Annotated in this window: 40 protein-coding genes, 2 tRNA genes and 1 other RNA gene; 26 read left to right on the forward strand and 17 right to left on the reverse strand. The window is 39.3% G+C overall.

Going from position 1 to position 50,286, the window contains the following annotated elements; all coding sequences use genetic code 11:
* On the forward strand, positions 1–1,175 hold a 1,175-nt coding region (locus GGR21_RS19680; RefSeq protein WP_183308959.1), incomplete at its 5' end, for an exo-alpha-sialidase.
* 26 nt (positions 1,176–1,201) lie between these two features.
* The gene (locus GGR21_RS19685; RefSeq protein ID WP_183308960.1) at positions 1,202–3,466 is read left to right on the forward strand and encodes a GH92 family glycosyl hydrolase; all 2,265 of its coding nucleotides are present in this window, start codon (positions 1,202–1,204) and stop codon (positions 3,464–3,466) included.
* Between the two features lie 287 nt (positions 3,467–3,753).
* Here the strand turns inward: GGR21_RS19685 and GGR21_RS19690 are convergent, their stop codons facing one another.
* On the reverse strand, positions 3,754–5,574 hold the full coding sequence (locus GGR21_RS19690; RefSeq protein WP_246348134.1) for a mechanosensitive ion channel family protein: 1,821 nt from the start codon (positions 5,572–5,574) through the stop codon (positions 3,754–3,756).
* A gap of 215 nt (positions 5,575–5,789) precedes the next feature.
* Between GGR21_RS19690 and GGR21_RS19695 the strand changes: the two genes are divergently transcribed.
* A tRNA-Asn gene (locus GGR21_RS19695) sits at positions 5,790–5,863 on the forward strand.
* A gap of 175 nt (positions 5,864–6,038) precedes the next feature.
* Here the strand turns inward: GGR21_RS19695 and GGR21_RS19700 are convergent.
* The gene (locus GGR21_RS19700; RefSeq protein ID WP_183308962.1) at positions 6,039–7,649 is read right to left on the reverse strand and encodes an alpha-amylase family glycosyl hydrolase; all 1,611 of its coding nucleotides are present in this window, start codon (positions 7,647–7,649) and stop codon (positions 6,039–6,041) included.
* Complete coding sequence (locus tag GGR21_RS19705) at positions 7,642–10,269, reverse strand: glycosyltransferase (protein ID WP_183308963.1); 2,628 nt, start codon at positions 10,267–10,269, stop codon at positions 7,642–7,644. Before GGR21_RS19705 ends, GGR21_RS19700 begins: the two co-directional genes overlap by 8 nt.
* Positions 10,270–10,668: 399 nt before the next feature.
* On the opposite strand from GGR21_RS19705, the gene GGR21_RS19710 reads away from it, so the two are divergent.
* Positions 10,669–11,136 (forward strand): nuclear transport factor 2 family protein, encoded by a 468-nt coding sequence (locus GGR21_RS19710; protein WP_183308964.1) that lies wholly within the window; start codon positions 10,669–10,671, stop codon positions 11,134–11,136.
* Between the two features lie 82 nt (positions 11,137–11,218).
* On the opposite strand, the gene GGR21_RS19715 is transcribed toward GGR21_RS19710, so the two are convergent.
* Positions 11,219–11,983 carry a response regulator transcription factor gene (locus GGR21_RS19715; RefSeq protein WP_183308965.1) on the reverse strand — a complete coding sequence of 255 codons (765 nt, stop codon included), beginning with the start codon at positions 11,981–11,983 and terminating at the stop codon, positions 11,219–11,221.
* 134 nt (positions 11,984–12,117) lie between these two features.
* Here GGR21_RS19715 and GGR21_RS19720 point away from each other — a divergent pair, with 134 nt between their 5' ends.
* Together GGR21_RS19720 and GGR21_RS19725 are read left to right on the forward strand one after the other, a co-directional pair.
* On the forward strand, positions 12,118–12,768 hold the full coding sequence (locus GGR21_RS19720) for a DUF1349 domain-containing protein (RefSeq protein ID WP_183308966.1): 651 nt from the start codon (positions 12,118–12,120) through the stop codon (positions 12,766–12,768).
* Between the two features lie 33 nt (positions 12,769–12,801).
* Positions 12,802–13,188 (forward strand): VOC family protein, encoded by a 387-nt coding sequence (locus tag GGR21_RS19725; RefSeq protein ID WP_183308998.1) that lies wholly within the window; start codon positions 12,802–12,804, stop codon positions 13,186–13,188.
* 152 nt (positions 13,189–13,340) lie between these two features.
* Here the strand turns inward: GGR21_RS19725 and GGR21_RS19730 are convergent, their stop codons facing one another.
* The 3 genes from GGR21_RS19730 to GGR21_RS19740 form a co-directional block, all read right to left on the reverse strand.
* A complete protein-coding gene (locus tag GGR21_RS19730) occupies positions 13,341–13,964 on the reverse strand; it encodes a DUF1062 domain-containing protein (protein WP_183308967.1) in 624 nt (207 codons plus the stop codon).
* A gap of 305 nt (positions 13,965–14,269) precedes the next feature.
* Positions 14,270–14,620, reverse strand: a complete 351-nt coding sequence (locus GGR21_RS19735) for a hypothetical protein (RefSeq protein WP_183308968.1) — start codon at positions 14,618–14,620, stop codon at positions 14,270–14,272.
* A complete protein-coding gene (locus GGR21_RS19740) occupies positions 14,613–14,822 on the reverse strand; it encodes a hypothetical protein (RefSeq protein ID WP_183308969.1) in 210 nt (69 codons plus the stop codon). The genes GGR21_RS19735 and GGR21_RS19740 overlap by 8 nt, the downstream gene beginning before the upstream one ends.
* 128 nt (positions 14,823–14,950) lie before the next feature.
* Here GGR21_RS19740 and GGR21_RS19745 point away from each other — a divergent pair, with 128 nt between their 5' ends.
* From GGR21_RS19745 to lpdA, 3 genes are all read left to right on the forward strand, one after another.
* Positions 14,951–15,643, forward strand: coding sequence for a S24 family peptidase (locus GGR21_RS19745; protein ID WP_183308970.1), 693 nt, complete (start codon positions 14,951–14,953; stop codon positions 15,641–15,643).
* Positions 15,644–15,879: 236 nt separating this feature from the next.
* Positions 15,880–17,142: a phosphoglycerate kinase gene (locus GGR21_RS19750; RefSeq protein ID WP_183308971.1), complete on the forward strand. Its 1,263-nt coding sequence runs from the start codon at positions 15,880–15,882 to the stop codon at positions 17,140–17,142.
* A gap of 268 nt (positions 17,143–17,410) precedes the next feature.
* Positions 17,411–18,766, forward strand: a complete 1,356-nt coding sequence (gene lpdA, locus GGR21_RS19755) for a dihydrolipoyl dehydrogenase (RefSeq protein ID WP_183308972.1) — start codon at positions 17,411–17,413, stop codon at positions 18,764–18,766.
* Positions 18,767–18,777: 11 nt separating this feature from the next.
* Here lpdA and GGR21_RS19760 read toward each other — a convergent pair whose 3' ends face one another.
* Entirely contained in the window at positions 18,778–19,962 is a 1,185-nt protein-coding gene (locus tag GGR21_RS19760; RefSeq protein WP_183308973.1) for an anaerobic sulfatase-maturation protein, read from the reverse strand.
* A 14-nt stretch (positions 19,963–19,976) separates the two neighbouring features.
* Positions 19,977–20,846 carry an NAD kinase gene (locus GGR21_RS19765; RefSeq protein WP_183308974.1) on the reverse strand — a complete coding sequence of 290 codons (870 nt, stop codon included), beginning with the start codon at positions 20,844–20,846 and terminating at the stop codon, positions 19,977–19,979.
* A gap of 203 nt (positions 20,847–21,049) precedes the next feature.
* Here GGR21_RS19765 and GGR21_RS19770 point away from each other — a divergent pair, with 203 nt between their 5' ends.
* From GGR21_RS19770 to GGR21_RS19810, 9 genes are all read left to right on the forward strand, one after another.
* A complete protein-coding gene (locus tag GGR21_RS19770; protein ID WP_183308975.1) occupies positions 21,050–21,778 on the forward strand; it encodes a pyridoxine 5'-phosphate synthase in 729 nt (242 codons plus the stop codon).
* A gap of 13 nt (positions 21,779–21,791) precedes the next feature.
* Entirely contained in the window at positions 21,792–22,658 is an 867-nt protein-coding gene (locus GGR21_RS19775; RefSeq protein WP_183308976.1) for an energy transducer TonB family protein, read from the forward strand.
* A 10-nt stretch (positions 22,659–22,668) separates the two neighbouring features.
* On the forward strand, positions 22,669–23,211 hold the full coding sequence (locus tag GGR21_RS19780) for a DJ-1 family glyoxalase III (protein ID WP_183308977.1): 543 nt from the start codon (positions 22,669–22,671) through the stop codon (positions 23,209–23,211).
* A 78-nt stretch (positions 23,212–23,289) separates the two neighbouring features.
* Positions 23,290–23,976: a DedA family protein gene (locus GGR21_RS19785; RefSeq protein WP_183308978.1), complete on the forward strand. Its 687-nt coding sequence runs from the start codon at positions 23,290–23,292 to the stop codon at positions 23,974–23,976.
* 111 nt (positions 23,977–24,087) lie between these two features.
* Positions 24,088–25,389: an NAD(P)/FAD-dependent oxidoreductase gene (locus GGR21_RS19790; protein ID WP_183308979.1), complete on the forward strand. Its 1,302-nt coding sequence runs from the start codon at positions 24,088–24,090 to the stop codon at positions 25,387–25,389.
* On the forward strand, positions 25,386–25,928 hold the full coding sequence (locus tag GGR21_RS19795) for a GNAT family N-acetyltransferase (protein WP_183308980.1): 543 nt from the start codon (positions 25,386–25,388) through the stop codon (positions 25,926–25,928). Before GGR21_RS19790 ends, GGR21_RS19795 begins: the two co-directional genes overlap by 4 nt.
* A gap of 27 nt (positions 25,929–25,955) precedes the next feature.
* Positions 25,956–26,311, forward strand: an RNA gene (gene rnpB / locus GGR21_RS19800) — RNase P RNA component class A.
* An 816-nt stretch (positions 26,312–27,127) separates the two neighbouring features.
* A complete protein-coding gene (locus GGR21_RS19805; RefSeq protein WP_183308981.1) occupies positions 27,128–28,441 on the forward strand; it encodes a YihY/virulence factor BrkB family protein in 1,314 nt (437 codons plus the stop codon).
* 115 nt (positions 28,442–28,556) lie between these two features.
* Entirely contained in the window at positions 28,557–29,930 is a 1,374-nt protein-coding gene (locus tag GGR21_RS19810; protein ID WP_183308982.1) for an MATE family efflux transporter, read from the forward strand.
* A 40-nt stretch (positions 29,931–29,970) separates the two neighbouring features.
* On the opposite strand, the gene queF is transcribed toward GGR21_RS19810, so the two are convergent.
* The 4 genes from queF to GGR21_RS19830 form a co-directional block, all read right to left on the reverse strand.
* Entirely contained in the window at positions 29,971–30,447 is a 477-nt protein-coding gene (gene queF / locus GGR21_RS19815; RefSeq protein WP_183308983.1) for a preQ(1) synthase, read from the reverse strand.
* Positions 30,440–31,102: a 7-cyano-7-deazaguanine synthase QueC gene (gene queC / locus GGR21_RS19820; protein WP_183308984.1), complete on the reverse strand. Its 663-nt coding sequence runs from the start codon at positions 31,100–31,102 to the stop codon at positions 30,440–30,442. The genes queF and queC overlap by 8 nt, the downstream gene beginning before the upstream one ends.
* Positions 31,103–31,250: 148 nt before the next feature.
* Positions 31,251–32,795, reverse strand: coding sequence for a M56 family metallopeptidase (locus tag GGR21_RS19825; protein WP_183308985.1), 1,545 nt, complete (start codon positions 32,793–32,795; stop codon positions 31,251–31,253).
* Positions 32,795–33,166 carry a BlaI/MecI/CopY family transcriptional regulator gene (locus tag GGR21_RS19830; RefSeq protein WP_183308986.1) on the reverse strand — a complete coding sequence of 124 codons (372 nt, stop codon included), beginning with the start codon at positions 33,164–33,166 and terminating at the stop codon, positions 32,795–32,797. The genes GGR21_RS19825 and GGR21_RS19830 overlap by 1 nt, the downstream gene beginning before the upstream one ends.
* Before the next feature lie 156 nt (positions 33,167–33,322).
* Here GGR21_RS19830 and GGR21_RS19835 point away from each other — a divergent pair.
* The 8 genes from GGR21_RS19835 (at position 33,323) to rarD (ending at position 44,188) form a co-directional block, all read left to right on the forward strand.
* Positions 33,323–33,395 (forward strand) — tRNA-Lys (locus GGR21_RS19835).
* Positions 33,396–33,882: 487 nt separating this feature from the next.
* A complete protein-coding gene (locus tag GGR21_RS19840; protein WP_183308987.1) occupies positions 33,883–34,437 on the forward strand; it encodes an RNA polymerase sigma-70 factor in 555 nt (184 codons plus the stop codon).
* A gap of 43 nt (positions 34,438–34,480) precedes the next feature.
* The gene (locus tag GGR21_RS19845) at positions 34,481–35,485 is read left to right on the forward strand and encodes a FecR family protein (protein WP_221233049.1); all 1,005 of its coding nucleotides are present in this window, start codon (positions 34,481–34,483) and stop codon (positions 35,483–35,485) included.
* A gap of 127 nt (positions 35,486–35,612) precedes the next feature.
* On the forward strand, positions 35,613–38,987 hold the full coding sequence (locus GGR21_RS19850; protein WP_183308989.1) for a TonB-dependent receptor: 3,375 nt from the start codon (positions 35,613–35,615) through the stop codon (positions 38,985–38,987).
* 21 nt (positions 38,988–39,008) lie between these two features.
* Positions 39,009–40,481 (forward strand): RagB/SusD family nutrient uptake outer membrane protein, encoded by a 1,473-nt coding sequence (locus GGR21_RS19855; protein WP_183308990.1) that lies wholly within the window; start codon positions 39,009–39,011, stop codon positions 40,479–40,481.
* 185 nt (positions 40,482–40,666) lie between these two features.
* Positions 40,667–42,838: an alpha-N-acetylglucosaminidase gene (locus tag GGR21_RS19860; protein WP_183308991.1), complete on the forward strand. Its 2,172-nt coding sequence runs from the start codon at positions 40,667–40,669 to the stop codon at positions 42,836–42,838.
* 139 nt (positions 42,839–42,977) lie between these two features.
* Entirely contained in the window at positions 42,978–43,280 is a 303-nt protein-coding gene (locus GGR21_RS19865) for a hypothetical protein (protein ID WP_183308992.1), read from the forward strand.
* The gene (gene rarD, locus GGR21_RS19870; RefSeq protein ID WP_221233050.1) at positions 43,250–44,188 is read left to right on the forward strand and encodes an EamA family transporter RarD; all 939 of its coding nucleotides are present in this window, start codon (positions 43,250–43,252) and stop codon (positions 44,186–44,188) included. Before GGR21_RS19865 ends, rarD begins: the two co-directional genes overlap by 31 nt.
* 283 nt (positions 44,189–44,471) lie before the next feature.
* On the opposite strand, the gene GGR21_RS19875 is transcribed toward rarD, so the two are convergent.
* The 4 genes from GGR21_RS19875 to GGR21_RS19890 form a co-directional block, all read right to left on the reverse strand.
* Entirely contained in the window at positions 44,472–44,654 is a 183-nt protein-coding gene (locus GGR21_RS19875; RefSeq protein WP_221233051.1) for a hypothetical protein, read from the reverse strand.
* A gap of 60 nt (positions 44,655–44,714) precedes the next feature.
* The gene (locus GGR21_RS19880) at positions 44,715–47,033 is read right to left on the reverse strand and encodes a GH92 family glycosyl hydrolase (protein WP_183308995.1); all 2,319 of its coding nucleotides are present in this window, start codon (positions 47,031–47,033) and stop codon (positions 44,715–44,717) included.
* 11 nt (positions 47,034–47,044) lie between these two features.
* The gene (locus tag GGR21_RS19885) at positions 47,045–48,478 is read right to left on the reverse strand and encodes a glycoside hydrolase family 125 protein (protein WP_183308996.1); all 1,434 of its coding nucleotides are present in this window, start codon (positions 48,476–48,478) and stop codon (positions 47,045–47,047) included.
* A 529-nt stretch (positions 48,479–49,007) separates the two neighbouring features.
* The coding region (locus GGR21_RS19890) for a GH92 family glycosyl hydrolase (protein WP_183308997.1) at positions 49,008–50,286 on the reverse strand (1,279 nt) is incomplete at its 5' end.

The raw sequence follows: 50,286 nt of genomic DNA on the forward strand, positions 1-50,286 counted from the left end.
TACAACCTTTAAAACAGTTGAAGCATTTTAAAAGGCTTTACCTGAAGAAAGGGGAGGAAAAGCGTATATCCTTTTTCATCACCAAAGACGACCTGGCAATAATCAATAAAGATATGCAGGCGGTGGTGGAATCAGGTGACTTCACTATTATGATAGGGGCTGATTCGAATGATATAAAATTGACCGAAGTGATTGCAGTTGATGACCGTAAAGGTATTCTGGAGGAAGAATTTGTTGACACTGCAAAGCTTCCGTCCGTTCATTCGGCAACAATAGAGGAGACCCCAACAGGCTTGGTGACTGCTTTCTTCGGAGGAGAGTATGAAGGTCATTCGAATGTAGGTATTTATGTGAGCCGGCAAGTTGATTCTCACTGGACAACTCCTGTAAGAGTTGCTGAAGGTATTGTAAATGCCACAGAGAAAAAAGCTTGTTACAATCCTGTCCTTTACCAGGTGCCGGGTAAAGAATTGATTTTGTTCTATAAAACAGGCAATAATGTACAGGACTGGACAGGATATTTAATACGTTCGTTCGATCATGGCGTCACCTGGTCTGCACCCGAAGCTTTACCCGAAGGTTTCCTGGGTCCGACTAAGAACCGGCCGTTATTGGTAGATGGAACACTGATCTGCGGTTCAAGCACAGAGAATAAAGGCTGGCAGGTGCATTTCGAATTTACGAAAAATTCGGGCAAAACATGGAGTAAAACCCAGCCGCTCAATGATAATAAATGGGATATCATTCAACCATCTATACTGAGCCACAAGGATGGAAGATTGCAGATGTTATGCCGTTCCCGAAACGGAGCAGTGGTTTCATCGTTTTCGTCAGATAAAGGGAAATCATGGGGAGAACCTTTCGCTTTGGATTTGCCAAATAATAACTCCGGCATCGATGCCATAACGTTACAGGACGGCCGTTTTCTGATCGTATACAATCATGTAAAAGCTTCGGAAAGCGCCTATCTGGATAAAAAGCGGACACCATTGAATGTCGCTGTATCTGAAGACGGCATCCATTGGACAGAATCTCTGGTTCTGGAAGATTCTCCAGTTAAAGAATATTCTTATCCTTCAGTAATACAAGGCAAAGACGGAATGATACACATCGTTTACACCTGGCGGAGAGAGAAAATAAAATATGTCAAAGTCGATCCTACCCAGTTACTCTAGTCTTTACTTTCTAAACAGATATTATTATGAAATTCTCAACTTTTCTGAAAAGCTTTACAATATGCGGATTAATAACGATAAGTTCCTGCAGCACAACCGATAAAAACACGAACTCCTCATCAGACCTTGTTCAGTATGTAGATCCATATATCGGCACAGGAGATCACGGCCATGTTTTTATGGGAGCGAATGTCCCATTTGGACTGGTTCAGTTGGGGCCGACTAATCTGAGCTCAGGATGGGACTGGTGTTCGGGGTATCATTATTCAGACTCAACCATTCTGGGTTTCGGACATATGCATCTGAGTGGTACAGGTATCGGCGATCTGGGAGATATCAGTTTAATGCCTGTAATCGGAGATGTTAAGCTGACCAAAGGCACATTGCCTGACGAATCTACAGGGCTTTACTCCTATTTTTCCCATGACAAGGAAAAAGCCCAGGCCGGATATTATTCGGTACATTTAGATCGCTTTGGCATAGATGTGGAACTTACTGCTACCAAGCGGGTTGGTTTTCATAAATATACATTTCCTCAAACGGACGATGCCAGAATAATCATCGATCTGGAAAGGGGTATAGGATGGGATTGTCCGACTAAAGGATTCCTCCAACATGAAAATGACAGTGTAGTCTCGGGGTACCGCTATTCAAGAGGATGGGCTAAAGATCAACGGATTTACTTTATTGCTGTATTTTCCAAGCCTATCAAGGAATTCTCTGTTTTAGATACCGTACGGATCAGTGACACCCGGAATGAAGAAATGAGAAGCGTCTTTGGGCAGGTATATCTATCTGATGTGAAAGCAGAAGAACCCATATATGTAAAGGTTGCATTGTCGCCGGTTAGCATCGATAACGCAAAACTGAATTTGCAAGCAGAGTTACCCAGCTGGGATTTTGATAAAACTGTGAAAAACGCCTCTGACGCATGGAATGAAGAATTGAATAAAATAGTTATAGAAACAGAAGATATACACGTTAAGCGGACTTTCTATACGGCATTATACCATACTATGATTGCACCATCCGAATTCTGTGACGTTAACGGAGATTACTACGGGGCAGATCAGAAGTATCACACGAATGACGGCTTTACCAATTACACGACATTTTCCCTGTGGGATACTTACCGGGCTGCACATCCGCTGATGACACTGATCCATCCCGAAAAAATGAGTGACATCATCAATACGATGCTTACTATTTATAAGCAACAAGGCAAATTACCGGTCTGGCATTTAGTGGGAAATGAAACCGACTGTATGGTAGGCAATCCCGGTATTCCTGTTGTAGCAGACGCTATACTGAAAGGTTATGATGGGTTCGATCAGGAACTGGCCTATGAAGCCATGAAGAATTCGGCTATGCTGAACGACAGGGGAATGAACTGGCTCAAAGAATACGGTTATATACCTTATGATAAAGAGATTAGCTACGAAACTGTCGCCAAAGGTCTGGAATACGCATTAGCCGATTGGTCATTGGCTCAGGTAGCAAAGAAACTGGAGAAGAAAGAGGACTATGAATATTTCTACAAAAGAAGCCTCTCATACAAGTATTATTTTGATCCTAAAACAAAATTTATGCGTGGTTTATCATCGAATGGAAAATTTCGCGAACCATTTAACCCAGTGAAATCAAGCCATCAAGGAGATGATTATACCGAGGGCAATGCATGGCAATATACATGGCTTGTACCACACGATATTCCGGGTTTAATCAATCTGATGGGCGGACGTGATACTTTTATTCAAAAACTTGACTCACTTTTTATAGTACAAGGAGACTTAGGAGAGGAAGCTTCACCCGATATCTCGGGTCTGATAGGGCAATATGCACATGGTAACGAACCAAGCCATCATATCTTATATATGTATCCGTATGTGAATCAACCATGGAAAACAGCAGAGAAAGTACGGCAGGTCATGTCGGAACTATATCATGATCAGCCAGCGGGACTTTCGGGAAATGAGGATGTAGGCCAGATGTCAGCCTGGTATATTCTTTCTGCTTTAGGCTTCTACCAGGTAGAACCTGCCGGAGGAAAGTATATATTTGGCAGTCCTATAGTGGATGAAGCCGTTATCCGGATAAAAGATGGCAAAAGCTTTAAAATAGTCGTAAACGATAATAGTCCGGAAAACAGATATATCCAGCATATCACTTTAAATAGCAAATCATTCAATAATTATTATATAAACTTTAGCGATATTATGAATGGAGGAATTCTTGAAATGACGATGGGGCCGTCACCTTCCAAAACATGGGGCTTAAATAATATTGAATAAAATAAAAAAAATCCTATTACACACAACATAAGGATTTTGATTAAGGTGGGAAGAGGCTGTCCCAAAAGTAAGATTACACTATCAAAGTGTTACTTTCTTTTGTCATTCTGAGTGTAACGAAGAATCTCAACTCTCAAAAGAAGATCCTTCACTCCGTTCAGGATGACAGAAAGAAATCAAAAATTACTTTTGGAACAGCCCCTTTTGAGATAATATATCAATCTCATCTAATTTGCAAAATGAAATTTTTGGTAAGAATAATTCAACCATCTTTATTTTCAGTATCCCTATGCTTCTTTTCTCTTTTTAATATATTCGGGAGGCATTGCTAACGGATTGCCATCGCGTTCTGCATAATAATGAGGGGACATTAGTTCTATTCCGGCTTCATTAGCCTTATCATGTATCGTCTGATGCAGATCAGAATAGAGCTGCGCCAGTTTATTCGCATCTTTTATATATGCATTTATCTGATAAACGGCATAATAATCATGAAGCTCCGTCTCCAACACAAACGGTTCGGGTTTCGATAATACACCAGGGGTAGCTAACGCACTATTAATAAGTAAATCTAAAACTTCCTCTTTTGGCACTTCATATCCGAATGTCACTTTAGAGTGAATGATCAATCCATAATCACGGGCAGAGCTACTATAATTGGTTGTATGAGAAGACATTATAAAAGAGTTGGGTATTGTCACAACTTCATTTTTAGGCGTACGTATGCGGGTGACAAATGGAGTCTTCTCTATAACATTTCCTTCTGTCTCGCCTAATTTAATACGATCACCAATCCTGAAAGGACGCATATAAGTAATGACGAGACCTGCAATAATATTGGCAATAGCTGTACTCGATCCCAGAGAAACAATTAGTCCCACAAAAACCGAAATACCCTGAAACACACCGGAATTCGATCCCGGCAAATAAGGATATATCATTGCAATCATAAAGACGTACAACAGGAATCGTATAATATTGAAAGTCGGTTGAGCCCAGTCTGGATAAAAACCTGTAATTTTCAGCTTCTCACTTTCTATTTCTCCGGCAATATATTCTACCCCCTTTATCAAATACTTAATTGCATAATAAATTACGACAATAACAAATAAATTGGGCACATAGCTAAAAATGGATTTCACAATCATTTTGATTGGATTGATCACATAACCAAATATCTCAACAGCCAGATCTTCTGTTTGTGGAAAAATAGAAAACAGTATAGGTACACTTATAACAAGTTGTAATAAAATGATAGCATAACGGAGTAAGTTAGAAAAGAATAACAAAACTCTTCCTTGCTTATGCGTATTAAGAAATTCATAATCGCGTATCTTTATTGACTTTAGCTTATTTAAAGACAACCATGTTATCTTACGGCGAAGCTTTCTGAAAAGATAATTTGTTGCTCTCCATAAAAGTACCTGCAGAATAATTACAAGAATAAAAGCTCCGATGTGCTTAAGCACCTGCAAAACACTATACTCTTTTTTCAATTCTGTAATTTTGGCTGCTATTACCGGAATATAACTATGCGCCAGGCTATCGCGCGATACATTTTGCCAGAGTGCATCCTGGTCAGTCACTGAAAAAACTACCCTGTTTCCGTACATTATATCTGTTAGATTTTCAGTATCCAGCAAATACAACGAATCTGTTTTAAAACTATAATCCTGCCCTATATCCTTTATAATATTCTGTACGTTTTCGGCACGTGTATGCGGAGTGGTGCCTCCACGTGGCGAATAGATATAAAATAATGTATCGTACTTTACAACAACTGGTACCCCGGGAGTCAAGGCTCTCAAAGAATCTATTCTCTTTCGTTGAGCAGCTCTGCGAAGAGAATCATTTTTGAAACTGGAGTTAGCATTATCAAGCTTACCTACCAAAACTATTTCATTTAGCTTCATTTGCTGCAACTGCAGACTAAGCTCTTCTAAGCGAATAGAATCTAAACGCATCCTTTCTGATACAGAAAGAGAAGCCGTATCTCTACGTAACGTATCCGCTTTTTGCTCAACTTTATTACCAGTTAATAACTCCTTAGCTTTTTCTCTTAATTGCGCCTCAACCGGCTGAAAAGAAAATATAATACCGAATAGCATCAGAAAATATCTGATAAATAGCCTTGTATAATTCATCTCAAAATATTACCTGTACAAACGTTTAAATAAATTATTCATAAGATTACAAAATTATAATCAAATAGGAATAAACAATCCGGACAATTTTCATTCGCTATGCGAAATTAAGGAAAAACTATTGTACGATTGAAAAATATTATTAACTTTGCAGCCGGATTTAAGAAAGCTATCTATATTCTTCCTTAGCTCAGTCGGTTAGAGCATCTGACTGTTAATCAGAGGGTCCTTGGTTCAAGTCCAAGAGGAAGAGCAAAAAATCAAGCAGTTATCAAAAACGATAGCTGCTTTTTATTTTTTTCATCCTGCAAAATCCATTTTAAGGACAAATTTGGGATCAAACATATCAATCTGTTGTTATACCCTATCGTTAAAATATTGTATCATTTTTTGTTGATCGCTCAGTATGGCCTTTACAAAGAGAGTTCTTATTCTATTTGAGCAATGAATATTTCAAATGGATACAAAGTAAGGCTTTCTTCCTCCATTTGAACAGTTTTTCTGTTAGTGTTGGTAAATAATATCTTATAGTTTTCCCCGAAAATAAGTTTTTCTGTTTTTCGCTTCATAAAAGAAAAATTAAGCATTACCAATATCTTTTCCTTATTTGTATACCGTTGGTATAACAGCAGGTTATTCGCACCATTATTGATGAAGCCTATATCTCCCTTGTATAAAGCTTCATGTTGTGCCCTTATTTCTATAAGTTGTTTAATCAAAAGGTATATCGAATCCGGTTTTTCTTTTTCCGCCTCTACGTTTACATTATTGTAATCCCTGTTAACGGGCAACCAGGGTAAAACTTTGCTAAAACCTGCATATTCGCTGCCATCCCACTGCATGGGAGTCCTCATTTTATCCCGCCCTTTATAAAAAGGATAGAACATTTTACCGTACCGGTCTCTGAGTTCGCAACGTTTTAAGGGGGTATTTTCCATCCCGATTTCGTCTCCGTAATAAATAAAGGGTGTACCTTTGAGTGTGAGCAATAATGCCGCCAGCACTTTTGCTTTTCCTGATTTATAACAAGGAAGGAAATATCGCTTCAGATTGCGTCCTATATCGTGATTCGATATAAAAAAACAAGGCCAGCCCTTATCAGGAATACTTTGGTAATAATTTGTAATAATTTTGTAATATCGCTTCGCCTTAAAGAAAGAGAATACGAAGGAAAAGTCAAATGATAAATGAAGCATATCTGTCCCATCTCCTAAAAAACTGTTGACCAATGTGGAATTTCCCGGAGGAGGAGTATAAATTTCCCCTATGCTAACTTTATCTTTATATTCATCAAGCAACAGCCTTAATTCTTTCAGCAATTGATATAGTTCAGGTTGATTCCTGTTATAAACTTTTTTATTGGATAACAAGTTATAGACAGGGTTGTTCTGAAAATGCTCGTCCTTGAACAATAAATTGATGACATCGAACCTTATTCCGTCTATCCCCATATCGAGCCAGTATTTTATCATCTCAAACATAGCCTGTTTTACTTCGGGATGTCTCCAATTCAGATCGGGCTGCACATTAAAAAAAGAATGATAGTAATATTCATTCGTTTTTTCATCAAGAGTCCATGCACTTTTCCCAAAATTAGTCCTCCAGTTATTTGGTTTCTTCCCTTCAATATTTTTATGCCAGATATACCAATCCCTTTTGGAATTATTTAGCGAAGATGATGATAGTTTAAACCACGGATGCCGGCTGGATGTATGGTTTAATACCATATCCATGATGATTCTTATATTGAAGGAATGGGCTTTGTGCAACAATTCCCTGAAATCATCCATTGTTCCATACACCGGATTTATGGAATAGTAATCGGATATATCGTAGCCTCCGTCTATCAATGGAGATTTGTAGATAGGAGAAAGCCAGACTGCATCTATACCCAGTTCTTTCAGATAGCCGAGTTTCTGTATGATGCCTTGCAAATCACCCGTGCCATCAGCATTGCTATCTTTAAAACTTTGAGGGTATATGTGGTAGATGATCCCATGTTTCCACCAGACAAACGATTCACTCTGTTGTTCAATCATTATTTAATCCGGTATACTCAATCAGTCCATTAATAATTGTTTCTGCATCGAAATCAAGTGAGCGTTTTATCGCAGCAGCCTTGAATGACTCTTTATTATCCAGGTCCAGATAGTAATTTACTTTCTCTGCCATTTCGGTAGGATATTCCACCAGAAATCCGCACTCCTTGTCTATTATAATATCTTTCGGGCCTTTACTATTATATGCAACAACCGGCAACCCGCAACTGATAGCCTCTAATACGGCATTACAGAATGTATCGAAGCGGGATGGCAATAACAAAATGTCTGCTGAAGAGTATATCCCACCTAGTTTTTCCTGTTCCACCCAATCGATAAATATGGCATCGGGTGCTTCGGTTTTCAGCTGTTCGAGCGCCGGGCCTTTTCCTACCATTACAAGCCGGACATCAGGATGCACCTTTTTTACTTGTTTGTAAATATCAGGGATTTCCAATACGCCTTTCTCTACACTTAGCCTGCCAACGTACAATAATATCGGTATGCTCTCCTCAACTCCGAAGTGAACAGATTTATTACTTGGTTTTGGGGTGAAACATGGGTTTACCCAGTGAGCAGTTTTAAAGACTTTCCGGCTATCGAGCATCATATTAGAGCCTGTCAACCATTTTATCTGGTCGGAGTTCAGTACCAATACCCTATCGAACGATTTATAGAAGAACCTTAACATACGCCTTACCCTATCCGAATTACGGCTATTAAAGTTTAAGACCTTACGGGCAAACATCAGCCAGTCAGTATGTAAATAAAAACTGGCCTCTACGGTATAGGCATGTTTCAGATATAATGCACATATACCCATAATACCTTCAGTAGAGCAGATTATGCGGTCATATTCTCCTTCAAGAAACAGGTTATGCAACTCAACAAAATCAGGAATATTTATTATCTGATCTTGATAAGCCGGTATGTTGAATTGCATAAGAGGATTTAATACGATAAGATGGTCATCTGCCTTTACTTTATCGCTGCAAACTATTATATCGATTGGCAGATTCCGTTGTTTGATCTGTTCGTGCATTTGCTTAAGAAATATCGACACCCCATTTTTATCTCCATAAGTATCGGTCATCCAAAGGATTCTTTTAGGATGCTCATGTTTCTTCAGTTCCCTGGAAAAACGTTTGAGAAAGGGGCGTGTATTATACAACGCTTTTGCGCTGGTGAAATGGGCTGCAAGTATAAACAACGATGTGAAGAAAGGAAATGACAAGCCATCGAGGAAACCTGCAATATCTATTTTTTTTTCATTCTCGGACTTACCTAAATAAGCTCTTACGTTGGTCGGCAGCTCCAGCTCCGAAATAAGGCTGTCAAGCGATTTGCCAGAGCTGTCTTTATCTATTTTACTTATCTTTTGCTTCAGGCGTATGGCCAATATCTCATTTATGCGGTTATTGATGGACAAAAGCGAATCGTAATATCCTGTAACAAACTCGTCCTTATCTTTGTTATAGAAAGACGGCATATTAGCTGCTAGATCAAACACAGGCTTATATGCTGACGATACAAACAGCCGCTTGTAGAAAGCCGGCTTCTTTCCCATCATACACTCATAAAAAAGCTTAATGAAAGACATGGTTACTTTGTGATTCTGCACTTCACTGAATACATTAGAAGCCAGTATAGAGGCAATTTTTTCGGAAGTGCCCCCTTTATGTAAAAGCAACCTTATCAGTCCCGGATCTTTAAAATTCATAGCTATCTGGCATACATAATTCAGAAAAGCCAACGTTAATTTCTCGGTATTCTGATGAGCTCCATACACAGCCAGATTACCGGCCTTTATTGCCTCCAGGACCAATTGGGAGCGAGGTGTAGAACTTAACCGGTTCTCTAAATCGGGTATATGTGCATATACACCCGTCATTCCCGAAAAAATCCCCATATGGCTGTCCGATCCACCTGTGAGTATTTTCCGGTACGGATGGCTGCAATATTGGGTCAAACTGATGTTGAATTGCTGCGAATATTTGTGTAAGGATTCCTCGTCCTGCTGATCTATCCACTCTTTTACAAGTATATTTTGCCAGGTATCCCTTTGTCCGTTCAAGCATTCGAAACGCTCGAAAAGCAGGAGCATCTTGTTGAATAAATCCTGAGGCGGCATCTGCTTCACCGAATAGTGGTACAATGGATGTGCCCATACGGTAGGAATATCGTGCTCGCGGGTATATTCCTGAAAAGCATATATATTTTTTCTCAGCTTGTTGAGCCGCACTTCCTGTTCAGGATTGAAACCATAAGTAAGGACGTGGATACCCGTGTCAAAATCGGGAACACGGCAACTGAATTCGGCAGCGGTAAGAATATCATAACCTTTATCCTGCATTATATAACATGAACGGGCATTGTTATGATTGGTTATTGTAAAAGCATCACATTTATTCCTTTCCAGCTCGTAGATAAGTTTTTCACTGGAAATCCATGTTTCAGGCACACGAAGCAAACGGCCTATCAGTTCGTCAGGTACATCACTATTGTAATCGTGGCAATGCATATCTATTTTCAACGTATCCTTCAGTGGATATTTATTCTTTTCGTGGTCAAGAAACTTATCCAACTCGTCCTTTAAATTCTTCTGAAAGTCTTTTTCCATAATCATCTGATATATACGAAAAAACCGAAGACACTGCTATACACCTAGCATCTCCGGTTTTTCTTTTTAAAAGTAGAAGTGTAGATATAAAATAAATTGTATTGATAATCGTCCTTTTTTATACAAAGAGAATATCTTTTTGTTACAAAAACTTTAAAGAACTATTATGAAAAGATGAATATTTGGCGAAGGAGTAATATAAATACCCCAATATATATAAAATAGCGATAGCCAATTATTCGTTTATAAAAATTGAAAATGATTGAAAATCAATTATTATTTCATTATCTTTAAATACTAAACCCGGTTATAACTGTTTTGTAGTTATATATGGTCTTTTTGTAAAATATCGCAATCACTAAAAACGTGAATAATAACCTAAGTAATAAATTTATACACATGAAAACTTTATCTTGCCTATTTTCTATCCTGATTACATTTTTTTCTATCAGTTTAAATGGGTATTCACAGGAATTGGCAACCGAACGAAAAGAGAAAATCATTTCAGAGATCTCAACAGTCTTTGAAAAGAGTATCGAAGCCGCAGAAAATCTCGATGCAAAAATGCTGGCAGACTGTGTGGACGATCGTTTGCAAGCCGGATTCATCATCAATGGACATTTCTTCCATTCTTTTAATGAAGTAATGGAAGATTTCGAAGAAAGAGCAAAAGGTTGCAAGTCTCAAAAAATGAATATCATCAATAAAAACATTACCGTATTAGGAGAGAACGCCGCATTGCTTACTGCCTCAGGAGACTATTCTGTCACACTTGAAAATGGGCGTACTTTAACAGGTAAATTTGCATGGTCTATTGTTTATTCAAAAGTGAACGGGAATTGGAAAATCATCCATTCCAATATGTAAAAAGATACAAGAGAAATAAATACTAACAGACATGGTAAGTAGAAAAATCAATATCCTGCATCTTCTTTCATCTGATACATTTTTATAATAACCCCATCAATTTAGCTACCCGACACGCTTCGAGTGAATTTTTAACCCGAAGCTTTTCCAGTATATTCTGGCGATGCCTGCTTATTGTATATATACTGATTGATAGTATATCGGCAATATCTTTACTCATTTTTCCTTTCTCAATTAAAGAGAGTATTTCTTTCTCTCTTTTCGACAAAATATTACTGCATTTATTTCTATCAGGCCTTAGTATTTCCCCTGACACCGAATTAATAATTACTCCGTCAGACAAGTCATGTTCAGTTTTCTCATATATAAAATCATATAGGCAAAGCGACAACCATAAATTACCTATGATACAGCCACTAACATAGAACATCCTGTGTTGTATGGCTATATATTTTCCTTCGTTATTCTTCATGCGCATTTCACTTCTGACATAATAATCAGAACGTTCATTTACAGGCATGGATTTTAACAAATGAAAGAATTGAAGTTCAAGCGTATGTTTCTTTATTAAATCGTCAGGGTGTATCCTATCAAAAATATCTTCTTCCCAGATTGAATTTATATTTTTCATACTCCCTTTTTCGGCAATACCTAATGTTTCGGCGACACCACCATTATATATATAACTTTTGTTCGCTTTCAAATCGCTAAGAACTGCTAATGAATTTTCAATCAACGAATAGCCATATGCTATTTGCTGGTATTTTGATAGCATATCAATTTCTCCCTCGCCTTTAGAGAATGGCTGTTTCAGAAGTTCTTCGGTTAATGTGGTGGCTATATTCATTTTCAGCTCAGAAAAAATGGTTATTAATAAGTATTGACTATTATACAACAGGCTATTACCTTTACAAAGGTAATTTTTATATGGTTATTTTATCTCATATATATTAATAAATAATTCATTTTTACACATCACACATGAATAAGTTTTTAATTTTCAGTATGCTGATTTTAAGTACAACAGGAACAATGGCACAGAGTTTAGAAAAGATGCAGTGGTTTAATGAACCGGAGAAATGGGAAATTAAAGATAATTCCCTTTCTATGTATGTAACCCCTCAAAGTGATTATTGGCGCATCTCCCATTATGGGTTTACAGTAGATGATGCCCCTTTTTATTATGCAACTTACGGTGGAGAATTTGAGGTCAAAGTAAAAATATCAGGGGATTATAAAGTAAGGTTCGACCAGTCGGGGCTGATGTTGCGTATAGACCATGAAAACTATATAAAAGCAGGGATTGAGTATGTCGATGGTAAATATAATTTAAGTACGGTTGTGACTCACAAAACAAGTGACTGGAGTGTCATTACCCTTGATAAACCCGTACCGTTTGTCTGGATAAAAGCCATAAGGCGATTGGATGCAGTAGAAGTGTTTTATTCTTTCGATGATAAAGAGTATATAATGATGCGAAATGCATGGTTACAGGATAATTGTCCTGTTATGACAGGCTTAATGGGAGCTTGCCCGGATGGTAACGGATTCACAGCCAGGTTTGAAAACTTTTCCGTAAAGCATTTGCCAGACCAACGCAGACTGAACTGGCTGAAAAACAATGCAGAATAATATTTTTTGAAATAATAGATGAAAACAAATAAGATGAAAATAGAACATATTGCCGTTTATGTGGAAGACATTGAATTGGTCCGTGAATTTTACATCAGGTATTTTAATTTAAATTGTGGAGATAAATATGTAAATCCAAGGAGAAACTTCACTTCTTATTTCTTGTCTTTCGGAGAAGATAAAACGCGCATCGAACTCATGCACATCCCCGATATAGCAAGTCCTGCAAGCAAGGGGAATTTAAAAGGGCTGGCACACATCGCCATCTCAGCCGGAGGAAAAGACAAGGTGAATGAGCTTACGGAAAGGTTACGTAAAGATGGTTATACGATTGCAAGTGAGCCACGAACAACAGGAGACGGATACTATGAAAGTGCAGTCTTAGACCCTGAAGAAAATTATATTGAAATTACAGAATAAACTATGGAAGAAATGAAGAAAAAAGGAATCGCTATTTTATAGATTAACCAAAGAGAGAAAACAAATAAAACATTGACAACAAACAAATTAGAAACATAATGGTCTGAAGTTATTGCTTCAGACCATTTTTTATTCAACTATTGATAATATAATTATTTATCGAACATGTCTGCAGTTAGCATCCGGTTTTTAATGGTCAGTATAGTATTATCTTTTATCCTTTCTTTTTTAATATTCTCCATCGGATCTATACAGATAATACCACTATCGATCATCAGTTCCAGCTTATTAAGAGAGAGATTTAATTTTTCCCGGATAACTCTCGATAATTTCAGATTCAGGTTATAAGGATATTTAATACTGATCCTGACTTCTTCTTTATCTAAGAAAACCATATCCTCAAACAACATATCGCTATCTGCCCTGATTTCATATTCAATGGAATCATAGTCTATCTGAATATGGTTTTTGTATATTATTTCCTGATCCAGCGACAGCCGGAGAGCCGTATCGTAGTCGTTATCAATGAATTTATCAAACAGATTCTTATCTATCAGATGCCATTTTATACGGGAAAGAATAGTTATATTAAAGGTGTTGTCACATTCAATACATTTGTATATGAGCCATACATCACTGTTCTTTTTCTGGTTGTTCATTCTGAACTTACTACTGTTATAGAAGCGGTTGTTGTTTTTACATTTACTGCACCGTTTTATATATATGGGAGCTTCAAGAGGAAGTATTTCCCATGAGATTTCTTTAATTGCCGACATTTGAGAAAATTCTTAGCAACCGCTATACATCCGACAACTCAATCAGATATATACCAGCTAACAAGACCAGTGTGGCCTTGTCATAGTTATTTGATAATATAAATTAGATATGTCCGGAAAGGAAAATCCGGACTTTAGCATTCAATCTAAAGAAAATAGATGGAATGATTTTAAGCCATTATCAATAGAAGAAGAATCTTTCTCAAAATGCAATATTTAGAATTCCGGACAAAGGTAAGAATTAATACTGAAAAACGAGGATATAATTGTTCAGGAAAGTTTCGATATAAAATATCAATGTAAGTTTACAAAGAATCAGTAGCAACCGACAATGATACTATATTACTGCTGGTGGTAGTTTTTATATTATCATTACAGATAATCTTTCCCGTATATTTTATTTTTGCTCTTGTTTGAGGTATTATCAACAGAGAAGCGGCATCCCCTGAGCCCAAATATACATCTTTTGTCCATTCTCTATCGATATATAATGTTTTATATCCGTCTGAGTCCTTGTATGCTATAAAAACATTGAATGGATCTTCTAAATCTACGGAAAAGGAATATGTTATTTGTTTTACGTCCTTACTCCGTCCACAACCAGAAAGTATTGATATCAGAAGAATCAGGAAATAGATTTTAACGCCATTATTCATCAGAATTCTCTGTTTCAGTGATTTTCCCCCATCGTTCCATCGCTACAAGTTTTATTTTTTCATAATTATAGCCTTTTCCCCTTTTTAAAGAATTTGTTACTGTATTAACATGAATACCCAACAATATAGCTACCTCTTTTTTCCATCCATGCGGCAGAAAGTCGGGCAATTCAGCTTTATGTATTATTGTAGTTTTTGCCATTCGTTTAGTTCAAAAATTTATATCTTTACGCATTGTGAATAATCACAATTACAAATATACACAATTGAGTACACAAAAGCAAGAAAATTTCTTGAAATATACTCTTTTGAGTGCGATAAAACTGTTAGATGACCATTAGCGACAGAATACAAAAAATAATTAATGATCTTTTTGACGGCAATAAAAGAGCATTTTCTTTAGCAGTAGGAGTAGTTCCATCTGTTACAGAAAATATTGTAGGAAAAAGAAAGAGCAGTCCGTCTTATGAGGTCATGAATAAAATCTTATCCTCAGTTGAGAATCTGAGTGTAGAATGGCTGGTAACAGGTAAAGGGGAGATGTTCACTAACATTATTGTTTCCGAACAGGCTTCAGAATATGGAAAAAAGTGCGGGGAAATAACCAAACCTTTTTTCGATTCAGGAAATATATCCCTGAGAATACCTAAAGCATTCAGCAATCTGATAAACAGCAACGATCATCTAAGCATATCTATTCCTTTTGCAAAGGATTATGATTTTTCGTTAAGAGTGTATGGAGACAGTATGACAAACAGCACATATGGTAAACGCAACATATACGATCAGGACATTGTACTGTGCAAATTATGGAACGATCGCTCGCATATACGTTGGGGAGAAGTTTACGCACTGGTTACCATCGACGGATGTATTATTAAGAAAATCATGCAATCGGAAATAAAGGATCATATCAAATGTGTTTCCTTCAATGAAAAAGATTATCCCGCATACGATTTACCATTATCAGACATACTGGACAAGGCTCTTGTTGTCGGTTCATTCTCCATGTCAATCTGGTAAAATTCTTTTTTCAGATACAGGAATTCATCCCTGAAAAACAAATATCCACATTTTGCTAACTCTGCCTTACAAAAGGTCGGCAAAACAGATTCCATACCATAATTTTCACTATATTTTCATTTCCAAGTAAAATTTCTCGCACAGAAATTTGTATATTTGCATCTCTTTTTGAAAATAAAGGAAATAAAACAAAATTCTGATAATCAGTTATATTAATATATTTAATTTGAACAATCATGATTACAATTGACAAATTTAATTTTGCGGGTAAAAAAGTTTTCGTCAGAGTAGACTTTAATGTACCTCTGGATGCAAATTTTAACATTACAGACGATACACGTATCCGTGCTGCAATGCCTACACTCAAAAAAATTATCGCTGATGGCGGCAGTCCTATTATCGCATCACACTTAGGCCGTCCCAAAGGCGTTGAAGAAAAATATTCACTGAAACATATCCTTACTCATGTTTCAAAACTTCTTGGTGTTGATGTACAATTCGCAAACGACTGTGTTGGTGAAGAAGCCGGAGTAAAAGCAGCGGCACTTCAACCGGGAGAAGCTCTTCTTCTCGAAAACCTTCGCTTCTATGCCGAAGAAGAAGGAAAACCTCGCGGATTGGCAGACGATGCCAGCGACGAAGAAAAAGCAGCCGCTAAAAAAGCCGTAAAAGAAAGCCAGAAAGAATTTACCAAAACACTTGCTTCTTACGCAGATGCTTATGTAAACGACGCTTTTGGTACAGCTCACCGCGCGCATGCTTCTACAGCCCTTATCGCCGATTATTTCGATGCAGAGCACAAAATGTTCGGGTATCTGATGCAAAAAGAAATAAATGCAGTGGAAAAGGTAATGAAAGATACTGCCCGTCCGTTTACGGCAATTATTGGTGGAGCCAAAGTATCTTCAAAAATAGATATCATTGAAAACCTGTTGGATAAAGTGAACAACCTCGTTATTGGCGGAGGTATGGCATTTACTTTCATCAAAGCCGCAGAAGGCCAGATCGGAAACTCACTGGTTGAAGACGACAAACTGGAACTTGCAAATGATATCGTAGCCAAGGCTAAAACGAATGGCGTAAACATTGTTATTGCCAGCGATGCGAAGATAGCAGACGCTTTCAGCAACGATGCCAATGCTAAATTTGTAGATGCAGACCAGATTCCTAGCGGATGGATGGGACTTGATATCGGCCCTAAAGGTGAAAAAGAAATCGCAGATATACTTATGGCTTCTAAAACTATCCTTTGGAACGGTCCTGTAGGCGTATTCGAATTCGACAACTTTGCCCAGGGAACAAAAGTTACTGCTGAAGCGGTTGCCACTGCGACTAAAGCCGGAGCATTCTCGCTTGTAGGTGGTGGTGACTCTGTTGCCGCTGTCAACAAATTCGGACTGGCAGACCAGGTATCTTATGTATCGACAGGTGGCGGTGCATTACTTGAGTTCATCGAAGGTAAAGTTCTTCCCGGAATTAAAGCGATCAGAGGATATTAATATCTCTTATAATAATATTGAAAGCCTGTACGATTGACCGTACAGGCTTTTTTCATTGAATCTGAAAAACTTTATCTATACCTAAAAATACCTAAATGAAAAAGGTAAGTCATAAGAATTTATTGAAAAGAAAGACTAATTTTCGGATAAAGACAGACAAATGAAAAATTAAAATATGCGTCAACTTTGTCAACTTTTGAGTTCTGATTCGTATAAATACTTATCTTTATACCAAAATTAACCTTATAAAAAATAAACACTTAAAACCATGACACTGTACGACATTGCTATTATCGGCGGAGGCCCTGCCGGATATACCGCTGCCGAAAGAGCCGCGGCAAACGGACTAAAAACCATCCTGTTTGAGAAAAACGCTTTAGGTGGCGTATGTCTCAATGAGGGCTGTATACCGACTAAAACCCTCCTCTATTCGGCAAAGACATTAGACAGCATCAAAAGTGCTCCTAAATACGGTGTATCGATAGAAGGCTCACCGGATTTCGACTTAGGAAAAATAATAGCACGCAAGCAGAAAACCGTTCGTAAACTGGTTGCCGGAATTAAACAAAAACTGGCAGCCCATGAAGTTACGGTAATCAATTCAGAAGCAACAATAGAGGGTGAAGACGGTGAGCGTAATATCCTTATCTCATACAATGGGGAAACGATAACCGCAGAAAAGGTTCTGCTATGTACTGGTTCCGAAACGATAGTTCCCCCAATAAAAGGTCTGGCCGAAAGTGGTTACTGGACATCTAAAGAAGCACTGGATAACAAAGAAGCTCCCGATTCATTGGCTATTATCGGCGGAGGTGTTATTGGCATTGAATTTGCATCTTTCTTCAATAGCCTGGGCACAAAGGTTACCGTTATCGAGATGTTACCCGAAATACTTGGAGCAATGGATAAAGAGCTATCTGCCATGCTTCGTGCGGAATATGCAAAACGGGGAATAGATTTTTATCTCGAGACAAAAGTCATAGCTATTGAAGGAGTAAATGTCATTATTGAAAAGGATGGCGAACAATCACAAATAGAAGCCGGTCAGATCCTGCTAAGTACAGGCCGTCGTCCGGTTACTGCCAATCTGAATGTTGACAAATTAGGCATAGAAATGTTCCGCAGTGGGATAAAAGTGAATGAGTGCATGCAAACATCGCATCCTAATGTATATGCCTGCGGAGATATCACCGGGTATTCCCTTTTGGCACATACAGCCGTTAGAGAAGGAGAGGTTGCTGTCAATCATATAACGGGGAAAAAGGACAGAATGAGTTACAAAGCCATTCCGGGCGTAGTCTATACCAATCCTGAAATAGCCGGAGTAGGGCAAACCGAAGAAGAATTAACCGCTAAAGGCGAACCATTCAGAGTACTTAAACTACCAATGGCATATTCAGGCCGTTTTGTTGCCGAAAACGAAATGGGAAATGGCACCTGCAAGCTTATTATCGGAGGTAAGGACGAAATAATAGGTTGCCACATGCTGGGAAATCCGGCCTCTGAACTAATTGTAATTGCAGGTATCGCAATCGAAAAAGGCTTTACAGTAGAAGAGTTTCAAAAGATCGTCTTTCCTCATCCTACTGTAGGGGAGATCATACATGAGACTTTATTCTCGTAAAGAAATAAAAATTAAAGGCTTCCGGTTCTGATAGCATCCATAATATTAGCCGGAGGTCTTTTATGATTCAATTCGTTCTTCATATAGTCCATATATGGAGCCACATGTTTAAAGAATTTATAATATCCTTTACACAAATAATTAAGGCCGCTTTCGCCTGATTTGGTCTTTATTATCCGGTTCTTAGGGCATTCGCCATAACAGGCAAATAAGAACTCGCATTCTTTACATTGCGTGGGAAGTTTATCATACTTGTCATTCCCGAAATTGATCTGCTTCTGTGAATACATCATTTCGGTCAATGTCTGATTATAAATATTTCCGATCTTATATTCGGGATATACAAAATGATCGCAGGCATACACATCCCCGTTAAATTCCATCACTCCCGCATGTCCGCAGGTTTTAGCCAATATGCATACGCCGGGCTTCTCTCCTACCCAATTAGCCAATGTGGAATCGAAATACTGAATATAAAACTGTCCGACATCCTGTTTTACCCATTCATCAAATATAGCGATCAGAAAATCGCCCCATTTTTCGGCAGGAACATTCCATGGAGCAAATTCTCCGTCTATTCTTTCTACAATAGGTGAAAACTGGATATAATGGCAATCTATACTTTTAAAGAAATTATAGAATTCAAGCGGATAATCCACATTATAATCATTAACCACTCCCAGTATATTATACTCCACACCATGTTTCTTCAGTAATTCCACTCCTTTCATTACCTGATAGAAAGACGGCCTGTTATCACGCGTCTTGCGGTACACATCATGGCAATGCTGAGGCCCGTCCACAGATATTCCGATCAGGAAGTTGTTTTCCTTAAAGAACCGGCACCATTCATCGGTAAGTAATGTACCGTTAGTCTGCAATGTATTCTGGATATATCGTCCCCTGCCATATTTATTCTGTAACTCGACTGCTTTTTTATAAAAACTAATATTTCGCATCAGAGCTTCTCCGCCATGCCAGGTGAAAAGTATCTCCGCCATTGTTTGCGCATTGATATACTCTTCTATAAACCTCTCCAGAAGAGCTTCACTCATCACGTGGTTCTTAATTTCGGAGTATAAGCCTTTCTTTTCTAAATAGTAGCAATACTTGCAACGCAGGTTGCAAAGGGCACCCACAGGCTTGAGCATTACATAAAGCGGCTGTGAGAATGGTGATATATAATTTGCATTCATTAGTATTATCTTTTTTAGCTTTGACGGGGGTCTATTCCCCACATCAGTTTATTTCGAAGTGTATCAAAAAATGTATTTTCTTTTCGCTTAATTACTTTCAGGCTATAAGCCCCCTTTTCTATCCTGAGCTTTGTCCCTGTTGTAAGCACATTGGAACGGCCATCCAACGAGATCAGATAGTTGTTATTACGGCTTTCCACGTCCAATGTTATAACACTGCTATCTGAAACCACCAAAGGCCTGTTACTCAAACTATGAGGGGCGATGGCAGATATGACAAAATTCGATGTGGTCGGAGCCATTATCGGCCCACCCACACTCATCGAATAAGCAGTAGAACCGGTAGGGGTAGCTATAATAAGTCCGTCTGCCTCATAGGAAGTCAGATATTCATCATCAATATAGGCATGTACAGTGATCATAGAAGCCGTATCCTGTTTCATTATAGCAATTTCATTCAGGGCATAATTAAAACCATGATAGTCCTTATGCTCGGTCGTCAGATGCAACTGGCTGCGATGCTCAATACGATAGTTACCCGAAAAAACATCAGTGAATGTGGCTTCAAAATCCTTTTCTCCCACATCCGCAAGAAAGCCCAACCGGCCGGCATTTATTCCCAGTATCGGAATATCCTTTTTCCCGATAATAGACGCCGTGCGCAAAAAAGTTCCATCCCCTCCGATACTTACAACCAGATCTGCTTCAAAGTCATCAGTTTTTATAACTCCGGCGATATCATATTGTAGTTTAAGTGCATCTTTCAGATAGATATAAAACTTTTCCTGGAGATAAATCTCAGTATTATTTTTCCGAAGTATGGCGAATAGTTTCTCTACTTGTTCCTTTTTCTGATGTTTGCTCCCAAAAACGGCGATCTTCATTTCTTTTATTTTTCGGTTAAATACCTATCGGCAAAACAAATAACACCATAAGCTGTTAATAAATCGGAACTGGTATTCGCTATTTCACCAATTCGTATTACATTTGTAGCTTAGTATCGTTCTGCAAAGTTGCTAAAAAAGTTTATACAAACAGACTGTTTTAAACATTATAAATAGAATTGATACTTTATTAATTGTTTTTCATGACAAAACTTAGTGTAAATATCAACAAAGTTGCCACTATAAGGAATGCCCGTGGTGGCAATGTCCCTGATGTGGTAAAAGTAGCCCTCGACTGTGAAAAATTTGGAGCAGATGGTATAACCGTGCATCCCCGTCCCGACGAACGGCATATCCGGTTTAAGGACGTGAATGATCTGAAAGCCAAAGTAAGGACAGAATTTAATATAGAAGGCTACCCTACGCAAAAATTCATTGATCTGATTATGACTATCAGACCTACACAAGTAACACTCGTGCCCGATGCTCCGGATGCGATAACATCTAATGCAGGATGGGATACGATCAAGAATCAGCAATTCCTGTCCGATCTGGTAGATGAGTTCCATGAAGTAGGGGTACGCACATCTATCTTTGTTGGCACAGACCTTAAAATAATAGAAGCTGCTGCAAAAACAGGAACAGACCGTATAGAACTGTACACCGAACCCTATGCCAGCGACTATACCAGGAATAAAGAAGGAGCCATAGCTCCATTTATTGAAGCAGCTAAGCTAGCTAAAAAACTAGGGCTTGGGCTTAATGCCGGGCACGATCTGAGCCTGGAAAATCTGCATTATCTTTATAAGAATATACCCTGGCTCGATGAGGTATCTATCGGCCATGCGCTGATAAGCGATGCTTTGTATTTCGGTCTGGAGAAAACCATTAAAGCATACAAAAGCTGTTTGACAGAAACACCCGAACTCTAACAATTTTAGAATTATGGAAGAACAAAAGGACAGAATGATTAGTATAGGGGCAACCATCGGGTTCCACCTCTTGGTTGTTTTAGCCCTGTTGTTATATACGATGGATCTTACTCCCATCACCCGACAGGCGGAAGATCTGGGTGGTGTTCCCGTGATGTTCGGTAATGTGGCCGATGCATTCGGCCACGATGAGCCATTCGGACGGGGAAGCGGTGAAACTGTCGGGACACAAGAAAACACATCTCCTAACGTCTCTGAAGATCCTCTTCCTATGATGGAGAATACAGTTAAAGAAGTACAACCTTCTGTAAGCAATACTAATACCGCGCCTGTCACTCAGGACTTAGAAGAAACTGTCGCTATAAAAGAAGCCAAACGCAAAGCCGAAGAAAAAAAAGAACAGGAAGCTGCCGAAAAAAGACAAAAAGCAGAAGCCGACCGCATAGCAAAACTGGAAGCTGAAAAGAAAGGACAGATAAATAATCAGATGGCCGGTCTGTTTGGCAATGGCACAGGCAGCGGTAGCCGTGGAGAAACCGAAGGCACAGGTACACAAGGTGTAACAACTGGGAATGCCAGCCATGGGAAAACTTCAGGAATAGGTGGTTGGGGTTCGTTCGACCTGGGAGGACGCAGCCTCGGAAGCGGAGGACTGGTAAAACCAAATTATTCGGTGGATGATTATGGTACTGTAGTAGTCGATATACTGGTAAACGCTAAAGGCGAAGTGGTGGAAGCCACTATTGGCAAAGGGACAAACACGCCAAACACTAACCTACGTAACGAAGCTATAAGGGCTGCTAAAAGAACCCGTTTCAACGAGGTATCATCCGTTACAAACCAGAAAGGGAAAATCACATATAAGTTTAATCTAAATTAAGGTCACAGATATGAAAACAATATTTGTATTTCTTACTACAGGATTCGAAGAAATTGAAGCGTTGGGAACAATAGATGTTCTTCGACGTGCCGAACTGGATGTAAAATCTGTATCTCTCACCGATAGTAAACAAGTAATGAGCAGCCGTAAAGTGATCGTTACTGCCGACTTAATGTTCGATCAGGTAGATTTTTCCACAGCCGGAATGCTGGTACTTCCCGGAGGAACACCTAAGTTCAACGAGCATGAGAACATGAAAAAAGAAGTACTTGCCTTTGCTAACAAAGGAGAGAAAGTTGCGGCGATCTGTGCCTCACCGATGGTACTTGGCGGACTAGGATTGCTAAAAGGCAAAAACGCTACATGTTATCCCGGATTCGAAAAATATCTTGAAGGAGCAAACCTTCAAACAGATAAAGCCGTTGTAATAGACGGCAATATCACTACCGGACGTGGCCCCGGCCTCACTATCGATTTCGCCCTGAGCCTTGTAGAACAAGTAGCCGGCAAAGAGAAGCGTGATGCTGTTGCCGCCGGATTATTAGTCGAATAAACATACAAAGGAATGATGAGAAGCGAGTCTCATCATTTCTTATATAAATAAACATATAAAAAATAACACAACTGAAAGATGGATTTTTTACACGAAGTCTGGAATTTTTTCCTCAATCTTCTGAGAGATACCGGAGGTACTCTCGACTGGCTGGTCACTGAATATGGTATTTGGGTCTACGCCATTTTATTTTTAATTATTTTCTGTGAAACAGGACTGGTCGTAACCCCTTTCCTTCCGGGAGATTCATTGTTATTCCTGGCCGGAGCAATAGCCGTTCGCCCTGATAATCCCCTGCACATTTATTTCCTTGTGGCCATACTCATTGCAGCCGCTATTATTGGTGATGCCACAAATTATACGATAGGGCGATTCTTCGGACAAAAACTTTTCAGTAATCCGAAGTCTAAGATATTTAAACAAGAGTATCTGGAAAAGACAAACCAGTTTTATGCAAAACACGGTGGCAAAACAATTATCCTTGCGCGTTTTGTCCCTATAGTACGCACTTTTGCGCCATTCGTAGCCGGCATGGGTAAAATGAGCTATAAACATTTCTTCTCCTACAACGTTATAGGAGGTATAGCTTGGGTTGTAATTTTCTGTGCGTTAGGAGCTATAATAGGAAGTAACGCATGGGTAGAAAAAAATCTAGACAAAGTTGTTATTATCATTGTTATAGTATCCATTCTGCCCGGCGTATATGAAGTACTAAAAGCCAAATGGGAATCAAGAAAAGCAGCCAAAGCAAACATTGATAAATAAGATATAGAGATATTTTAAATATCTTAATTCTATTACCACTAACACATAATGAGCAACCCTCAAAGTGTGGAGGTGGTTTTTTATTTTAATAACCCATAAACGACCATAGACATGAATTATATGGCAAACATACCCGAATCGGGAACAAAAAAGCGCCTGGTAATTATAGGCGGAGGTTTCGCCGGGCTCGAACTCGCGAAAAAGATAGATAAAAAGAACTACCAGATTGTACTGGTTGATAAGAATAATTATTACCAATTCCAGCCCTTGTTCTATCAGGTGGCAACCGGAGGACTGGAGCCGAGCTCTATCTCCTACCCCCATCGTAAAGGATTTCAGAAATCGAGTGATTTCCACTTCCGCATGTGTGAGGCGCTTTCGGTCGATCCCGAAAACAAAATATTGCACACAAGTATAGGCAATATCAGCTACGACTATCTCACCATTGCCACAGGTTGCGACACCAACTATTTCGGTAACGACAAAATAAGAGAAGATACATTTGCATTGAAATCTTTATCAGAATCGCTTCTGGTGAGAAACAGGATACTACTCAGCCTCGAAGAAGCGCTGAACGCAAAGAATGAAGAGGAACTAAAGGAAATACTCTCTTTTGTAATCGTCGGCGGCGGAGCTACAGGAGTAGAACTGGCCGGAGCCCTGGCCGATATGAAAAAATCGATATTCCCTAAGGATTACCCGGAAACAGATTTTTCAAAGATGGAAATACATCTTGTAGATGCGTCTCCGCGCTTGCTGTTTGCCATGTCGGAGCAGGCTTCTGAGAAAGCGACTGAAACATTGAAAAAGAGAGGTGTTATTATTCATCAGGATATAGCAGTGGATTCTATAGAAAAACCTCTTGTAAAATTGAAAAACGGGAAAATACTCCGCTCCCGCAACATATTCTGGGTGGCAGGCGTGAAACCTAACAGTCTGAAAGGGCTGGCCGAAACCTCTTACAACAGAGGGCGGCTACTCGTAAACGAATTCAATCAGGTAGAGGGATATGACAATGTCTTTGCTGTCGGAGATACCGCCCTGCTTCTTTCCGACAAAAGTCCGAAAGGACATCCGCAAGTGGCACAGGTTGCCCTGCAAATGGCAAAAAGACTGGCAAAAAACCTCAATAACAGCATCAAGGGTGAAGAATGGGAGAAGTTTGCATATTCCGACAGAGGATCACTGGCAACAATCGGGCGAAACGCGGCAGTCGCTGACCTGGGAAAGTTCCGTTTCGGCGGATGGTTTGCCTGGTGGCTGTGGCTATGGGTACACATTTTATCGATAGTAGGAATGCGCAACAAGGTATCGGTATTTATAGACTGGGTATGGAGCTATCTTAATTATGATGTATCTTTGCGATTATTTATACGCCCTTCGTTCAATAAAATGTACAAAGAAGAACTATGACCGGAAAAACATTTTACAGAATAAAAGATAGCAAAGATCAATGGTATAAGTCTTTTCGCGAGATTTATACCGTTTCTTTTCCTCTTCATGAGCAAAGAAACAAATCTCAACAAGAGGAGGCCTTCAAAGACAAACAGTATTGCCTCATCATTGAAACCAACGAGGATAAACTTATATCTTTTATTGCCTATTGGAATTTCAAAAACTATGTTTACATTGAGCATCTGGCTGTAAATCCTGCACTCCGAGGACAAAATAAAGGGAGTAAATTACTGGAAGAATTTGCCGGATTTATATCAAAAACCATTATTCTGGAAATAGACCCACCGCTTGATGGAATCTCTGAGAAGAGACTAAAGTTCTATGAAAAGCTGGATTATGAAGCTAATCCATACATACATTTTCATCCTGCGTACAAAGAATCGCTTATACCTCATGAATTAGTCGTGCTAAGCCTGAACCGGAAACTGGAAAAGAGCGAATATTATGACTTCTATGACGACCTGTGCAATATTGTGATGAAAAATCCTAACTCCTGATTAAAAAGCGTATCTTTGCTACCTGATACAGTAGGCCGGTTTGCCGCTGGCTGCCTTCGGGCAGGAAGAGGAAAGTCCGGGCAACACAGAGCATCGCATTTCCTAACGGGAAGCTGTCCGTGAGGGCAAAGTAAGGCAGAAGAAAATAACCGCCCGAAAGGGTAAGGGTGAGAAGGTGAGGTAAGAGCTCACCGGTCTGTATAGCAATATGCGGAGCCGTGCCTCTTGCGAGTTGAAAGACCATGTATACCGGCGCACGTAGGACTGCTCGTCCGATGCCGGGGGGTAGGTCGATAGAGCCGGTTGGCGACAATCGGCGTAGATAAATGGCAAACACCCTGCACATCAGGGTACAGAACCCGGCTTACAGGCTTACTGTTTTTTATTATCCTTTCCTGCATATTCTTTCAATTACTTTATCTATGTAAATAAAGGAATTATAAGTTATGAGTTATGCCAATCAGTAGTCAAATTATTATGATTGTAATAAGAAATCGTTCGTTTTTTTACTGCGCACAATCGAAGATTGCTTACCATCCTTTTTTCCTAAGCAAAAAAAGGATGCAAAAATGCTTTGGTGGCTCACCCTCCGTGCATAGGTTCCTACGACGGGCACCTGTCCGGTGAAGACGGCGTGAAACCAAATACTGTCTGAGCCGCAGGCGAGTTTATTTGGTTTAGCCGGCAAGCCGATGACAGGTCGGCGGGGAACCAGGCACTAGCCTTTTGTTTCGTTTTGGGCAATGCCAAAATGAAAAACAAACCCGAAGGGCGCGTTAGTAAAAACGAACGATTAAAGCGAACTACTGATTCGCATGAGTTATAAGTTATGAATGGAGGGTATAAAATGTGTCAGATGTGTCAGGTTTTAACAAAACAAGTTTCTCGCAAAGACGCAGAGACGCAAAGAATGAAATTGTTAACTGTTCACTGTTCACTGTTGACTGAATGAAGTGTCAGGTTTTAGTTGAAAATGCTGCAAAAGTGTAACTTTTGTAACTTTTTTAAAATACAGAGTAAAAAGAGTAACTGGAGTTCTTTGTTGATTACCATCATTGGCACATTGGCATATTTACTAATCAGCACATTGAACGGAGCGTAGCGAAGTGTCAGGTTTGTCAGGTTTTTTAAACAATATATAAAATTGATACGTTTCCTATAGAAAGAAGAGATTATCTTTGTCCATAATTTATCAGGCCATGATCGATAAAATTAAGAACTTTATAACAAGAACCATACGGTTTCTTTCCTACGACATCTGGAGACTCAACAAAAGAGACAGGTCATCGAGGAAGATGAGCTTTTATAATATAGTCAAAGCCTTTATACTGACCATCCGCAATGTAGATGGATCGCAGCTATTCACCCGCGCTTCGGCACTAACGTACAGCACGTTGTTGTCAATAGTACCCCTGCTGGCCGTACTATTCGCCATAGCCAGAGGATTTGGATTCCAGAATATTGTAAAATCACAACTTTTCAGCTATTTTGCAGGGCAGGAGGAGGTGCTGAAGAAAGCAATGGCATTCATCGACAGTTCGATAGAATATGCAAAAGGCGGAGTATTCCTGGGTATAGGTGTCATCCTTTTACTTTATACCGTAATAAATCTGCTTTCAAACATAGAAGACAACTTCAACAAGATATGGCAGGTGAAAAAGGGACGTACCTATTTCCGTATGTTTACCGATTATCTCGCCCTGATCATCATTGCGCCCGTATTTCTCATCTGCAATGCCGGAGTTACAGTCTTACTGAATACGACAGCCGACCAGCAATATTTTCTGGGTTTAGTCATAAGCCCTTTTATGAAAATAATACCTTTCCTCATCACGACATTGTTGTTTACCATTCTCTATATCTATCTTCCCAATACGAAAGTAAAGTTTACAAGTGCCTTACTGGGCGGAGTCTTTACCGGAGTATGTTTCCAGATATTCCAGATGCTCTATATTAACGGACAGATATGGATATCGAAATATAATGCCATATATGGTAGTTTTGCAGCCTTACCATTATTATTACTATGGTTGCAGCTTACATGGTTTCTGGTTCTCTTCGGCGTACAATTATCATTCGCATATCAGAATGTAAACAAATTCAGTTTTGATCACGAAACAGCCAATATAAGCCGGCGTTACAGGGATTTCGTCATTTTATTAGTTATGACTCTTATCATAAGACGGTTCGAAAAAGGGGAAAACCCATATACTGCCGACGAATTGTCGGAGCAGTACAAGATACCGACAAGACTGACAGGCGACACACTGTTTTATCTGCAACAAATAGGCCTGATAGTGGAAACCCCTACTGATGACGATCTGATCCCGGCTTACATCCCGGCAATCGATATAAACCAGATAACAGTAGGCTATTTATTCCAGAAAATGAATACATATGGATCGGAAGACTTTGCCATCGATATAGAATCAGAATTTAAGAAGGAATGGGAAACGATACTGGAAACCAAAGACATTTCTACCTCAAACCCGAAACTATTAAAAGACATATAATTATGAGATTTCAAGATCTAACATTTCAAGATTTCAAGATTGGATGTATTAAAAAGATAAATATTTATAATTAAAATTTTGAAATCTTGAAACTTGGAATTTTGAAATTAAACTAATGAAAACAGGTATTCACAATCTTACGGAAGGAAAGATCTTCCCCACCCTGCTTCGCCTGGCATTACCGCTTATGGGAACCAGTTTCCTGCAAATGGCATATACCCTGATGGCCATGTCGTGGGTAGGAAGACTGGGGACAGTATCACACCCCGAGATAGCGACAAAATCGGAAGCGGCTATCGGGGCGATCGGCATGCTGCTCTGGCTGACTGCATCTGTCGCTTATCTGGCTATGATTGGTTCAGAGGTAGCCGTAGGTCAATCTATTGGAGCAAAGAAAATGAAACGGGCTGCTATTTACGCTTCTCATTCTACAACGGTATCTATTTTCTTAGCCATCTTATGGGTAGCCATTCTTTTTATATTTGCCTACCCTATCCTCTCATTCTTTAAGCTGGAAGCCGACATTACGGCCGATGCCGTATTATATCTGAGAATACTCACTATCAGCCTGCCTTTCCAGTTCCTGTCCTATAATTTTACAGGAATATATAATGGCGCGGGAAGGAGTATCGTACCATTCCGGAACAATGCGGCGGGACTGGTTTTAAATATGATACTCGATCCTATACTCATGTTTGTCATGGGGCTGGGCTTGCATGGAGCTGCCATAGGAACGGTGTGCGCCCAACTTTTTGTATTTCTTCTGTTCTTCTATCAGATAAAGTACGGAAGCCGCATATTGGGCAATTTCTCCTTCTTCATTAAGCCTAAACTTATCTATCTGAAACGAATATTTTTCCTGGGAACACCTGTTTCAATAATGAACTCATTATATGCCATCATTAATATGAACCTTGCCCGTGTAGCGTCTATCCACGGCGGACATCTGGGAATGATGGCACAAACAACAGGTGGACAGATAGAAGCCGTTACATGGAATACCTCCCAGGGATTCTCTACTGCATTAAGTGCTTTTGTGGCACAGAATTATGCTGCCAACAAAATCGAAAGAGGGAAAAAAGCATATATCTATACCATCAGGGTGATGCTCACATTAGGTGTCGCAGTCAGTATCTGCTTCATACTTTTCGGAGCACAGATATTTGGTATTATCGTACCCGAAGAGAACGCTATGAAAGCAGGTGCAGAATATCTCTTTGTGATGGGACTGGTGCAGATATTCATGATGTTTGAACTCACAACCCAGGGTATGTTTAATGGCATTGGCCGGACAATAGAACCGGCTGTTATCAGTATTACGTTTAACGCATTACGAATACCGCTGGCATATTATCTGGCTTCCCAGATGGGGATTACCGGAGTCTGGTGGGCTATCGCCATATCTACAGTCTGCAAAGGTATAATCCTGCCGACATGGTTTGCTGTGGTATATAAACGAATAAAGAAGAAGCGGCCTAAGATAGGATAAAAAGAGAGGGATATAATGACTTACATCCCTCTGCATACTTCTATTTGTTATTCATAATATACTGAGGATAATATTTGAGAAGACGCTCTTTTGCCATCATCTCATACATGGTACCCGAACGCCCATAGTTACAATATGGATAAATACTGATCCCTCCCCGTGGCGTAAATACTCCTATAACCTCAATATACCTGGGATCCATCAGGCTTACCAAATCTTTCATTATTATATTCACACAATCCTCGTGGAAAGCTCCGTGATTTCTAAAACTGAAAAGATATAGTTTCAGGCTTTTACTCTCTACCATCTTTACATCAGGGATATAGTTAATATGGATTGTCGCAAAATCGGGCTGTCCCGTAATCGGGCACAAGCTTGTAAATTCGGGGCAGTTGAATGTTACCCAATAATCGTTATCCTGATGCTTATTTTCGAAAGCTTCTAATACTTCCGGGGCATAATTATCCTTATATTCCGTTTTCGAACCTAAATGACTAAGACCTTCAATGCTACTCATAATCTCTCTTTTTTAAATAATTTTCCAATCCTTGTTTACGCAACTTACACGCAGGGCAATGTCCGCAGCCATCTGCGATTATACCATTGTAGCAGGTCAGGGTTTGATTGCGAACTATATCAAAAACGCCTAACTCATCCGCCAGTTCCCACACCGCAGTTTTGTCGCGCCACATAAGTGGAGTATGAATTTGAAAGTGTTCGTCCATCGCCAAATTGATAGAAGCATTAGCAGACAGAATGAATGTATCTCTGCAATCAGGATAGCCACTATAATCGGCCTCCGATACACCTGTTACAATATGGCGGATACCATGCGAACGAGCAATAACAGCAGCAAAGGTCAGGAACAATAGATTACGGCCGGGAACAAATGTATTCGGATACGAATCGGCTGGTTTCTCCTGATCCATTACTATATCGCTCGTTAACGAGTTCACTGATAATTGGCTGATAATAGATGCATCCAACAGTTGGAACGGAACACCCGCTTCCTCAGCAATTATCTTCGCCACTTCTACCTCTTTAGAATGGCGTTGTCCGTAAGTAAAGCATAGAGTGCGAACTGATGAAAAGTTTTTAAGTGCCCAATACAGGCACGTAGTAGAATCTTGTCCTCCGGAGAACAAGACTAGGGCTGATTCTTTATTATACATTATAATTCTTTGTTTTTTACGTGGTTAATCCTAAGCTACACGGAAAAGAATATCTTTTCAATTACAAAAATAGTGAAATAAAATGAGAATGAGCTATATCCCGAAAGTAAGATATGGCTCATTCTACATTTTTCTATATTGTTTGTGTCTATTCTCCCCGTTGGAACAGCTGCGAGGCTATCAATATACGCTGTATTGTTTCTCCATTCAGATTTTTGGTGCTTTTGGAAATATTCTGCTGAAACGGACCAGGTGTAGCTTTCTGTTGTCCGATCCTTTTATTGCCGTTATAGTAGATTGCCGAATCGATATCGATAACAATATAACCATCTTTTTCTCTAAAATTTTTCCATTCATCAAAGTTTATCCTCTTCCCATTCAAGTAGGACTCTACTCTGTACTTTTTCAGATCGATTGAGTTTAGGAAGTTATCTTTACCTCCTGCAGCTTTTAGCATATCACTTTGTCTTACAAACTTCATTGCGTATGCTGCAATCAATTTCTGTTGTATCGTTTCGCCACTTAGCTTTTTGTTTTTTTCGGAGACATTAAGAGTTCCTCCGACGGTATGGGCTATCTGCACTCCATTCCGGTAATAACGCGCCGAATCTGTTGTTACAAGGATATACCCATCTATTCTTTCAAAGTTTTTCCACTGGTTAAAATCTATTCTTTCCCCATTCCGGAAAGCTTCCACCCGATACTCTTTCAGATCGATTGTGTCGGAAGGATCGGCAAGTTTGTTTTGCAAATAAACATTTTTTTCTGTACTTTCAACCTCTGGAAGTCCGCCTATTCTACTTGTAAGTTCGGGACGGGCAAAAAGGGATACGGCAATTGCAAATGCAGGAATCAGAAGTAGATACTTCAGTCTCGCATACGGATTGTTGTTGTTTTTTAACATCATAGTGATTCTTTTTTCGAGTTTACTGTGATTAAAGCTGTTGGTCATAAAGGTGAGATATTGTGAACCAGCAGCTTTTTTAATTAATAAAAATTGATATGTTTTAGCATCGATGCCTGATTTTAGGACACTATCATCAGCTTCAAATTCATGAACATCCCGAAGTTCTCTCCGAAAAAGCCATGCAATAGGATTATACCACTGAAATAGCAGAAAAAATTCCGAAATTAACAAGTCCAGGGAATGCTTATTCCGGATGTGAGATAATTCGTGCGTCAGAATTATATCCTTATTTTCATCATAGTCTTTCCGGGAGATTATTATATATTTCATCCAGCTAAATGAGGGGACAATTTTATCTACCAGAATAAGGGTCGCTTTATCCATTTTTTTCTTTTCGCAGCCTTTTGTAATAGATAATATGTATAGGATAGAATAGATAATACGCAGCAACACAAAGAATACTCCTGTTAGGTAAACGACACCGATGACATTCATCCAGTTTATTGGAGTATCGCCTGCGGTTTCAATTACAGGTGTCTGATGTTGAGATACAGATATTACCTCTGTAGTTAACAATACCTCATATTTGGCAATAACATGTTGTGCTTCGAATGTATCAGCTTCTATTCTTATAAGAAAAATGAAGAGGCTACTGAGGTAAAACAAAAGAATACAGAGCCGGTTGATTCTGAAAAATACACTCTGGCTACATATCAGTTTATATATTATATAAAAGAATAGCAATAAAATAGAAATCTTGATATTGTATATTAATAGATCTACCATCACTTTTTATTTCTATGTGCACCCTCTACTTTCTCAACTAATTGTTTTAAGTCCTCCAAGGAGATTTTTTCCTCTTCAACAAGGGTAGAAACTACCCCCAAATAAGAGTTATTAAAATACTTGTTAATGACCTTTTTCAGAGTGTCTTTTTTAAAATTATCTTTACTCACTAAAGCATAGTATTTATAAGCTTTTCCAACAGGCTCGTGCCCGACAAATCCTTTGTCCTCGAGTATGCGTATTAGTGTGGATATCGTATTTACATGTGGTTTGGGATTTTTATATAAATCCTGTATATCTTTCACCTGCATTGGTCCTTGCGTCCAGAAAAAAGACATTATTTCTTCTTCTTTTTTAGTTAAATTTTTCATATTTAGTATTTTATTCACGACAAATATAACTAAAAAATTTAGTTATAACTAAATGTCATAGTTAATAAATGTAGATAAATTAATATCACCAAAAGATATTTTTGAAGTTTAATTTTTAAAAAAGGAATAATTATTATACTTTTGCATTCACCAAACGACTCCGTAGCTCAGTTGGTAGAGCAAATGACTCTTAATCATTGGGTCGAGGGTTCGAGCCCCTCCGGGGTCACAGAAAGCCAGAGTCAAATCTGGTATAAAAGAAAGAAAAGCCTTCTAAAAAATTTATTTGGAAGGCTTTTTTATTTGAGAAGAAATCAACCCCAAAAGAATGGCCTAACATTAAAGTAATTTTGATTCAGGGCTTCAAAATAAGTAGATAAACTAAAATCATTGATAGATAATAAACTTAATGGACAAACGTATTTAATATACAAAGTTCATGAGACTATTAATCACGGCTGAGTTTTCAGAACAAAAAATAATTATTAAACTAAAACTGATGAATGCAGTGGTAAATATTGTATATTATATATCAAAGATTAGCTAATGATGAACATCCTTTGATGATAAGAGTTATTAGGTTCGTTACTTGTATCTAAATTTTCATCTAATTATAATGCGGAGGAGGCAGAAAGAATTAAATAATACAATAAAGTTGAAATATCTTTATTTTTTCTTAATTTTATTAGTTTTTCAATTCAATATAAAAACTGACTATGGAAAAAGCAAACGAGAAAATAATGTTACTAAAAGCGTTATCCTTAGGGGATAGGAATGCTTTTAGGACTGTATTTCTTAATTATTTTCCAAAAGTTAAGGGGTTTATAGCGCATTTATTAAAAAATACGGTTATTGCAGAAGACCTTAGTCAGGAGATTTTTATAAATATATGGGAGTCCAAGGAGACATTGACAGCAATCCGCTCATTTGATGCTTATATATACCGAATGGCTAAGAATGCAGTTATCAATCAGATAAAACGGGATTTATACCATAATGAATATATAAAATATGAGACAGCCAAGTCTGAAGATTTCTCTTTAGAAGAAGAAATTTTTGCTAAAGAAATCCGTTTACTTATTGATCTTACGGTGACTAAAATGCCCGATCAAAGGAGGCGAATCTATAATATGAGCCGCGTTGAAGGCTTAAAGAATGATGAAATTGCAGAAAAACTACACATATCAAAAAAGACAGTAGAGAACCATTTAAATATGGCTCTCAAGGAGATACGCAAATCTATTTCTTTTATGCTGTTATTCTTCATTTAATATTTTTCGAGATCGATTAGGTGCAAAACTAATTTCGTTTGTCATGAGTATAAATGGACTATTCATGGCTATGATTAAACGTATTTTAAATCTCTTCATTAAATATGATTATCCTAAAGATATTCAACGCCAGTTTTGGCAATGGCTTGCCGAACCGTCCCATAGTGAGCAGAAAGATGAAGCATTAGGTTTAATATGGAATTCAATAAATTCAGAAGTCACCCAATCTACACTTAATTCGCTTCAGGAAGTTGAATGCAAACTTGGCTTAATGGATAATAAGATACAGCGAAAGCGTTCAATCTTTATCCGCTTTATGAAAATTGCCGCAGTCTTATTATTTCTTATATTATCCGGGCTATACACTTATATTCATATATCTGATACTGATGATTCTGTAAAATTCACGGAATGCTTTGTATCTGAAGGAGAACTGAAAAAAGTCTTGCTTCCTGATGGTTCTGAAGTTATAATCAATTCAGGAAGTATTATTATCTATCCGGAAGTACAAAAAGGAAAACAACGCTCTGTATACCTTAATGGTGAAGCTTACTTTAACGTAGTTCATAATCCCGATTTACCTTTTGTTGTAAAAACTGATGGGGTAGATGTAGAAGTATTAGGTACAAAGTTCAATATTTCTGCATATTCAAATGATCCTGATATAACAACGACACTAGAGGAAGGTAAAGTTAAACTGAACTTCAAAAATAAAGAATTGAGGAGTTTAGACCTGTCCCCAAATGATAAAACTATCTACAACAAGAATTCCGGTCAGTTAATCAACTCGAGAGTCTCAGGTAAATATATTGCAGCCTGGCGCGACGGCCTGTTATTGTTCACAGATGCAAATATCCATACAGTATTACGCGCATTCGAACGTAAATACGGAGTCTCTGTTTATCTGAATTCTGATAAATATGAGGATGCGAAATTAACAGTCAAATTCATACACGGCGAAACACTGAAGGAATCTTTGCATGTGCTTGCAAAAATTATTCCGGGGCTAAGGTATGAGTTGGAAAAAGATAAATTATTCATTTATTAACCTATTAAAATAGAAGCCTATGAAGTAGAAAAATGCCACAAAATCTATTCGAAAAAATACTGAGATAGATATTAAATTTCGAATTTGTTCAGAATAAACAAATTAATAACCTTAAAAAATAAAATCTATGCTAATATTAAACTCTTTTTCACGAACAAAGAGCGATGCCTTAATTAAATTGACATTAGTAATACTTTTACTTATGTGCATTCCGGCACAGGTATACTCACAGAACCAAAATATTACGATCACCAGCAAACAAGCGAAAATTTCTACCTTGTTTGAGGATATTGAGTCACAAACAGGTATGACAATAGCCTATAATTCGGCTATAATAGACATTAATAAAGTCGTCTCTGTAAATATCAGCAATAAGACTTTATCTGAGGCCCTTACCGAAATACTGAAAAACACAGGAACAACCTTTACTATACAGGGAAAACAAATTATTATCTCTAAGGCAGACGGTCAGGCTAAAAGGAGAATTAGCGGTACCATAACTGATATAACCGGAGAACCGATAATCGGAGCCACTGTAAAGATAAAAGGGACAAATACTGCCACTATTACAGATATGGATGGTAAATATACAATAGAAGCCAGTCCAAATTCTGTCTTGCAGGTTTCGTATGTTGGATTTACAACCGCAGATACGCCCATAGGAGATAAACAACAGGCTGATCTGATTCTTCAGGAAGATACTCAGGCTCTGGATGAAGTTGTTGTTGTTGGATATGGCGTACAAAGGAAACGCGATCTTACAGGTGCTGTATCGTCTATCAAGATGAGTGATTCCCCCGTGGGAACATTCTCATCTGCTAGTCACGCCCTAGCCGGGAAGGCGGCAGGCCTTAGAGTAACTCAAACAACGGCACAACCCGGAGCAGGAGCTTCATTCCGCATTCGTGGGGAAACTTCTATCAATGCCAGTAATCAGCCGTTGATTATTGTTGACGGTTTTCCAATTTCATCATCATCATCTCCAAGCAGTGGTAACCGTTACGATGCAGGAAGCCAGGATAATGTATTGGAAATGATGAACCCGAATGATATAGAAAGTATAGAAGTTCTCAAAGATGCTTCGGCAACAGCTATTTACGGTTCCCGTGCAGGTCATGGTGTAATCATCATTACCACAAAACGGGGTAAAGCAGGTACTCCAAATGTTACTTATTCAGGAAATGTTGCAGTACAATCTATGAGTTCAAAATACAAGATGCTTGATGCGCAAGGATATATGAATCTTAGTAATATGTATGAACTGGAGACCTGGAGACGTAGTACCGGAACAGGCATTTATGCCGATTATGTTACTCCAAGTTCAACAGCAGCTTATACTCCTAAATATACGGACGAAGAAATCGCAAATGCGAAAACGACAGACTGGATGGATGAGATTACACGTACCGGTTTTCAGACATCGCACAATATTTCTATTACAGGTGGAACTGAAAAATCAAAATATCTGGCTTCTTTAAATTATTTTGATCAGGAAGGTGTCCTCAAAAATAGCGATATGCAAAGGATAACAGCTAATCTGAATAGTGACTATGAAATATCGAAATATGTAAAAGCCGGATTATCATTCAACATTAGCCGAAATAAGTATGGCAATGTGCCATTAGGTACAGGAGGAAATGAATATTCGGGTATCATAGCTGCTGCAACATTCTTTGAACCAAACATTCCTGTATATGATGAAAATGGGAATTATTCTGAATCTAACGTTTACAAACAACGACCTAACCCGGTTTCTCTGTTGGAAATAGAGGATAAGACAACCAAAGACAGGGTACTGGGTACAGGATTTATTTCAGTAGAACCGATCAAAGGCCTCATCCTTAAGGCTAATCTTGGATTCGACCGTAAATCGGCAAAACGACAAAACTATCTGCCTACAACTACTTTATATGGTAAAACACAGAATGGTAGTGCTTACCAAAGCCAAACTGATGGAATGGACTACTTATTCAATCTAACAGCTAACTATATGAAAACAATAGGTAAGCATAGTTTTACAGCTTTAGCGGGTTACGAATGGCAAGAATTTAACAATGAGTGGTTTAGTGCGGGCAATACTGATTTTTCCCTTGACAGTTTCCTTTACAACAATTTGAATGCAGGTTCGGGCGAAAAGTCTGTTGCATCAAATTCCACTAAAAATTCTTTGGTTTCGGTTTTTGGACGTGTCAATTATTCATATGCAAATAAATATTTAATTACGGCTACATTACGTGCAGATGCATCTTCTAATTTTAATAAAGATAATCGTTGGGGTTATTTTCCGTCAGTGTCAGCAGGATGGCGCTTTATCGATGAAGATTTCATGAAAGATATTCAGCACATTTTATCAAATGGTAAATTACGTGGAGGATATGGCCAAACTGGTAATACAAGTGTAGGCAACCGCACGCAAAGCTATTATAAATCAGACAACAAGTATGTTTTCGGAAGTACAGGGACGAATGGAATGGTAATTACATCTTTAGGAAATTCGGGAATAACATGGGAAACTACGAGTGAATTTAATATAGGGTTAGACCTAGGTTTCCTAAACAGCCGTATCAATTTCACCGCAGAATATTACAACCGTGAGATTTCGGATCTACTAGTCACTAGCAAACGCTTGCCATCTTATAATGAATTGACCACTATAACTGCAAATAGTGGATCCACACAGAGTAAAGGTGTCGAATTTACCCTCAATACAGTAAATATCAAAAGCCAGGATTTAGTATGGACTTCGGATTTAACATTCTATAAGTATAAAGATACATGGAAAGAGCGTGATCCAAACTGGATACCTGCAGCTTATCAATCAGAAAAAGATCCTATCCGGGCTATATTTACATATAAATCAGACGGCCTATTACAACCCGGGGAAGAAGCTCCGGCATGGCAAAAAGGATTATTGCCCGGACAAATCAAGCTAAAAAAGATGAACGCTGATGGAGACCAGAGTGTGCTTGAAGATAGTGATAAGGTATACATTGGTACGACCGATCCGGATTTTTCTTTTGGATTCAATAATACAGTACGTTACAAGAATTTCGATTTCAACATGTATCTCTATGGCGAAATAGGACGTTGGCGCGACGCCAGTTACTACGATAGCTGGTTACCTTATCGCTATTTTGCACCAAGCGGCGGTCTTTATAATATGTCTCAAAAAGCTCTTGATAGCTGGACAATGGATAATCAGAATTCATCGACACCAAGTTTGTTGACTTCAAGTTATTCTGCAGGAGATTATTTTTATAAAAAAGTATCATACCTGCGTTGCCGTAATATTACTGTAGGCTATACCATACCGGGACTTAAAAATATAGCACGTAGCATAAGGGTAAATGTCAGTATAAACAATCCGTTCGTGATTAGTAACTGGAACGGTTTGGATCCGGAAACAGACTATAATCCGTCAGATTCAAATACTGAAAATGCATGGAGTTATTCTTATCCGAATGTACGTACATTCAGCTTCGGAGTGGATATTAGTTTTTAATTCAAAAAAGAATTTAGAAAAATGAAAAAGACAAATTTATATATAATAGCATTACTATGTATTACATTCATCTGGCAAAGTTGTAGCCTTAATTCAGAAGATTATAGTGAAGTAGACTCCTCCCGATACCCTGCCAACGGACAGGATGCTTTTGATTTGGTGACAGGAAATGCTTATGCCGCATTTCGTAATAATAGCTATGATGGAGCATTTAATGTAGCCACAGGATTCCATCTTTTGGGCGATATGGCTACCGATTTTGGTTTCTGCTCATGGGGTGAAGGAAATTGGGGACAGCTTGAGTTTGCTAATTTTCAGAATGTAGATGGAGAACGTAACCCAAGAAGAAACTGGGAACCTTATTTGCCTTGGATAAGTAAGATGGAATTGACAATAGACCGTATCAACAGTATTAATACAGATGCCGATATGGATGAAACCCTCAAGAAACGCTACATTGCAGAGTTGGAATGTGGACAGGGCTTTATGGCATTCCTTATGTGGGATTTTTATGGACCTCTCATTATTGCTGATCTGGAAACACTAAAAAATCCTCAGGACGAAATTATTCTTCCCCGTAAGTCTAATGAAGAAACCATTGCATATATAGAAACTAAGTTGAAAGCCGGTATCGGTATTTTAGACAAGACTTACGATTACAATAGCTCAAATTACGGACGTTTTACCGAAGGTTTGTGCCATATGCTATTGCTTAAGCTTTATATGCAAACACAACAATGGGATAAAGCCATAGAACAAGGCCGCGAGCTGATGGATGGTGGATATGGTTACTCTCTTGTAACTGATGCAGGTAATGCGTCTTCAGCTTATGCGAATATTTTCGCATCAGCTAACGAAGGTAACAAAGAAACGATCTGGGCTGTAAACTGCTTACGCGAATATCAAAGCCATTTATGGTACGCTCATGTAATTTCGTGGGGTGGTTATAAGATGGTCCGCCATTTCTATGAAACATTCGAAACAGGTGATCAACGTCTGACAGTTATTACAGACAATGGTTCGACAGATGGTGTTTTACCTGTAAAATATGATATGGTTGACCGTGTTGGTGATGAATGTTATACTGATTGGATAGTATATCGTTATGCTGATGCCATCACCTTATTGGCCGAAGCCCTTGTGCATAAACAAGGTGCAGTTGTACAAGAGTCGGTAGACCTACTTAATCAGGTTCGTACCCGTGCCGGACTTGAGGCTTATAAAATGTCAGACTTCAGTAGTGCAGATGATTTTATTGACAAGTTGTTATGGGAACGCGCTCATGAACTTTGGTACGAGGGTTGCCGCCGTCAAGATCTGATCCGCAATAATAAATATGTGGAAATCATGTCCGAAAAGTGTATCCGGATGGGAAAAACAGATTATATAACAAGTCTGGGTACCAATTCACATCTTTTCCCACTTCCATCTTCTGCTATAAATGAAGGTAATAAAGGTGGATTCAATTATCAGAATCCAGGCTACGGAGACTAGCTTTAATTTTATGACAGACTATCCAACCGCCCCTTTCTTCTGCTCTAAAGGATAATAAAAAGACCTTAAGTAGATATTATAAATAAACAGCTTCCCATATGAAATTAGGAAATCTAGTATATAATGAGGGGAGCTGTTTTTTGATTAGATTAATTAATTTTATTTATATAGATAAAAAGCTCGAAATGACGCATAAAATTATTTATTTAGTAATAACGACTATTGTCTTATTGGGATGTTCACCAACGAAAAGTACAGCTGACGATTTGGTTAACCGGATTTCTAATCATACTGCGAAAGGCATTCAGACAGAGATTATAAAATCAGAGAATGAAAAAGATTATTTCGAAATAGAAGGTAAAAACGGAAATATAATCGTCCGGGGGAATAATACAAGCAGCATTACAGCCGGCCTCAACTGGTATCTGAAATATGTGGCGGGAATACACATTTCATGGAATAATCTTACACAGGATTTTCCAGATCAGCTCCCCGTTCCCGAACGGATGATAAGAAAAGAAACAGATCAACATCTGCGTTATTATCTCAATTATTGTACTTATTCTTATTCTATGGCTTTTTGGGATTGGCCCCGATGGGAAAAGGAGCTTGACTGGATGGCTTTGCATGGAATTAATCTGGTACTGAGCATTACTGGCAATGAAGTCGTATGGTACAACCTGCTGAAAAGAAACGGATATACAACAGAAGAAATAAATGAATTTATTGCAGGCCCGGCATTTTTGGCGTGGTGGCAGATGAATAACCTCGAAAGATGGGGAGGCCCTAATCCCCATGAATGGTATAGGAATCAAGAGATATTACAGAAAAAGATTATTGCACGGATGCACGAGTTAGGAATAGAACCAGTCATGCCCGGATTTGCGGGCATGGTACCTCGTAACATCGGCGAAAAGCTTGGTTATAATATTTCTGATCCCGGTACGTGGTGTACTTTTAACCGTCCTGCCTTCATAAAACCAGATGATCCGCATTTCAACAAATTTGCCGATATGTATTACGAAGAACTGGAAAAGTTGTATGGAAAAGTAAAATACTATGCAATAGATCCGTTTCATGAAGGGGGAAGTGTAGAAGGTATAGATCTTGATGCGGCAGGACAAACTATTATGGCTGCAATGAAACATGCAAACCCCGATGCCATATGGGTAGCGCAGGCGTGGCAGGCAAATCCTCGTCCGGCGATGATAGAAAACCTCAAACAACATGATTTGCTTGTATTAGACCTGTATAGTGAGAAAATGCCCCAGTGGGGTGATCTTAATTCTGCTTGGTACCGTCCGGATGGTTATGGTAAGCACAACTGGCTATACTGTATGCTGCTAAACTTTGGCGGGCGTGTAGGACTTCATGGACGAATGGATCATGTAATAAATGGATTCTACCAGGCTCGTGGACACCAGAACGGAAAGACATTATCGGGAGTTGGAACCACTCCGGAGGCGATAGAAAATAATCCAGTTATGTTTGAACTGTTATATGAACTGCCCTGGCGGAGTGAAAAATTCACAAAAGAAGAATGGCTATCCTCATACACAAAAGCACGGTATGGAGAATCGAATGCGGAAGTAGATGAAGCATGGAGCCTGTTAGCTCAGTATCCTTACAATTGTCCGAGAGAATATCCGGGAGAAGGTACGGTAGAGTCTTTATTTTGTGCCCGTCCGAGTATCAATCCTAAACGGTCATCAACATGGGGTTCTGCGTTGCTTTTCTATGAAGCGGATATTACAAGGCAGGCTGCCGAAAAGCTTCTGTCTGTCGCAGACCTGTTTGATGATAATGTGAATTTCAAATACGATCTGGTAGATGTCTTGCGTCAGAGCCTTTCTGATAAGGGGAATGAACTTTCGTGCAGAATTGGAAAGGCGTATGAAAATAAGGATATTGAAAACTTCAAAGTTTTGACAGATCGTTTTCTGTATATTATCCAATGTCAGGACAAATTACTGGCAACCCAATCGAACTTCAAGATTGGCAACTGGTTGGAACAGGCAAAATCACTATCTCAGGCAAAGGAGAACCGAGACCTGTATGAATGGAATGCCCGTACATTAATAACTGTATGGGGTAACAAATCGGCTGCCGAAAAAGGAGGACTGCATGATTATTCCGGTCGTGAATGGAACGGGCTTTTATCTGATTTGTACTACTATCGCTGGAAATTGTTTTTTGATAATACGACAAAAGAAATGTTGGGAGAAAATGTATCTCCGATAGATTTTTATGCAATAGAAGAAGCGTGGACACATCAACAGAAAGAATACAATAACAAACCAGAAGGTAATGTATTGCAGGTAGCTGCAGATGTTTACAAAGAAGTATTTGGAAACTGAATGAAATAAAAACTACCTGAAAATGAATAGAAGCCGAAAGAGAAAGTTGAAGATATGATATAGCAGTGAACATTCTTCAAGGGGGAAAAAATGTCTTACCTTTGTCCTGCCTTTAATATTAACTCTATAAGAAATCAGAATGAAGGAAAAAGTAATATCAAGAATTAAAACGCTTGGAATTCCTGAACTTGTGAATATTGAACATCTGGAAGAATTGAATGGAGACTATATCAATTTGGAGAGTCTTTTACCCAATGGAAAACGAGGTAAGATTTTAGATGATAATAAAAAATATCTGGCAACGCAGGTTGAAATTCCGCACAGTGACAGATGCTATGGAATAGCGGCCGATGAAAATATGATTGCCATATTTCAGTATGGTTGCGAAGGGAAAGAAAGCGAATTAGTTGCATGGATAAAATTGAACCAGGATCTGGATTAACGATGTCATCTACACACAAAAATTTAAGTTACAATCAGGGTATTCTTTATGCTCTGGCATGTTACGTTGCCTGGGGGCTCTTTCCGGTTTTCTGGAAAGCTATTACCGGGGTACCTGCCGTAAATATACTGGCTCACCGTATTGTTTGGTCTTTTGCTTTTCTCCTTATTTGGGTATTGCTTACCAACCGGGAAACTTTTGCCAGTTATATAAAACAACCTAAACTTTTGATCAGGCTTGGTTTGGCAGGATTTGTCATCAGTGCCAACTGGGGTATATACATCTATGCAGTAGGGAGTAATCATATTGTTGAAGCCGGTTTGGGTTACTATATAAATCCGTTGGTCAACGTATTATTTGGTTATATTTTTTTAAAAGAACGTCTGGCTACCATGCAGAAAATAGCTGTTCTGCTGGCTCTGACCGGTGTTGTGTATTTTACAATCAGTTACGGCAAATTTCCCTGGATATCACTACTTCTTGCTACTTCTTTCGGTTTGTACGGACTCTTGAAAAAGAAAGCTAATCTTGAATCTATGCCTGCGCTTACAGTAGAAACGATGATGGTTTTTCCGTTTGCTTTAGCATTCTTGTTTTATACAGCAGAAAGTAGTGTAGCAACACCCTTTTTCCCTTCATCTGCGATAATCAGCTTATTATTGGTTATTAGTGGCCTTATCACAGCTATCCCACTCTTTTGGTTCGGGAAGTCTGCACAGGTTATCCCTTTATCTACAATGGGGTTTATCCAGTATCTAAGTCCGACTCTTCAGCTACTTCTTGGCGTATTTGTATATGGTGAAACTTTTGGTATAGAGTACCTTGTTTGCTTTACTTTTGTATGGTCTGGATTAGCATTTTATACAATCAGTATTCTTAAAGGTAAAAAAGTGACATTCGCTAAATAAAATGCCTATACTCTATTATTATTTATTTATGCCAATCAGTAGTTAAATTTAATCGTTCTATTCATCTAACGCGCCCTTCGGGTTTGTTTTTCATTTTGGCATTGCCCAAAACGAAACAAAAGGCTAGTGCTTTGTTCCCCGCCGACCTGTCAACGGCTTGCCGGCTAAACCAAATAAACTCGCCTGCGGCTCAGACAGTATTTGGTTTCACGCCGTCTTCACCGGACAGGTGTCCGTCGTAGGAACCTATGCACGGAAGGCTGACGCACGACAGGGAATTACCCTACCTTGGGGTGGCTTCGCCCGGTGGCATTAAGCCGTAGTGCGGGGCACCCGTCAGGCGAGAGGGGCGTGAAATGGAAAGCGTCCGCAGGACAATCTTTCCATTTAGTCCCTGAGCCTGTAACGGGTCGCACGGAGGATGAGCCACCAAAGACTTTTTGCATTCTTTTGGGGCTTTGGCCAAAAGAATGACAAGCAATCTTCGATTGTGCGTAGTAAAAAACAATAGAACGATTAAAGCGAACTACTGATTCGCATTATTTGATAACGAATATGGCCTATCTTTTATATCAATTCCTCTTTCCTGATTAGGGCTATCCGACATCCGATAATTAATATCAGCACCATTCATTAACATTTCATGTGTAAGGAAACTCTTTGAATATGGTTTGCCGTTTACAGCCATAGAATTTATATACCGGTTCTCTTTACGGTTGTTATCCGCTTTTATCCTTACTTGTTTGCCATTTTCCAGAGTTATGGCAATTTCTTCAAATAAAGGAGAGCCAAGCGCATACAGGTCTGTCCCCGGACAAACAGGATAGAAACCAAGAGCTGAAAACACATACCAGGCCGACGTCTGGCCATTATCTTCATCACCGCAATAACCATCGGGTGCAGGAGTATACAATCTGTCCATAATCTCCCGTGCCCAATATTGCGTCTTCCACGGTTGTCCGGCCCAGTCGTAAAGGTATATCATATGCTGTATGGGCTGATTGCCATGCGCATAGTTACCCATGTTCATTATTATCATTTCAGTTATTTCATGTATCTGAAGGCCGTAATAACTGTCGTCGAATACAGGAGGAACAACAAATACCGAATCCAGCATCTGTGCGAATTCCTTATCTCCTCCCATAAGATTTATCAGGCCTTGTATATCATGAAATACGCTCCATGTATAATGCCAGCTATTGCCTTCGGTAAAAGCATCACCCCACTTATACGGACTGAACGGTTCCTGAAAACTACCGTCTTTGTTGCGCCCACGCATCAGGCTTGTGGAAGGATCGAATACATTCCGGTAATTAAGTGCCCGCGAAGCCCACTTATCCAGTTCTTCCTGCGGGCGTCCCAACTTTTTCGCTATCTGAAGAATACACCAGTCATTGTAGGCATACTCCAGAGTACGGGCTACATTCTCATTGATATCTACATCGTATGGTATATAGCCCAGGGTATTGTAATATTCATGACCAAGCCTGCCTGTCGAGTTCACTCCCGGATAGGTATTTTCGGTTCCGTACACCAGTGCATCGTACAATACCTGAAGGTCTTGCCCTGTTATGCCTTTGATCATAGCATCGGCTACCACAGAGGCCGAATTATTTCCGATCATACAGTCCCTGTGTCCCGGACTAGCCCATTCGGGAAGGAAGCCACTCTCGAGGGCTACATTTACCAAACCTTGCTGTATCTCCCGGTTAATAGATGGATAAACAAGATTAAGCAAAGGGAAAAGGCTACGGAATGTATCCCAGAATCCTGTGTCAGTATACATATATCCCGGAAGTATTTTCCCATTATAAGGGCTGTAATGCACAATATCTCCATTTTCGGTTATCTCATAAAACTTACGGGGAAACAAAAGACTACGGTAAAGGCAGGAATAGAACGTACGGTATTGCTCATCGGTCCCTCCTCCTACCTGAATACGCCCCAGCACATCGTCCCAGCTTTGTTGGGCTGTGTCCTTTATTTCATCAAACCCATGACCGCCGACTTCTTTAAGATTAGTGAAAGCCTGCTCCATGCTTATGAATGAAGAAGCGATACGGGCATGTACCTGCTGTCCACGCTTTGTATCAAAACCGATTATAGCGCCGGCATGGTCTCCTTTATACTCGTCCTTTTCCGGGATGACCTTTCCTCCGTCTTTCCAGACATCAGCACTGACAAAAGGTGTATCGAATTCAACAACAAACCAGTTACAGAAATTGTCGGGAACCCCACCACTGTTTCGGGTGGTATACCCTACAACCATATTCTTTTCGGGAATAATCTTTGTATAAGAGCCTTTATCGAAAGCATCAATCACCACGGCACTTTCATCGCTTTCGGGAAAAGTAAACCTCATAATGACCGCACGCTCGGTAGGTGCCACCTCTGCCATAATATCATGGCTACCTAGATATACGCTGTAATAGTAAGGTTTAGCTATCTCAGATTTATGAGAAAATTTACTTTTGCGGCTTTCCTGATCTATTTTATGCCGTCCGTTAACAGGCATTATCGCAAACTGTCCGTAATCGTTTATCCATGGACTGGGCTGGTGCGTTTGCTTTATTCCCCGTATTTCATCATCAGCATAATTATATGTCCATCCATCACCCATTTTGCCAGTCTGAGGTGTCCAGAAATTCATTCCCCAAGGCATGGCTGTGGCCGGATAAGTATTTCCTGTAGATAATGAAAATGTAGAAAGCGTACCTACCAGTGTGCTCACATAATCTGATGGACGAACCTTATCCTGCCGGATATCCGAAGAGCCTGTATTACAGGATATATTTATAAATACCAGATAGACAAACAGTAATGAATACAAAAATACTTTTCTCATAATATAACATTTTATGGTATAGAGTTTAGAACGTCGAGTTTACCATCGTTAATAAGCTTTATTATCAACTCCCCGAAAAGCGTATTCTGCCAGGCAAACCATTCTCGTGTAAAATCATCAGGATTATCCTTGTTGAAAGACTCGTGTATAAAACCTTTTCCGGCATCAGTTTCCAGTATCATTTTTATACAATTCCTGATCTCTGTGTCATCCTGTGATGTGAAAGCTTTCATCATAATGCTCATAGGCCATATCATATCGTATCTGCCGATGTGTGGGCTACCGATCCCCTCCCCTGCCTTTCCTTTAAAGAAATAAGGATTTTCACTGCTCCATACAAAACGGCGTGTATTCTGATAGACCGGATCGTTAACATCCACATCGCCCAGATAAGGCATTGCCAGCAGGCTGGGTACATTCGGATCATCCATCAGGTAATAATTGCCGAAACCATCTACTTCATAAGCATATATAGTTCCGTATACAGGATGCTCGTAAGTCGCATGTTTTTTAAGGGCAGCCTCCACCTCGTCAGCTAATGCTGAACATTGTGTAGCAAGACCGTTGTTATTATTCACCAATGTAAGTATCTCGGCAGCTTTACGTAACGATGTTACCGCCATAAAATTAGATGGGATAAGAAACTCATAAGATGTTGCATCGTCTGACGGCCTGAACGATGATGCAATCAGACCTACAGGTTTGACAGGATTACCCCAGCCGCGATTATTTTTAGTATCGAGTTGACGGTCAGTTATCCGCAGGAAAAAATATTCTCCGGGATTTTCTTTACGCTGCTGTTCTCTCATTGTCTTTAACACATTCTGAACAGCCTTTACCCAATTATCACCGAAGACGCTCACATCTCCTGTAACTTTCCAGTATTCATAGGCCAGGCGTATAGGATAACAATGTGAGTCTATTTCCCATTTACGTTCATAAACAAGGGGATTTGCCGGCTCGTTCGTTACATCGCTTGCCCAGCGGCTGTTTTCCACAGCTCCGTCATTGAAAGCATTGGCATAAGGGTCTATCATCAGACAGATAAACTGGCGATTTATCACTCCGGCAAGCATTTGTTTCAGTTCCGTGTCTTGATTGGCAAACTTTACATAAGGCCATACCTGAGCTCCCGAGTCGCGTAGCCACATAGCATGAATATCTCCTGTGTAAACGAAAGTGTCAGGTTTTCCATCCGTAACACGGTAATGGACTGTCGTTTCGAGCGTATTTGGAAAACAATTCTCAAACATCCATTTCAATTTAGGATTGGTCAATAACCCTGTTACCCGGTTTATCTCGGCTTCGACAGCTTGCGATGTAAAAAGTCTTTCAGCAGCAGGTTTGCGTTGTGACACGTAACTTGCTGACGTTTGCCCACTCACAGATAGAGATCCCAGTGTGGCAAACAATAAGAAAGATGTAATATATGATCTGAATTCCATATGATAATCTTGTTTTTAAATTGTTAAAACTTGACAAACCTGACACTTCGCGACGCTCCGTTCAATGTGCTGATTAGTAAATATGCCAATGTGCCAATGATGGTAATCAACAAAGAACTCCAGTTACTCTTTTTACTCTGTATTTCAAAAAAGTTACAAAAGTTACACTTTTATATCTTTTTCAACCAAAACCTGACACTTCTTTTAGCTGTTGGCTATTAGCTAATAGCTATTGGCTTTTTAGTTAAAACCTGACACGCCTGACAGATTGTTCAGTTAACAGTTAAAAAAATACTTATAATTTCTCATCCCATCAGATTACAACCAACGGTCAACGGAGAGAAACGTAGTAAAATACAAAAAACGAAAAACGAAAAACTTGTTTACTTGTATCCCGTTTACTTGTCAACTTTATCCATTTCAAAGATCACTTCTTCATTAGCACATTGACATATTATCACATTTGCTCATTGTTTATCCTATAGATAAAGTTTTTAAAGAAAAATGCAACCTCTGTTATCCCTAACTATTACTCGAACCATACGGTATGTTTCGCCCCCATTTCAAATTCGAGTATTCCTCCCGCCGATAGATCCGCGAAACTGATATATGCCTTATTGTATGGCTTATTGTTAAGCCTTATGCCCTGGATATATTTGTTTTCCTTCGAATTATTGACAGCCTTTATGGTCAGCGATTTCCCATTCCCTACATTCACAACGGCTTCGTCAATTATCGGAGACCCGAAGAAGTAACGGCCTCCGGCCGGCTCCACCTGGTACATGCCAAGCGCCGAGAGGATATACCAGGCCGACATCTGTCCCACATCCTCATTCCCGGACAGCCCGTCAGGCTGGTCATGGTACAATTCCGAGAGTACCTGCCTGACCAAATCAGCCGTTTTCCAGGGCTGCCCGGTCATGGTGTAGAGATAAAGCACGTGATGGCTAGGCTCGTTACCATGGGCATACTGGCCTATCAACCCGCTTATATCAGGCGAGGCTTCTTCCCCCAGGTTGCCTTCAACCGTAAACAGCGAATCGAGTTTATGATGGAAACTTTCCCGTGAACCGAAAAGTCCCATCAGGCCTTCTATGTCGTGGGGCACCAGCCAGGTGTATTGCCAGGCATTGCCTTCCGTGTAATCGTCTTCACGGTGTGTAGACCGGACAGGATCGAAAGGTGCGCGCCATTTCCCGTCGGAAGAAAGCCCTCTCAGGAAATGTGTCTGCGCATCAAAATAATACTTATAAGCCCTGCTCCTGTCGTTGAAATACTGGTAATCCATCTTCTTGTCGTTTTGCAGGGCGACCTGTGCCAAAGCCCAGTCTGCCAAGGCGTATTCGAGGCATGTGGCCACCGATTCGTTATACTTGTCAAAAGGGATATAGCCATATTTCTTATACAGGTCGAGCCCGCGTTCATCAAGCATAGCCGATGTTTTCATCGCTTCGTAAGCCAGCTCATGGTCAAATCCGTTGAATCCCTTCAGTATGGCGTCTGCCACAACCGGAATGCCGGGATTACCCACCATACAGTCTGTTTCACATCCCATCAGATGCCAGACAGGCAATTTGCCTTGCTGCTTGTAAATGTGCAGCATGGTATTTATCATATCGTTCACCTTTTCGGGATGGATCAGTGTCATCAGCGGATGTGCCGCCCGGTAAGTATCCCACAGGGAAAATGTCGTGTAATTGGTAAAGCCGTCATTTGTGTGATACTTCCCGTCCGCTCCCCTGTAATCACCATTCACGTCACTGAATACAGAAGGGGCGATCATCGTATGGTACAGCCCGGTGTAGAAT

It is taken from the genome of Dysgonomonas hofstadii (assembly GCF_014196915.1).
Taxonomy (GTDB): domain Bacteria; phylum Bacteroidota; class Bacteroidia; order Bacteroidales; family Dysgonomonadaceae; genus Dysgonomonas; species Dysgonomonas hofstadii.

What these genes read in the sequence shown, in the direction of transcription:
- GGR21_RS19785 (WP_183308978.1), top strand. Translation starts at nt 23,290, where the DNA reads ATGGATTTTTTACACGAAGTCTGGAATTTTTTCCTCAATCTTCTGAGA.
- rarD (WP_221233050.1), top strand. Translation starts at nt 43,250, where the DNA reads ATGGATAAAATTGAACCAGGATCTGGATTAACGATGTCATCTACACAC.
- GGR21_RS19770 (WP_183308975.1), top strand. Translation starts at nt 21,050, where the DNA reads ATGACAAAACTTAGTGTAAATATCAACAAAGTTGCCACTATAAGGAAT.
- GGR21_RS19730 (WP_183308967.1), bottom strand. Translation starts at nt 13,964, where the DNA reads ATGTCGGCAATTAAAGAAATCTCATGGGAAATACTTCCTCTTGAAGCT.
- GGR21_RS19825 (WP_183308985.1), bottom strand. Translation starts at nt 32,795, where the DNA reads ATGGTAGATCTATTAATATACAATATCAAGATTTCTATTTTATTGCTA.
- GGR21_RS19840 (WP_183308987.1), top strand. Translation starts at nt 33,883, where the DNA reads ATGGAAAAAGCAAACGAGAAAATAATGTTACTAAAAGCGTTATCCTTA.
- GGR21_RS19790 (WP_183308979.1), top strand. Translation starts at nt 24,088, where the DNA reads ATGAATTATATGGCAAACATACCCGAATCGGGAACAAAAAAGCGCCTG.
- GGR21_RS19850 (WP_183308989.1), top strand. Translation starts at nt 35,613, where the DNA reads ATGCTAATATTAAACTCTTTTTCACGAACAAAGAGCGATGCCTTAATT.
- GGR21_RS19830 (WP_183308986.1), bottom strand. Translation starts at nt 33,166, where the DNA reads ATGAAAAATTTAACTAAAAAAGAAGAAGAAATAATGTCTTTTTTCTGG.
- GGR21_RS19765 (WP_183308974.1), bottom strand. Translation starts at nt 20,846, where the DNA reads ATGAAGATCGCCGTTTTTGGGAGCAAACATCAGAAAAAGGAACAAGTA.
- GGR21_RS19805 (WP_183308981.1), top strand. Translation starts at nt 27,128, where the DNA reads ATGATCGATAAAATTAAGAACTTTATAACAAGAACCATACGGTTTCTT.
- queF (WP_183308983.1), bottom strand. Translation starts at nt 30,447, where the DNA reads ATGAGTAGCATTGAAGGTCTTAGTCATTTAGGTTCGAAAACGGAATAT.
- GGR21_RS19715 (WP_183308965.1), bottom strand. Translation starts at nt 11,983, where the DNA reads ATGAATATAGCCACCACATTAACCGAAGAACTTCTGAAACAGCCATTC.
- GGR21_RS19710 (WP_183308964.1), top strand. Translation starts at nt 10,669, where the DNA reads ATGAAAACTTTATCTTGCCTATTTTCTATCCTGATTACATTTTTTTCT.
- GGR21_RS19700 (WP_183308962.1), bottom strand. Translation starts at nt 7,649, where the DNA reads ATGATTGAACAACAGAGTGAATCGTTTGTCTGGTGGAAACATGGGATC.
- GGR21_RS19750 (WP_183308971.1), top strand. Translation starts at nt 15,880, where the DNA reads ATGATTACAATTGACAAATTTAATTTTGCGGGTAAAAAAGTTTTCGTC.
- lpdA (WP_183308972.1), top strand. Translation starts at nt 17,411, where the DNA reads ATGACACTGTACGACATTGCTATTATCGGCGGAGGCCCTGCCGGATAT.
- GGR21_RS19685 (WP_183308960.1), top strand. Translation starts at nt 1,202, where the DNA reads ATGAAATTCTCAACTTTTCTGAAAAGCTTTACAATATGCGGATTAATA.
- GGR21_RS19760 (WP_183308973.1), bottom strand. Translation starts at nt 19,962, where the DNA reads ATGAATGCAAATTATATATCACCATTCTCACAGCCGCTTTATGTAATG.
- GGR21_RS19725 (WP_183308998.1), top strand. Translation starts at nt 12,802, where the DNA reads ATGAAAATAGAACATATTGCCGTTTATGTGGAAGACATTGAATTGGTC.
- GGR21_RS19865 (WP_183308992.1), top strand. Translation starts at nt 42,978, where the DNA reads ATGAAGGAAAAAGTAATATCAAGAATTAAAACGCTTGGAATTCCTGAA.
- queC (WP_183308984.1), bottom strand. Translation starts at nt 31,102, where the DNA reads ATGTATAATAAAGAATCAGCCCTAGTCTTGTTCTCCGGAGGACAAGAT.
- GGR21_RS19860 (WP_183308991.1), top strand. Translation starts at nt 40,667, where the DNA reads ATGACGCATAAAATTATTTATTTAGTAATAACGACTATTGTCTTATTG.
- GGR21_RS19705 (WP_183308963.1), bottom strand. Translation starts at nt 10,269, where the DNA reads ATGGAAAAAGACTTTCAGAAGAATTTAAAGGACGAGTTGGATAAGTTT.
- GGR21_RS19795 (WP_183308980.1), top strand. Translation starts at nt 25,386, where the DNA reads ATGACCGGAAAAACATTTTACAGAATAAAAGATAGCAAAGATCAATGG.
- GGR21_RS19810 (WP_183308982.1), top strand. Translation starts at nt 28,557, where the DNA reads ATGAAAACAGGTATTCACAATCTTACGGAAGGAAAGATCTTCCCCACC.
- GGR21_RS19845 (WP_221233049.1), top strand. Translation starts at nt 34,481, where the DNA reads ATGAGTATAAATGGACTATTCATGGCTATGATTAAACGTATTTTAAAT.
- GGR21_RS19855 (WP_183308990.1), top strand. Translation starts at nt 39,009, where the DNA reads ATGAAAAAGACAAATTTATATATAATAGCATTACTATGTATTACATTC.
- GGR21_RS19885 (WP_183308996.1), bottom strand. Translation starts at nt 48,478, where the DNA reads ATGGAATTCAGATCATATATTACATCTTTCTTATTGTTTGCCACACTG.
- GGR21_RS19775 (WP_183308976.1), top strand. Translation starts at nt 21,792, where the DNA reads ATGGAAGAACAAAAGGACAGAATGATTAGTATAGGGGCAACCATCGGG.
- GGR21_RS19780 (WP_183308977.1), top strand. Translation starts at nt 22,669, where the DNA reads ATGAAAACAATATTTGTATTTCTTACTACAGGATTCGAAGAAATTGAA.
- GGR21_RS19745 (WP_183308970.1), top strand. Translation starts at nt 14,951, where the DNA reads ATGACCATTAGCGACAGAATACAAAAAATAATTAATGATCTTTTTGAC.
- GGR21_RS19690 (WP_246348134.1), bottom strand. Translation starts at nt 5,574, where the DNA reads ATGCTATTCGGTATTATATTTTCTTTTCAGCCGGTTGAGGCGCAATTA.
- GGR21_RS19735 (WP_183308968.1), bottom strand. Translation starts at nt 14,620, where the DNA reads ATGAATAATGGCGTTAAAATCTATTTCCTGATTCTTCTGATATCAATA.
- GGR21_RS19880 (WP_183308995.1), bottom strand. Translation starts at nt 47,033, where the DNA reads ATGAGAAAAGTATTTTTGTATTCATTACTGTTTGTCTATCTGGTATTT.
- GGR21_RS19720 (WP_183308966.1), top strand. Translation starts at nt 12,118, where the DNA reads ATGAATAAGTTTTTAATTTTCAGTATGCTGATTTTAAGTACAACAGGA.
- GGR21_RS19740 (WP_183308969.1), bottom strand. Translation starts at nt 14,822, where the DNA reads ATGGCAAAAACTACAATAATACATAAAGCTGAATTGCCCGACTTTCTG.